Origin of the sequence: Acidovorax benzenivorans (genome assembly GCF_028680575.1) — a bacterium.
GTDB classification, from domain to species: domain Bacteria; phylum Pseudomonadota; class Gammaproteobacteria; order Burkholderiales; family Burkholderiaceae_C; genus Acidovorax; species Acidovorax benzenivorans.
Genome location: NZ_JAPCKI010000018.1, coordinates 1 through 57,461, shown reverse-complemented (window position 1 = coordinate 57,461; position 57,461 = coordinate 1). Strand labels below are relative to the sequence as shown.

General features: G+C 64.7%; 48 protein-coding genes and 1 tRNA gene (1 of these 49 running past the window's edge). 39 read left to right on the top strand and 10 right to left on the bottom strand.

All coding sequences use genetic code 11. The features are described from left to right. From OIN59_RS21630 to OIN59_RS21565, 14 genes are all read left to right on the top strand, one after another. On the top strand, positions 1 to 527 hold the 3' portion of the coding sequence (locus tag OIN59_RS21630) for a helix-turn-helix domain-containing protein (RefSeq protein ID WP_274113748.1). The gene continues 361 nt to the left of window position 1, outside the view; only the last 527 of its 888 coding nucleotides appear in the window; its start codon lies off the left edge, out of view; its stop codon occupies positions 525 to 527. Positions 528 to 666: 139 nt separating this feature from the next. Further along, complete coding sequence (locus OIN59_RS21625; RefSeq protein WP_274113746.1) at positions 667 to 2,766, top strand: 3-hydroxyacyl-CoA dehydrogenase NAD-binding domain-containing protein; 2,100 nt, start codon at positions 667 to 669, stop codon at positions 2,764 to 2,766. 41 nt (positions 2,767 to 2,807) lie between these two features. Beyond that, positions 2,808 to 3,983, top strand: coding sequence for an acetyl-CoA C-acyltransferase (locus OIN59_RS21620; protein ID WP_274113744.1), 1,176 nt, complete (start codon positions 2,808 to 2,810; stop codon positions 3,981 to 3,983). Between the two features lie 3 nt (positions 3,984 to 3,986). Then, positions 3,987 to 4,487: a PaaI family thioesterase gene (locus OIN59_RS21615; RefSeq protein ID WP_274113742.1), complete on the top strand. Its 501-nt coding sequence runs from the start codon at positions 3,987 to 3,989 to the stop codon at positions 4,485 to 4,487. 115 nt (positions 4,488 to 4,602) lie between these two features. Continuing rightward, entirely contained in the window at positions 4,603 to 6,498 is a 1,896-nt protein-coding gene (locus tag OIN59_RS21610; RefSeq protein WP_274113740.1) for an acyl-CoA dehydrogenase, read from the top strand. Next, complete coding sequence (locus OIN59_RS21605; protein ID WP_274113738.1) at positions 6,498 to 6,707, top strand: hypothetical protein; 210 nt, start codon at positions 6,498 to 6,500, stop codon at positions 6,705 to 6,707. Before OIN59_RS21610 ends, OIN59_RS21605 begins: the two co-directional genes overlap by 1 nt. Before the next feature lie 182 nt (positions 6,708 to 6,889). Further along, a complete protein-coding gene (locus tag OIN59_RS21600; RefSeq protein ID WP_056063500.1) occupies positions 6,890 to 7,681 on the top strand; it encodes an SDR family oxidoreductase in 792 nt (263 codons plus the stop codon). A 148-nt stretch (positions 7,682 to 7,829) separates the two neighbouring features. Next, complete coding sequence (locus OIN59_RS21595; protein WP_274113735.1) at positions 7,830 to 8,261, top strand: PaaI family thioesterase; 432 nt, start codon at positions 7,830 to 7,832, stop codon at positions 8,259 to 8,261. Positions 8,262 to 8,356: 95 nt separating this feature from the next. Next, positions 8,357 to 9,373 (top strand): NADP-dependent oxidoreductase, encoded by a 1,017-nt coding sequence (locus OIN59_RS21590; RefSeq protein WP_274113733.1) that lies wholly within the window; start codon positions 8,357 to 8,359, stop codon positions 9,371 to 9,373. 142 nt (positions 9,374 to 9,515) lie between these two features. Further along, positions 9,516 to 9,968, top strand: coding sequence for a GNAT family N-acetyltransferase (locus OIN59_RS21585; RefSeq protein WP_274113731.1), 453 nt, complete (start codon positions 9,516 to 9,518; stop codon positions 9,966 to 9,968). Next, positions 9,965 to 11,659, top strand: coding sequence for an acyl-CoA dehydrogenase family protein (locus OIN59_RS21580; RefSeq protein ID WP_274113729.1), 1,695 nt, complete (start codon positions 9,965 to 9,967; stop codon positions 11,657 to 11,659). Before OIN59_RS21585 ends, OIN59_RS21580 begins: the two co-directional genes overlap by 4 nt. Positions 11,660 to 11,691: 32 nt before the next feature. Next, on the top strand, positions 11,692 to 12,624 hold the full coding sequence (locus OIN59_RS21575; protein ID WP_274113728.1) for a glutathione S-transferase family protein: 933 nt from the start codon (positions 11,692 to 11,694) through the stop codon (positions 12,622 to 12,624). A 160-nt stretch (positions 12,625 to 12,784) separates the two neighbouring features. Continuing rightward, on the top strand, positions 12,785 to 13,690 hold the full coding sequence (locus tag OIN59_RS21570; RefSeq protein WP_274113726.1) for an SDR family oxidoreductase: 906 nt from the start codon (positions 12,785 to 12,787) through the stop codon (positions 13,688 to 13,690). A gap of 50 nt (positions 13,691 to 13,740) precedes the next feature. Continuing rightward, positions 13,741 to 14,331, top strand: a complete 591-nt coding sequence (locus tag OIN59_RS21565; protein WP_274113724.1) for a methylated-DNA--[protein]-cysteine S-methyltransferase — start codon at positions 13,741 to 13,743, stop codon at positions 14,329 to 14,331. A 6-nt stretch (positions 14,332 to 14,337) separates the two neighbouring features. Here the strand turns inward: OIN59_RS21565 and OIN59_RS21560 are convergent, their stop codons facing one another. After that, complete coding sequence (locus OIN59_RS21560; protein WP_274113722.1) at positions 14,338 to 15,120, bottom strand: IclR family transcriptional regulator; 783 nt, start codon at positions 15,118 to 15,120, stop codon at positions 14,338 to 14,340. Between the two features lie 242 nt (positions 15,121 to 15,362). On the opposite strand from OIN59_RS21560, the gene OIN59_RS21555 reads away from it, so the two are divergent. The 6 genes from OIN59_RS21555 to OIN59_RS21530 all read left to right on the top strand — a co-directional run bounded on the left by OIN59_RS21555 (position 15,363) and on the right by OIN59_RS21530 (position 28,059). Continuing rightward, a complete protein-coding gene (locus tag OIN59_RS21555) occupies positions 15,363 to 16,316 on the top strand; it encodes a TRAP transporter substrate-binding protein (protein WP_274113845.1) in 954 nt (317 codons plus the stop codon). 19 nt (positions 16,317 to 16,335) lie between these two features. After that, the gene (locus OIN59_RS21550; protein ID WP_274113720.1) at positions 16,336 to 16,785 is read left to right on the top strand and encodes a type II 3-dehydroquinate dehydratase; all 450 of its coding nucleotides are present in this window, start codon (positions 16,336 to 16,338) and stop codon (positions 16,783 to 16,785) included. 391 nt (positions 16,786 to 17,176) lie between these two features. Beyond that, positions 17,177 to 17,416, top strand: coding sequence for a hypothetical protein (locus OIN59_RS21545; RefSeq protein WP_274113718.1), 240 nt, complete (start codon positions 17,177 to 17,179; stop codon positions 17,414 to 17,416). A 62-nt stretch (positions 17,417 to 17,478) separates the two neighbouring features. Then, entirely contained in the window at positions 17,479 to 26,133 is an 8,655-nt protein-coding gene (locus OIN59_RS21540; protein ID WP_274113843.1) for a GH36-type glycosyl hydrolase domain-containing protein, read from the top strand. Positions 26,134 to 26,325: 192 nt separating this feature from the next. Next, positions 26,326 to 27,000, top strand: a complete 675-nt coding sequence (locus OIN59_RS21535) for a Crp/Fnr family transcriptional regulator (protein ID WP_328517989.1) — start codon at positions 26,326 to 26,328, stop codon at positions 26,998 to 27,000. A gap of 354 nt (positions 27,001 to 27,354) precedes the next feature. Next, positions 27,355 to 28,059: a Crp/Fnr family transcriptional regulator gene (locus OIN59_RS21530; RefSeq protein ID WP_274113715.1), complete on the top strand. Its 705-nt coding sequence runs from the start codon at positions 27,355 to 27,357 to the stop codon at positions 28,057 to 28,059. A 31-nt stretch (positions 28,060 to 28,090) separates the two neighbouring features. Here OIN59_RS21530 and OIN59_RS21525 read toward each other — a convergent pair whose 3' ends face one another. Further along, positions 28,091 to 28,693 carry a BON domain-containing protein gene (locus OIN59_RS21525; protein WP_274113713.1) on the bottom strand — a complete coding sequence of 201 codons (603 nt, stop codon included), beginning with the start codon at positions 28,691 to 28,693 and terminating at the stop codon, positions 28,091 to 28,093. Between the two features lie 482 nt (positions 28,694 to 29,175). On the opposite strand from OIN59_RS21525, the gene OIN59_RS21520 reads away from it, so the two are divergent. Then, entirely contained in the window at positions 29,176 to 30,198 is a 1,023-nt protein-coding gene (locus OIN59_RS21520; RefSeq protein WP_274113711.1) for a GGDEF domain-containing protein, read from the top strand. A 19-nt stretch (positions 30,199 to 30,217) separates the two neighbouring features. Here the strand turns inward: OIN59_RS21520 and OIN59_RS21515 are convergent, their stop codons facing one another. The 3 genes from OIN59_RS21515 to OIN59_RS21505 form a co-directional block, all read right to left on the bottom strand. Further along, complete coding sequence (locus OIN59_RS21515; RefSeq protein WP_274113709.1) at positions 30,218 to 31,303, bottom strand: DUF72 domain-containing protein; 1,086 nt, start codon at positions 31,301 to 31,303, stop codon at positions 30,218 to 30,220. A gap of 47 nt (positions 31,304 to 31,350) precedes the next feature. After that, positions 31,351 to 31,755: a hypothetical protein gene (locus tag OIN59_RS21510; RefSeq protein WP_274113707.1), complete on the bottom strand. Its 405-nt coding sequence runs from the start codon at positions 31,753 to 31,755 to the stop codon at positions 31,351 to 31,353. Positions 31,756 to 31,943: 188 nt separating this feature from the next. Continuing rightward, positions 31,944 to 32,237: a DUF4148 domain-containing protein gene (locus tag OIN59_RS21505; RefSeq protein ID WP_274113705.1), complete on the bottom strand. Its 294-nt coding sequence runs from the start codon at positions 32,235 to 32,237 to the stop codon at positions 31,944 to 31,946. 285 nt (positions 32,238 to 32,522) lie between these two features. On the opposite strand from OIN59_RS21505, the gene OIN59_RS21500 reads away from it, so the two are divergent. From OIN59_RS21500 to OIN59_RS21485, 4 genes are all read left to right on the top strand, one after another. After that, positions 32,523 to 34,892: a Tex family protein gene (locus tag OIN59_RS21500; RefSeq protein ID WP_274113703.1), complete on the top strand. Its 2,370-nt coding sequence runs from the start codon at positions 32,523 to 32,525 to the stop codon at positions 34,890 to 34,892. Between the two features lie 87 nt (positions 34,893 to 34,979). Continuing rightward, entirely contained in the window at positions 34,980 to 35,807 is an 828-nt protein-coding gene (locus OIN59_RS21495) for an HDOD domain-containing protein (RefSeq protein ID WP_274113701.1), read from the top strand. A gap of 257 nt (positions 35,808 to 36,064) precedes the next feature. Beyond that, positions 36,065 to 37,123: an acyltransferase family protein gene (locus OIN59_RS21490; RefSeq protein WP_274113699.1), complete on the top strand. Its 1,059-nt coding sequence runs from the start codon at positions 36,065 to 36,067 to the stop codon at positions 37,121 to 37,123. Positions 37,124 to 37,257: 134 nt separating this feature from the next. After that, the gene (locus OIN59_RS21485; RefSeq protein ID WP_274113698.1) at positions 37,258 to 38,430 is read left to right on the top strand and encodes a patatin-like phospholipase family protein; all 1,173 of its coding nucleotides are present in this window, start codon (positions 37,258 to 37,260) and stop codon (positions 38,428 to 38,430) included. A 53-nt stretch (positions 38,431 to 38,483) separates the two neighbouring features. On the opposite strand, the gene OIN59_RS21480 is transcribed toward OIN59_RS21485, so the two are convergent. Next, positions 38,484 to 41,306, bottom strand: a complete 2,823-nt coding sequence (locus OIN59_RS21480; protein WP_274113696.1) for a bifunctional diguanylate cyclase/phosphodiesterase — start codon at positions 41,304 to 41,306, stop codon at positions 38,484 to 38,486. Positions 41,307 to 41,547: 241 nt separating this feature from the next. Then, positions 41,548 to 42,684: an iron-containing alcohol dehydrogenase gene (locus tag OIN59_RS21475; protein ID WP_274113693.1), complete on the bottom strand. Its 1,137-nt coding sequence runs from the start codon at positions 42,682 to 42,684 to the stop codon at positions 41,548 to 41,550. Between the two features lie 99 nt (positions 42,685 to 42,783). Here OIN59_RS21475 and OIN59_RS21470 point away from each other — a divergent pair, with 99 nt between their 5' ends. The 3 genes from OIN59_RS21470 (at position 42,784) to OIN59_RS21460 (ending at position 45,547) form a co-directional block, all read left to right on the top strand. Further along, positions 42,784 to 43,653, top strand: coding sequence for a 2-keto-4-pentenoate hydratase (locus OIN59_RS21470; protein WP_274113691.1), 870 nt, complete (start codon positions 42,784 to 42,786; stop codon positions 43,651 to 43,653). 65 nt (positions 43,654 to 43,718) lie between these two features. After that, positions 43,719 to 44,681, top strand: coding sequence for an alpha/beta hydrolase (locus OIN59_RS21465; protein WP_456057494.1), 963 nt, complete (start codon positions 43,719 to 43,721; stop codon positions 44,679 to 44,681). Positions 44,682 to 44,689: 8 nt separating this feature from the next. Next, positions 44,690 to 45,547: a YbgC/FadM family acyl-CoA thioesterase gene (locus tag OIN59_RS21460; protein ID WP_274113689.1), complete on the top strand. Its 858-nt coding sequence runs from the start codon at positions 44,690 to 44,692 to the stop codon at positions 45,545 to 45,547. A 63-nt stretch (positions 45,548 to 45,610) separates the two neighbouring features. Here the strand turns inward: OIN59_RS21460 and ygfZ are convergent, their stop codons facing one another. After that, positions 45,611 to 46,528: a CAF17-like 4Fe-4S cluster assembly/insertion protein YgfZ gene (ygfZ, locus tag OIN59_RS21455; RefSeq protein WP_274113687.1), complete on the bottom strand. Its 918-nt coding sequence runs from the start codon at positions 46,526 to 46,528 to the stop codon at positions 45,611 to 45,613. Between the two features lie 45 nt (positions 46,529 to 46,573). Between ygfZ and mltG the strand changes: the two genes are divergently transcribed. The 6 genes from mltG to OIN59_RS21425 all read left to right on the top strand — a co-directional run bounded on the left by mltG (position 46,574) and on the right by OIN59_RS21425 (position 51,183). Further along, positions 46,574 to 47,560, top strand: a complete 987-nt coding sequence (mltG, locus tag OIN59_RS21450; protein WP_407655129.1) for an endolytic transglycosylase MltG — start codon at positions 46,574 to 46,576, stop codon at positions 47,558 to 47,560. Between the two features lie 24 nt (positions 47,561 to 47,584). Then, positions 47,585 to 48,262 carry a dTMP kinase gene (tmk, locus tag OIN59_RS21445; protein ID WP_274113685.1) on the top strand — a complete coding sequence of 226 codons (678 nt, stop codon included), beginning with the start codon at positions 47,585 to 47,587 and terminating at the stop codon, positions 48,260 to 48,262. Beyond that, entirely contained in the window at positions 48,259 to 49,266 is a 1,008-nt protein-coding gene (locus tag OIN59_RS21440; protein ID WP_274113683.1) for a DNA polymerase III subunit delta', read from the top strand. The genes tmk and OIN59_RS21440 overlap by 4 nt, the downstream gene beginning before the upstream one ends. Before the next feature lie 15 nt (positions 49,267 to 49,281). Further along, entirely contained in the window at positions 49,282 to 49,641 is a 360-nt protein-coding gene (locus OIN59_RS21435) for a PilZ domain-containing protein (protein ID WP_015013859.1), read from the top strand. Positions 49,642 to 49,705: 64 nt separating this feature from the next. After that, entirely contained in the window at positions 49,706 to 50,512 is an 807-nt protein-coding gene (locus OIN59_RS21430) for a TatD family hydrolase (protein WP_274113678.1), read from the top strand. After that, a complete protein-coding gene (locus tag OIN59_RS21425; RefSeq protein WP_274113676.1) occupies positions 50,509 to 51,183 on the top strand; it encodes an ankyrin repeat domain-containing protein in 675 nt (224 codons plus the stop codon). Before OIN59_RS21430 ends, OIN59_RS21425 begins: the two co-directional genes overlap by 4 nt. Before the next feature lie 86 nt (positions 51,184 to 51,269). On the opposite strand, the gene msbA is transcribed toward OIN59_RS21425, so the two are convergent. Next, the gene (msbA, locus tag OIN59_RS21420; RefSeq protein WP_274113675.1) at positions 51,270 to 53,072 is read right to left on the bottom strand and encodes a lipid A export permease/ATP-binding protein MsbA; all 1,803 of its coding nucleotides are present in this window, start codon (positions 53,070 to 53,072) and stop codon (positions 51,270 to 51,272) included. Positions 53,073 to 53,212: 140 nt separating this feature from the next. On the opposite strand from msbA, the gene tolB reads away from it, so the two are divergent. From tolB to OIN59_RS21395, 5 genes are all read left to right on the top strand, one after another. Continuing rightward, positions 53,213 to 54,532 carry a Tol-Pal system beta propeller repeat protein TolB gene (gene tolB, locus OIN59_RS21415; protein ID WP_274113673.1) on the top strand — a complete coding sequence of 440 codons (1,320 nt, stop codon included), beginning with the start codon at positions 53,213 to 53,215 and terminating at the stop codon, positions 54,530 to 54,532. Positions 54,533 to 54,576: 44 nt separating this feature from the next. After that, the gene (gene pal, locus OIN59_RS21410) at positions 54,577 to 55,119 is read left to right on the top strand and encodes a peptidoglycan-associated lipoprotein Pal (RefSeq protein ID WP_274113671.1); all 543 of its coding nucleotides are present in this window, start codon (positions 54,577 to 54,579) and stop codon (positions 55,117 to 55,119) included. Continuing rightward, positions 55,119 to 55,910, top strand: a complete 792-nt coding sequence (gene ybgF / locus OIN59_RS21405) for a tol-pal system protein YbgF (RefSeq protein WP_274113669.1) — start codon at positions 55,119 to 55,121, stop codon at positions 55,908 to 55,910. The genes pal and ybgF overlap by 1 nt, the downstream gene beginning before the upstream one ends. Then, positions 55,910 to 56,737: a tRNA threonylcarbamoyladenosine dehydratase gene (locus tag OIN59_RS21400; RefSeq protein ID WP_274113667.1), complete on the top strand. Its 828-nt coding sequence runs from the start codon at positions 55,910 to 55,912 to the stop codon at positions 56,735 to 56,737. The genes ybgF and OIN59_RS21400 overlap by 1 nt, the downstream gene beginning before the upstream one ends. 42 nt (positions 56,738 to 56,779) lie before the next feature. Then, a tRNA-Lys gene (locus OIN59_RS21395) sits at positions 56,780 to 56,855 on the top strand. A 296-nt stretch (positions 56,856 to 57,151) separates the two neighbouring features. Here the strand turns inward: OIN59_RS21395 and OIN59_RS21390 are convergent. Then, the coding region (locus OIN59_RS21390) for a hypothetical protein (protein ID WP_274113665.1) at positions 57,152 to 57,461 on the bottom strand (310 nt) is incomplete at its 5' end.

Genomic DNA, 57,461 nt, shown 5'->3' with positions numbered 1-57,461 from the left:
TGCTGGACCGCATCATTCCGGCGCAAGAGGTCTTCGATGCCGAATGGCAGGCGATGTTTGCCCAGGTGGCGCAGGCGGCCGACGACGAGCAGCGTGTGGCACTGGTCGAGTCCTTTCTGTTGCCGCGCTGGCAGCAGTCGCGACCCGCGTCGGCGCTGCACAGCCACCTGCTCACCGACTGGTCGCGCAGCGTGGCCCTGCGCGCCGCCAGCTCAGGCCTGGGCCGCAGCCTGCGCCAAGCCGAGCGCCGCATCAAGCAATGGACCGGACAAACGCAGCGCAACCTGCATGGGCTGGGCCGCTCGGAGCGCGCCTTCTTTGAGGGCGCACAGGCGCACCAGGACGGCGCTGTGCGCTGGGGGGACATTGCCGATGCCAGCGGCTACGCGGACCAGTCCCACATGTGTCGAGAGTCCCGGCGTATTACAGGCTACGCGCCGGGCGAACTGTACCGCTTGATGCAGCGTGACGAGAGTTTTTGGGCTTACCGGCTGTGGGCTTTTGGGGTGAGTGCTTCCTTGGATTAGGTCGTCCGTACCCCGGTGGGCGGGGGAGGCTGCGTGGCATTTGTCCCAATAGAGACATGGCTCTCTGGTCAATGAGCGGTCAGCCTCTACAATGAAAATCGCACGACCGTTCTTTTCCCACTTACCAAGGAACAACAGCATGACCGCTGAATACAAAGTCCACGGCAATGTCGCCGTGATCACGCTGGCCAATCCGCCTGTGAACGGCCTGGGCCTGTCCACCCGCCAGGGCATCGTCGAGGGCCTGAACAAGGCCAATGCCGACGGTGCCGTCACATCCATCGTCATCACCGGTGCCGGTGGTGCGTTCTCTGGCGGTGCCGACATCAAGGAGTTCGGCACCGACAAGTCGCTGCAAGAACCCAACCTGTTGTCGGTGATTGCCGCCATTGAAAACTCGGCCAAGCCCGTTGTGGCTGCCATGCACAGCGTCGCCATGGGCGGCGGGCTGGAGCTGGCCCTGGGTTGCCACTACCGCATCGCAGCGCCTGGCTGCTCGATTGCACTGCCCGAAGTCAAGCTGGGCCTGATCCCTGGCGCAGGTGGTACGCAGCGCCTGCCCCGCGTGATTGGTGTTGAAGCCGCGCTCAACCTCATCGTGAGCGGCGAGCCCGTCAAGAGTGAAATGATCGGCGCTGTGCCCGGCCAGAAGCTGTTTGACAAGATGGCTGCGTCGGCCGAATCGCTGGCCGCAGAAGCCCTGGCGTTTGCACAAAGCGTGGCAGATGCCCGCCCGCTGCCCCTGGTGCGCAACTTCCCCTGCAAGCACCCCGAAGGCGACGCGTATTTCCAGTTCGCGCGCAACATGGTCAAGGGCATGGCCAAGAACTTCCCTGCGCCCGCCAAGTGCGTGGACGCGGTCGAAGCGGCCACCAAGAAGAAGTTTGCTGAAGGCATGCTGGTCGAGCGCGAGATCTTCATCAACCTGATGTGGACGCCCGAGTCGCGTGCACTGCGCCATTTGTTCATGGCCGAGCGTGCAGCCTCCAAGATTCCTGATGTCGCATCCGACACCCCCAAGCGCGACATCAAGCTGGTGGGCGTGATTGGCGCCGGCACCATGGGTGGCGGCATCTCCATGAACTTCCTGAACGCGGGCATCCCCGTCAAGATTCTGGAAATGAAGCAGGAAGCCCTGGACCGTGGCGTGGCCACGATCAAGAAGAACTACGAAGCCCAGGTCAAGAAGGGCAAGCTCAAGCAAGACAAGTACGAGCAGCGCATGGCCCTGCTGAGCACCACGCTCTCCTACGACGACTTCAAGGACTGCGACCTCATCATCGAAGCCGTGTTTGAAGAATTGGGCGTCAAGGAGGCCGTGTTCAAGCAACTCGACGCCGTGGCCAAGCCCGGCGCCATCCTGGCCTCCAACACCTCCACGCTCGATGTGGACAAGATCGCCGCCTTCACCAAGCGTCCGCAGGACGTGGTAGGCATGCACTTCTTCAGCCCTGCCAACGTGATGAAGCTGCTGGAAGTAGTGCGCGGCAAAGAGACCGCCAAGGACGTGCTGGCCACCGTGATGGCGATCGGCAAGAAGATCAAGAAGACCTCGGTGGTCTCGGGCGTGTGCGACGGCTTCATCGGCAACCGGATGATCGAGCAGTACAGCCGCCAGGCGGGTTTTCTGCTGGACGAAGGCTGCACCCCGCAACAGGTGGACAAGGCCGTCGAGAAGTTCGGTTTTGCCATGGGCCCTTTCCGCATGGGCGACCTGGCTGGCAACGATATCGGCTGGGCCATCCGCAAGCGCCGCTCTGTGGAACGTGCCGACATGAAGTACAGCCGCACGGCCGACAAGCTGTGTGAGCTGGGCCGCTTCGGCCAGAAGACCGGCGCAGGTTGGTACGACTACCAGGCTGGCAAGCGAGATGCGATCCCGAGCGACCTGGTCAACAAGATGATCGAAGACCACCGCAAGGAACTCGGCATCACGCCCCGCAAGATTTCGGACGAAGAAATCGTGCAGCGCCTGGTGTTCGCCCTGGTCAACGAAGGCGCGCACATCCTCGAAGACGGCATCGCCAGCAAGTCCGGCGACATCGACATGGTGTACCTGACCGGTTACGGCTTCCCCATTCACCGTGGCGGCCCCATGCACTACGCCAGCGAAGTGGGGCTGTTCAACGTGGTGCAGGCCATGGACCGTTTTGCCAAGAACCCGCTGGATGACGCAGCGTTCTGGAAGCCCGCTCCGCTGCTGGCCAAGCTGGCCGCCGAAGGCAAGGCCTTCCAGTAAATAGCCCGCGTGCATCCATCTACAAAATCAAAGGAATTCACATGACCTCCGCAGTGATTGTTTCCACCGCCCGCACGCCACTCGCCAAGAGCTGGAAGGGTTCGTTCAACATGACGCACGGCGCCACACTGGGCGGCCATGCCGTGCAGCACGCCGTATTGCGCGCCGGCATCGACGGCGCTGACGTGGACGACGTCATCATGGGTTGTGCCACGCCCGAAGGCGCCACCGGCAGCAACATCGCACGCCAGATCGCCTTGAAGGCGGGGCTGCCCATCACGGCCTCCGGCGTCACCGTCAACCGCTTCTGCTCGTCGGGCCTGCAGACCATTGCCATGGCTGCCCAGCGCATCATCGCGGGCGAGGCTGATGTGTATGTGGCCGGTGGTGTCGAAAGCATCTCCTGCGTGCAGCAGGAGATGAACCTGCACATGATCCAGGACCTGGCCTTGGCCAAACAAAAGCCCGAGATCTACTGGAGCATGCTGCAGACCGCCGAGCAAGTGGCCAAGCGCTACAACATCGGCCGCGAAGCCATGGACGAGTACGGTGCGGCCAGCCAGCAAAAGGCCTGCGCTGCGCAGGCCGCCGGCCTGTTCGATGCCGAAATCGCCCCCATCACGGTGACGACCGGTGTGGCCGACAAGACCTTGGGCCTGATCACCAAGCAAGTGACCGTGAGCCGCGACGAAGGCACGCGTGAAGGCACGACGGTAGAGGCCATCAGCGGCCTGCGCTCGGCGCTGCCAGGCGGCCTGATCTCGGCTGGCAACGCCAGCCAGTTCTCCGACGGCGCCGGTGCCTGCGTGGTCACCAGCGAAGAGTACGCCAGCAAGAAGGGCCTCAAGCCCCTGGGCCGTTTCCTCGGTTTTGCCGTGGCAGGCTGCGAGCCCGATGAGATGGGCATTGGCCCCGTGTTTGCCGTGCCCAAGGTGCTCAAGAAGCTGGGTCTCACGGTGCAGGACATCGACCTGTGGGAGCTGAACGAAGCCTTCGCAGTGCAGGTGCTGTACTGCCGCGACAAGCTGGGCATCCCCGCTGATCGCCTCAACGTGAACGGTGGCGCGATTGCCGTGGGCCACCCCTACGGTGTGTCGGGCCAGCGCCTCACGGGCCATGCGCTCATCGAAGGCAAGCGCCGTGGCGCCAAGCGCGTGTGCGTGACCATGTGCATTGGCGGCGGCATGGGCGCTGCGGGCATTTTCGAGGTGCTGTAAGCCATGTCCGGGCAGACTTCGTCGCCACCGCGCACCGACATCCCTGACGTCGCGGTGTCGCCCGAGGTCTTCCTGGCCATGGGGCGCGAGGTGCTGGCTTCGCAGCCGTTCAGCGTTTTGGTGGGGGCGCGGTTGCATGCCCTGTCGCCAGGGCAGTGCGAACTGCACCTGCCCGTCACCCCCCAGCTGCTGCAACAGCACGGTTTTGTGCACGGGGGCGTGCTGAGCTATGTGGCCGACAACGCCCTGACCTACGCCGGAGGCACCGCCATGCGCGTGCCGGTGGTGACCTCCGAGTTCAAGATCAACTACCTGCGCCCTGCGGTGGGCGAGCTGCTCATTGCCCGCGCGCAGGCGGTGCACCATGGCCGCGCACAGGCCGTGTGCCGCTGCGATGTGTTTGTGGTGCAGGCGGGCACCGAAAAACTGTGCGCCGTGGCGCAAGGCACCATTGCCGCACTGCCACCGCGCGAAGACGCGGCACAGGCCCCAGCGGGCGCCTGATGGTGGCAAAGGATGGGAGCATGTTCCTCCTCACTCCTGCGCCGTTTACTCCTTATTTGATAGCTGTTGGCGCACGATTTGTCTGCGCCTGGGGCTGTTTTAACCCTGAAATGCCATGAGCCTACGTCCCACCGTCGATTTCCTGCTCTACCAGTGGCTGAACGCCGAGAAGCTGCAAGCCCGTGAGCGTTTTGCGGACCACTCCCGCGAAACCTTCGACGCGGTGCTCGACACCTCCGAGCGCATCGCCCGAGAGAAGTACGCGCCGTTCAACCGCGTGGTGGACACCGAAGAACCCCGCACCGAGACCGAGCCCGACGGCACGCTGCGCGTGGTGCTGCCGCAGGCCACCTACGAAGCACGGCGCGCCTACGCCGAGTCGGGCCTGCTTAGCGCCGCGCAGGACTACGACATTGGCGGCATGCAGCTGCCCTACACGGTGGAGGCGGCGGCCAACAGCTTTTTTGCGGCCGCGTCGATCAGCATTGGCTCCAACCTGCTGACCTCGGGCAACGCCAACCTGCTCATGGTGCATGGCACCGACCTGCAAAAGCAGGTGTTTGCGCTCAATGAATTCAACGGCCGCTGGTCGGGCACCATGTGCCTGTCGGAGCCGCAGGCGGGCTCGTCCCTGTCGGACGTGGCCACGCGTGCCGTGCCGGATGGCGAGGGCTTTGAGAGCGACCCGCTCGGGCCCCGCTACCGCCTCAAGGGCAACAAGATGTGGATCAGCTCGGGCGACCATGAGATGACCGAAAACATCGTGCACCTGGTGCTGGCCAAGATCCCGGGGCCGGATGGCAAGCTGGTGCCGGGCACCAAGGGCATTTCGCTGTTCATCGTGCCCAAGAAGCTGGTGGACACCAACGGCCAACTGACCGGCGTGCGCAACGACGTGGCGCTGGCGGGGCTGAACCACAAGCTGGGCTGGCGTGGCACCACGAACACGCTGCTGAACTTTGGCGAAGGCAAGTATCCCGTGAATGGCGAGGCCGGGGCAGGCCTGGACGGCGCCGGTAGCGGCGCTGTGGGCTACCTGGTCGGCCAGCCCGGCAAGGGCCTGCACTGCATGTTCCACATGATGAACGAGGCGCGCATTGGCATCGGCATGGCCGCCACCATGCTGGGCCTGGCGGGCTACTACGCCAGCCTGGACTACGCCAAGAACCGCCCCCAGGGCCGCCCCGTGCAGGGCCCCAAGGATGGCGCTGCGGCCGTGGTCAAGGACGCCGCTCAGCCCCAGGTGCGCATCGTCGAGCATGCAGACGTCAAGCGCATGCTGCTCGCGCAAAAGTCGTATGGCGAGGGCGCCTTGGCGCTCAACCTGTTCTGCGCGCGGCTGGTGGACGAGCAACACACGGGCGATGCTGCGTCGGCTGACGAGGCGCGCCTGCTGCTGGAGGTGCTGACCCCCATTGCCAAGAGCTGGCCCAGCGAATGGTGTCTGGAGGCCAACAGCCTGGCCATCCAGATCCACGGTGGCTACGGCTACACGCGCGACTTCCCGGTGGAGCAGTATTGGCGCGACAACCGCCTGAACATGATCCACGAAGGCACCCACGGCATCCAGGCCATGGACCTGCTGGGCCGCAAGGTGCTGATGGAAGGCGGGCGCGGCCTGCAACTGCTGGCAGGTCGCATCAACGCCACCATCGAACGTGCCATCCAGGTGCCCGCGCTGGCGGCCCACGCCAACGCGCTGGGCGCGGCGCTGCAGCAGGTGGGCGCAGCCACCAAGGCCGCCTGGGCCACGGGGCAACCCGCCGACGCGCTGGCCAATGCGGTGCCTTACATGCAGGCCTTTGGCCACACGGTGCTGGCCTGGGTGTGGCTGGACGTGGCCCTGGCCACACTGGCGGCCGATACAGCACTGGCGCAGCCCACCAGCGTGGGCCGCATGGGGGCCATGCGCTTCTTCTTCCACTACGAGCTGCCCAAGATCGGTGCCTGGCTGCAAGTGGTCAGTGCACGCGACGCGACCTGCGCCAGCTTTCCTGAAGAGGCGTTCTGATGGCCGCCGCGCGCACCCTGCAGCGCTTGCAAAAAATCATCTGGGCGCTGATCTACGGCGGCCTGCTCACGCTGGTGCTGGGCATTGCCACCGCCCGCACCGATGCGGCCACGGGCTGGGTGCTGATGGTGGGTGGAGGCGTGGTGGCTACCGTGGGCGTGGTGCTGATCGCCGTGCGTGCGCGGCTCAAGGCAGACTCGCAAAGCTGACGCAGCGGCACCGCTGCAGCCACCTGGCTGGCCCCGTGCGGAGCGGACGCGGCGGCGACACAATGCAGCCTTCTGGCACCGCACAATGGTTGCTGTATTACACCCCGGAGCAGGCGCACCCCAGCGCCGGGCCCTGGGCCGAGAACATCCACTGACTGCCAAAAAACCAAGGAGACATTCACATGACACGCACCATCCAACAACTGTTTGACCTGACGGGCAAGACCGCGCTGGTCACCGGCGGCTCGCGCGGCCTGGGCCTGCAACTGGCCCACGCGCTGGGCGAGGCGGGCGCCAAGATCGTGCTCAGCTCGCGCAAGGCGTCCGACCTGGAAGAAGCCACTGCCGACCTGCAGGCCGCAGGCATCGACGCGCGCTGGATCGCCGCCGACTGCGCCAAGGAAGAAGACATCCGCCGCCTGGCCGACGAGACGCTGCAGCGCCTGGGCCATGTGGACATCCTGGTCAACAACGCAGGCGCGGCCTGGGGCTCCCCGGCCGAAGACCACCCCGTGGAGGCCTGGGACAAGGTGATGAACCTCAACGTGCGCGGCTACTTCATCCTGAGCCAGCACATCGCCAAGCACAGCATGATCGGCCGCCGCAGCGGCAGCATCATCAACGTGGCGTCCATTGCTGGCCTGGGCGGCAACCCCAAGGGCATGAACACCATTGCCTACAACACCTCCAAGGGCGCGGTGATCAACTTCACGCGCGCACTGGCGGCCGAATGGGGCGCGTACAACATCCGCGTCAACGCCATCTGCCCGGGTTTCTTCCCCAGCAAGATGACGGTGGGCACGCTCAAGGCCATGGGTGAAGAAGCCCTGGCCGCCCACGCCCCACTGGGCCGTCTGGGGGATGATGAAGACTTGAAGGGCTTGTGCGCGCTGTATGCGTCTGACGCGGGCAAACACATCACCGGCCAGTGGCTGGCGGTGGATGGGGGCGTGAGTATCGTGACTGGAGGGTGAACATCCCCCTGAGCGGCTGCGCCGCTTCCCCCTTCTCTCGGCTGCGCCGGGAAGGGGGACGACGCACTCGCTGCGGGGCGGCCCTTGCTCTGCGTCCCTGGCCTGGGCCCCCGCCAGTTGCTAACCCCAGTTCCCAAAGGAATCAATCTTGAAAAGTTTCGGTGTCGAAATTCCCTTTGTCAGCCACCTGGGCTTCACGCTGCACCGTATGGAGGGCGGCGAGTCCGAGCTGCATTACGAAGCCCAACCCGAGCATCTGAACTCGTTTGCCGTGACCCACGGCGGCGCGTCGATGACGCTGCTGGATGTGACCATGGCCACTGCGGCGCGCAGCGACACGCCTGACATGGGCGTAGTCACCATCGAGATGAAGACCAGCTTCATGCAGCCCGCACGCGGGCCGCTGGTGGCCAAGGGGCGACTCATTCACCGCACGGCCACCATGGCGTTTACCGAGGGCACGGTGTATGACGCCCAAGGCAAGGTGTGCTGCCATGCCACCGGCACCTTCAAGTACGTGCGGCGCCTGCCGGTCGATGGGCGCAATGTGAATGACCTCAAGGTCATTTCCACCGATTGAGCACAGTTTTTAAGTCAAATTGGCCTCTGGCGCTTTATCCATAAGCGCTAGTAGCTATTGAATTCATAGTGATAGACATTCTGAAGGAGCCTCTCATGCCACGCAACCAACAAATCGTTCTCGACAACCGTCCTCAGGGCGAAGCAGTGGCCAGCAACTTCAAGCTGGTGGCCACGGACACGCCCGCGCTCAAGGACGGCGAGGTGCTGGTGCGCCACCATTACCTGAGCCTGGACCCCTACATGCGCGGCCGCATGAACGAGAGCAAGAGCTACGCCGCCTCGCAAGGCCTGGGCGAAGTCATGATCGGCGGCACCGTGGGCGAAGTGGCCGAAAGCAAGCACCCCAAGTACGCCGTGGGCGACAAGGTCGTGGGCATGGGTGGCTGGCAGGAGTACAGCGTGGTCAATGCCGAGCAGCCCGGCGCGCTGCGCAAGGTGGACACCACCCATGTGCCGCTGTCGCACTACCTGGGCGCCGTGGGCATGCCCGGCGTGACGGCGTGGTACGGCCTAGTCAAGATCATTGCTCCCAAGGAAGGCGACACCGTGGTGGTGAGCGCTGCCACCGGCGCCGTGGGCAGCGCCTTCGCCGCGCTGGCCAAGGCCCGTGGCTGCCGCGCGGTGGGCATTGCGGGCGGTGCTGACAAGTGCAAATATGCAGTCGAGGAACTGGGCTTTGACGCCTGCATCGACTACAAGCAACACAGCGATGTGAAGGCCATGTCCAAAGCGCTCAAGGAAGCCTGCCCCAACGGCATCGACGGCTACTTCGAGAACGTGGGCGGCTGGATCATGGATGCCGTGATGCTGCGCATGAACGCCTTCAGCCGCATTGCCTTGTGCGGGATGATCGCTGGCTACGACGGCGCGCCGCTGCCCATGGCCAACCCCGCGCTCATGCTCATCAACCGCATGAAGGTCGAAGGCTTCATCGTGAGCGAGCACATGGAAGTCTGGCCCGAGGCGCTCAAGGAGCTGGGCACGCTGGTCGGCACCGGCAAGCTGCGCCCGCGCGAGACAGTGGCTGAAGGCATCGCCGCAGCACCCGAGGCCTTCCTGGGCCTGCTCAAAGGCAAGAACTTTGGCAAGCAACTGGTCAAGCTGGTATGAAGCCCCCCCTGAGCCGCTTCGCGTCTTCCCCCCCAAAGGGGACGCCGCCAGTGCGGCGGGGCGGCCCTTGCACGGCAGCCCTCGCTTGGGTCGCGCCAGTCGCGCAGTGCCCGCTCCATGAAATCCGCGGGGGCATGCTGCAATGAACTTGAGCTGGACCTGGGCCCGGTTCGACGACCTGGGGGTGCACGCGCTGCACGACGCACTGGCCCTGCGCTGCAAGGTCTTCATCCTGGAGCAGGGGCCGTACCAGGACCCCGACGGTGCTGACAAGCAGTCGTGGCACCTGCTGGGCTATGACGAGGCCGGCGCGCTGCAAGCCTGCCTGCGCGTGGCAGACCCGGGTGTGAACTACCCCGAGCCCTCCATCGGCCGTGTGGTCACCGCCAAGGAGGCGCGTGGCAATGGCACGGGCCGTGCGCTGATGGCCGAGGGCATCACCCGCTGCCAACAGGTGTTTCCCGGCCAGGGCATCCGCATCAGCGCGCAGGCGCACCTGCAGGGCTTTTACGGCAGCCTGGGTTTTGTGGCCGTATCGGACGTGTACCTCGAAGACGATATTCCCCATATCGAAATGTTGTGGAGCCCATCATGACCATTGCGACCGCCCCAACTGCCAGCCTCACGCGCACCCATGACGTGTTCAACCAGAGCACGCCGCGGGTGGACGTGAACCTGTTCACCACCAACCAGCCCTTGCAGGACGCGCTGCGCCTGCACGCCCCCAGCCTGCCGCTGGCGGGCCTCACCGCGCTGGGGGCAGAGATGGGGTCGGCAGAGATGGCGACCCATGCGCGCCTTGCCAACACCAACCAGCCCCAGCTGCGCACACACGACCGCTTTGGCCACCGCACGGACGTGGTGGAGTTCCACCCCAGCTACCACGCGCTGATGGGTGCGGCCCTGCGCCACGGCCTGCACGCCACGCCGTGGTCGCGTACGGACACCGCCCATGCGCACATCGAGCGCGCTGCGGGCTTCATGCTGTTCACCGAGGCTGAGCCCTCGGTGTTGTGCCCCGTGTCGATGAGCTACGCCGTCACGCCCGCCCTGCGTAGTGCAGGGGGCAACGCGGCGGTATGGGCCGACTGGGGCAAGGGCCTGACCGGCACGCAGTACGACCCGCGCCTGGCGCTGTTCTCGCAAAAAACCGCGCTCACCATGGGCATGGGCATGACCGAGAAGCAGGGCGGGTCGGACGTGCGCGCCAACACCACGCAGGCCGTGCCTGATGGCGAAGATGCCTGGGGGCCGCGTTACCGCATCACCGGCCACAAGTGGTTCTTCTCGGCGCCCATGTGCGACGCGTTCCTGATCCTGGCGCAGGCGCCCGGCGGGCTCACCTGCTTCTTCCTGCCGCGCGTGCTGCCCGATGGCGGACAAGGTGCGGTCAACACGATCCGCATCCAGCGCCTGAAAGACAAGCTGGGCAATCACGCCAACGCCAGCTCTGAGGTCGAGTTCATCGACGCCATGGCATGGCGCGTGGGCGAGGAGGGCAGGGGCGTAGCGCAGATCCTGGAGATGGGCACCATGACGCGGCTCGATTGCGCCCTGGGCACCAGCGGCCTCATGCGGCAGGCCCTGGGCATTGCACTGCACCACACGCGCCAGCGCTCGGCCTTTGGCAAGAAGCTCATCGAGCAACCGCTCATGCGCAATGTGCTGGCTGATCTTGCTCTTGAAAGTGAAGCGGCTACCGCTCTATCCATAAGGCTTGCGAGCGCTTTTGACCACAAAGACAAGAGCGAACACGAGGCCGTGATGGCCCGGTTGCTCACCCCCGTGGCCAAGTTCTGGGTGTGCAAACGTGGCAGCGCGTTTGCCCAAGAGGCCATGGAATGCCTGGGCGGCAACGGCTATGTGGAGGAGGGCGGTGAGGGTGTGATGGCCCGCATCTACCGCGAGATGCCGCTCAACTCCATCTGGGAAGGCGCGGGCAACATCATGGCGCTGGACCTGCTGCGCGCCGTGCGCCGCGCCGACACGGCCGCAGCCCTGGCCGACGAACTGGCCCCCGCACGCTGCGCCCACCCGGCGCTGGACCGCATGGCCAGCGCGCTGCCGCTGCGTGTGGATGCCATGACGACGGAAGCCGAGGCCCGCCGCCTGGCACAAGATGTGGCCTTGGCGGTACAGGCCGCACTGCTGTACCGCAGCGCGCCAGCCAGCGTGTTTGGCGCTTTCTGCGATTCGCGCCTGGGCGGCGACTGGGGCTACAGCTTTGGCACGCTGGGCGCAGGTGTGGACCTTGACGCCATCCTGGCCCGCGCGCTTGCGGCCTGAGCCATCCCCCACAGCATTTTGCGGAGAACCCCATGTCCCACCTCATCCTGCACCACTACCCCTCGTCGCCGTTCTCCGAAAAGATCCGCGCGGTGCTCGGCTTCAAGCAACTGGCCTGGAAGTCCGTCGTTATCCCCAGCGTCTTGCCCAAGCCCGATGTGGTTGCGCTCACGGGGGGCTACCGCAAGACGCCGTTTTTGCAGATTGGTGCCGACATCTATTGCGACTCGGCCCTGATCTGTGACGTGCTGGAGCACGAGCATCCCGAACCGGTGCTGTACCCACCGCACTTGAAAGGCGTGGCCCGCGTGTTTGCGCAGTGGGCTGACAGCACCCTGTTCTGGGCCGCCATGGCCTACAACCTGCAGCCTAAGGGTGCAGCCGTGTTGTTTGCCAACCTGCCCCCTGCGGCCGCGCAAGTGTTTGGCGAAGACCGCCGCGAGATGAGCGCGGGCATGCAGCGCCTGCGGCCCGCCGACGCCACGGCCGCCTATCGCTCGTACCTGCGCCGCATCGCCCACATGGCTGAGGAGCACGACTTCCTGTTTGGCGCCGAGCCCTGCCTGGCCGACTTTGCGGCCTACCACCCGCTGTGGTTCACGCGCCAATGTGTGCCGGTGATGGCCGACATCTTTGCCGCCACGCCCGCCGTGTTGGAGTGGATGGACCGCATCGCCGCGCTGGGCCATGGCCGCATGGAGAAGTTCAGCGCTGCAGACGCCATTACCGTGGCTGCGGGCATGGAGCCTTTGCCCTTGACGGACGACGTGTTCCAGAACGAGCACGGCATCCCGCTGGGTACCCAGGTCACGATTGCCGCCGAGAGCTTTGGCACGGAGCCCACCGGGGGCGAGCTGATCGCCGCCACGCGCACGCGCTACACGCTGCGGCGCACGGACCCGCGTGCGGGCACCGTCCATGTGCACTTCCCGCGCATCGGCTACGTTTTAAGAGCATCCCCCTGAGCGGCTGCGCCGCTTCCCCCTTCTCTCGAATTGCTGACGCAATTCGGGAAGGAGGACGACACCCTCGCTGCGGGGCGGCCCTTGCTTGGCGTCTCTGGCTCGGGCCCCGCCAGTTTTGACCGACGCTGTAAATGCCAACGATTTCAAGGAGACAGAAAAAATGATCGACAACTTTTCCGGAAAAACCGCCGTCCTCACCGGTGCAGGCTCGGGCTTTGGCCTGGAATGCGCGCGCATTGGCGCCCGCCTGGGCATGAACCTGGTGTTGGTGGATGTGCAGCAGGACGCGTTGGATGCCGCTGCGGCCGAGATGCAGGCCGCAGGCAGCCAGGTGCTGGCCCGCAAGGTGGACGTATCGAGCGCCGCGCAGATGGAGCAACTGGCTGCCGATGTGGAGCAGCGCTTTGGCGCACCGCACCTGGTGTTCAACAACGCGGGCGTGGGCGCGGGTGGTTTGGTGTGGGAGAACTCGGTCAAGGACTGGGAGTGGGTGCTGGGCGTGAACCTGTGGGGCGTGGTGCACGGTGTGCGCCTGTTCACCCCCATGATGCTGGCAGCGGCCAAGAAGGACCCCTCCTGGCGCGGCCACATCGTCAACACCGCCAGCATGGCGGGCCTGCTGGCGGCGCCCAACATGGGCATCTACAACGTGAGCAAGCATGCAGTGGTCAGTTTGTCGGAGACGCTGTACCAGGACCTGTCGCTGGTCACCGACCAGATCGGTGCCAGCGTGTTGTGCCCCTTCTTCGTGCCCACCGGCATCAGCCAGAGCCACCGCAACCGCCCGCAGGACATGGCGGTGGAGAAGCCCACCAAGAGCCAGCTCATCGGCCAGGCCATGAGCGACAAGGCCGTGGGCAGTGGCAAGGTGACGGCGGCCGAGGTGGCGCAAAAGGTGTTCGATGCCGCAGCGCAAGGCCAGTTCTACATCTACAGCCACCCCAAGGCCCTGGCCTCGGTGCAGACGCGCATGGAAGACGTGATGATGGGCCGCAACCCCACCGACCCGTTTGCCGCCAAGCCCGAGCTGGGTGCGCAGTTGCGGGCGGCATTGAGGGCTGAATAAGCCCCAGGCGCTTTATGCATAAGCGTAAATAGCTATTAAAGATGTAGCAAATGCCCGCCAAGCCGCACACCATCGACACAGCGCACAACCCCGCAAGCGGTTATGCGCTGTTCCCCACTGCCATTGGCCACTGCGGCATTGCGTGGCAGGGCGCGCTGCTGGTGGGTGTGCAGCTGCCCGAGGACGCGGGCGAGGCCCAGACACGCGCGCGCATGCAGCGCCGGTTTCCGCAACTGGCCGAATGCGCCATGCCACCCCAAGTCGCTGCCTGGGCCGCGCGCGTGGCGGCCCTGCTGCAGGGCGCACGCGACGATCTGTGCGATGTGCCCCTGGCCCTGGACACCGTGCCGCCCTTCAACGCCCGCGTGTACGCACTGGCCCGCCGCATCCCGCCTGGCAAGACCATGACCTATGGCGAGATGGCGGCCCAGCTGGGCGAGCCCGGCGCTGCCCGTGCCGTGGGCCAGGCCCTGGGCCACAACCCGTTTGCACCCGTGGTGCCTTGCCACCGCATCCTGGCTGCAAACGGCAAGACAGGCGGTTTTTCGGCCGGTGGCGGCGCCACCACCAAGATGCGCATGCTGGAGATCGAGGGCGCGTTTGCGCACGACACCCTGGCGCTGTTTGCGCCCAGAGACTGACCGGGCTCAGCCGCGCTGTTTGAGCAGCGGTGACCCCGTGCTGGCCATGGCCAGTTCGTGCGTGGTGTTCAGCAGGGCAGGGCCCAGGGCCTGCATGCGCTCGGGTGTCAGGCGCACCAACGGGCCGGCAATGGTCACCACCCCGATCACCGTGCCGTTGCCCCGGCGAATGGGCGCGGCCATGGCTGTCATGGCCGGTGCAAACACTTCGACGATGGTGCTGAAGCCCTGCTGCCGCGCAGTGCGCAGATAGGCCAGCAGCGCCTTCACGGTGGTGGGCGCGTTGGGGCCGTAGTCCTCGGGCTTGCCGAAGCCCTGGCGCGCCACCAGGGCCAGGGCCTCTTCATCGCTCATCGTGGACAGCCACGCGTGGCCGGCCGAGCTGCAGGACAGGTTGACTGACAGGCCCATGTCCGGGTCATAGCGCAGACCGCGCACGGCCCCTTGTGCCTTGGCCACAAAGGTCAGCGCATCACCATCCACCACGGCCAGACGCACCAGCTCGCCAGATTCAGCGGCCAGCCGGTCGAGCAGGGGCTGGGCGATGTCCACCACGCCCGTCGCGCTCAGGTAGCCCAGGCCCAGCGACACCAGCTTGATGGTGAGCATGTAGCTGCCCTGGCTCTGGTCCTGCCGTACGTAGCCGCAACGGATCAGCTCGGCCAGCAGGCGGTGTGTGGCGCTCAGCGGCATGTCCAGTTCAGAGGCCAGGCTCGACAGGGCTTTGCCTTCAGGGTGTGGGGCAAGGTGTTCCAGGACTTTGAAACTGCGCTCAAGGATGCTGCTCATGGCGGGGCTCTTTGTGATCGTGAACAGGTTCTTCTGGGATAGCCAGGCCCTGGATCTTCCGGCGCAATGTATCAAAAATTGTTAAAGGGTTTCTACTGTGGAAACAGTTTCCACTTTATTCGTACGATGCAGTCCCAGATGCACTCCGGGCCTGGTGTGCACATTCCTGGTCTCTTTTTGTTGGAGAAGTCCCTGTGAAAAAAACTGCTTGCCTCCTGGCGGCCGCTGGCCTGTCCTTCTTGATGGCGCTGCCCGCCGCCGCGCAGCAGGAGCGTGTGATCCGCTTTGGCCACCTGAACAACGCCGACCATCCCGTGAGCTTCGGCGTCAAGCGCTTTGGCGAGCTGCTGGCGGCCAAGAGCGGCGGCAAGATGAAGGTGATGGAGTTCCCCGCCTCGCAGCTGGGCAACGAGATGCAGCAGCAGTCGGCGCTGCAGGGCGGTGTGCAGCAGATGTCGGCTCCGGCCACCACGTCGCTGGCGGGCATCGTTAAAGAATTTGGGCTGGTGGACTTCCCCTTCTCGGTGGCCAACTTTGCGCAGGCCGATGCGCTGCTCGACGGCCCGTTGGGCCAGGCGCTGATTGCTCGGTTGCCCGAGAAAGGCCTGGTGGCCCTGGGCTACTGGGACCTGGGTTTTCGCAACGTGACCAACAGCAAGCGACCCATCACCAAGGCCGACGATTTTGATGGCCTCAAGCTGCGCGTGATCCCCAACCCGGTGTTCCTGGAGACCTTCAAGGCCTTCAAGGCCAACCCCGTGCCCATGCCCTTTGCCGAGCTGTATGGCGCGCTCGAAGCCAGAGCCGTGGACGGCCAGGAGAACCCGTATGCGGTGATCCTGTCGAACAAGATGTTCGAGGTGCAGAAGTACGTCAGCGCCACCAACCACGTGTACGCCGCCAACATCGTGCTGGTGAGCAAGAAGTTCTGGGACCAGCTCACCCCCGCCGAGCAGAAGATGATGCACGACGCCGCCAACGAGTCGCGTGGCTACCAGCGCCAGGTGAGCCGCGCTGCAGCGCAGCGTTCGGTGGGTGACCTGCAAGCCAAAGGCATGGCCTACAACGAGATCATGCCCGCCGAGCTGGCCCGCATGCAGCAGATCGCCAATCCCGTGATCGAGAAGTTCGCGGCCACCTACGACCCGGCCATCGTCAAGCTCTACAACGACGAGTTGGCCCGCATCCGCAAGTAAGCCATCCGGTCTGAAACCTATGAAAATCCTCATCCTCCACGGCCCCAACCTCAACCTGTTCGGGCGCCGCGAACCCCATATCTACGGCACCACCACGCTGGCCCAGATCAACGAGCGTTTGCTCAAGCTCGCTGCAGAGCTGGGTGTGGAGCTCGACATCGTGCAGTCCAACCACGAAGGCGCGCTCATCGACTTCCTGCACGCCAACATCGACGCGGCGCAGGGCGCACTGGTGAATCCTGCCGGCCTCACGCAGCACGGCGTGCCGCTGCACGACGCCATCAAGGCAATGCCTTTCCCGGTGATCGAAGTGCACATGTCCAACATCGCCGCGCGCGAGGCCTGGCGCGCGCACTCCATCATCTCGCCCGCCGTCAAGGCCACGGTGCAGGGCTTTGGGCCCCATTCCTACCTTGCGGGGCTGCAAGCCTTGGTCGAAAGCCTGCGCGAAGCCGCCCAGGTTGCCTGAGCGGTGTGGGGTGCAGGGGATGTATGTGCAACGGCGCAGCTGAAAGCCATAGGCTGCTGACAGCCCCGCTCTGCATGCCGCCGCAGTGCCACTGAGCGGGGGTTGATCTGAGAGTTTGAGGTCAAATCGGCCGCTGGCGCTTTTGTTGATTGCGCATAATGCTATATAAATAGTAGCATTTGAGGTGTATCACAGTAGCCCGCATCGCCAAAGAAATCGCTGGCATGGGCTGGGGGCGGGTAGCGAAATGCCCGAGCCCCGGCCTGCAAAAACCAGGCCCTCCGTGGTCTGTTCGACAGCGCACAGACGCGCAGCACCAGCCCTTGTACAAGAGGATCAGAGCGTACCCGCCATGCGGTTGCGCCATTCACTTGTGTACCAGGAGCCTTCCATGTCCCATCCATCCACCCTTGCCTCTGCGTGGGACACGTCTTGCGTCGGGCGGTCGGCAGACATATCGCTGCTGGAGCTCTCCCACTTGGGTGAACATCTGGCGCACTGCGGCGCTTTGCGTGGGCCGCTGGACCAGTTGCTCGCTGGCGCTGCATGGCTGCAGACCCTGGTGGCCGAACATGTGGTGACCGTTGCACTCTTGGTCACGTTGCTGGTGGGGGCTGTATCGCTGGTGTGATAGGGCGCGCGCGCATGGGCTTACGCACACCATGGCCCTGGGTTCCGTCCGCGCTGGACCACATGCTCGATGCACGGGCAGGCCCGGTGCTGGAGCCCCTGCGGGCCGAAGTGTTTGGCGTGGCCCGCTTCGAAGAGCATGGTCGGCACCTGGGCGCGTCCCACGACGCAGGCAAGGCGCCGTTTGGTCGCACCACGTTCTACCCGCGCCTGCAGAGCAACATCCGCGCGCTGCGGGCCGCGCACCACTACCTGTTCGACGCACCGCATGACGAGCATGCCATCAGCCCCGCCGCCGAATGGCTGTTTGACAACTTCCACCTGATCGAAAGCCAGCTCAAGGAGATCCGGGCCGGGCTGCCGCCGCGTTACTACCGCTCACTGCCAGTGCTCAAAGACGCCCCGCTGGTGGGCCTGCCGCGTGTGTACGGCGTGGCGTGGTCGTTTGTGGCCCACACCGACAGCGCGTTTGATGAATCGCTGCTGGCGCACTACCTCAATGCCTACCAGCAGACCCGCGAGTTGAGCCAGGGCGAGCTGTGGGCGTTGCCCACCACGCTGCGCGTGGTGCTCATCGAAAACCTGCGCCGCCTGGCCGAGCGCCTGGCCAGCCACAAGGCCGCGCAGGAGCTGGCCAGCCTGTGCGCCACCCGCTGCGAAGCGTTGACCGCCGAGACGCTCGACGCAGCGTGTGCCACCATGGATCAGCGCGGCGTGGCCCCTGTGTTCCTGGCCCATCTGGCGCAGTCCATGGCTGGGCGCAGAACGCCGGGTGGGCATACACCGGGGCTGCCATTGTTGCCGGTGCAGCAGTGGTTGTTGACCGCTGTGCCCGACCTGGTGGCGCTGCAGGCCCAGCAGCAGATCAACCAGGCGGCGGACCAGTTGAGTATGGGCAATGCCGTCACGGCGCTGCGATTGATTGGCGCGGCCGACTGGTCCGACATCATCAGCCAGACCAGCCTGGTGCTGCGCGCCATGCTGCAGTCGCCCGTGTTCGCGGCCGAAGACGAGTCCACGCGCAACACCACCTTGCACGGCATTGAAAACCTGTCGGCCCGCAGCGGGCAGGGCGAGGCTGCCGTGGCGCAGGCGCTGCTGGTGCTGATGTCGGGCGCCGACGGTAAGCCTCAGGATGCGCCTGAAGGTGCGCAGGCGCTGGCAGGCTATTGGCTTCAAGGCGCCGGGCGCAGTCAGTTGGAGCACGCCCTCGGTACGCGCCGCCATGCCACCAATGCGGTGGCCATGTGGCGCTCTGCGGTGGGGCTGTCACGTGTGCCGCTGTACCTGGGCGCCTTGCTGCTGGGCTCGCTCGGCCTGCTGGCCTGGCTGATGGCGCCCCTGTGGGGTGTGCAGGTGGGGCCCGATACCAGCGCCGCCCATCTTGCGGGCCTGGCGCTGGTCGCCGTCTTGTTGTTGCTGCCTGTGTCCGAGATCGTGGTGGCCGTGGTCAACCGGCTCATTGGCGAATCCATCCGACCCACCTACATGCCGCGCTACCTGCTGCCAGCGGGCATTCCGGCATCGGCACGTGTGTTGGTGGCGATCCCGGCCTTGCTCAGCAGTACCGGCACCATCGACCGGCTGGTGCACCGCCTGCACCTGCATTACCTGGCCAACCCCGAGCCCTGTGCGCAATTTGCACTGCTGACCGACGGTGTGGATGCAGACGCGCAAGACCTGCCTGAAGACGGTGCGCTGTTGGCGCACGCCCAGGACTTGATGTTGGCCCTGAATGCGCAACACCCACCCGCCACGGGCAGTGCCCCACGTTTTGTGTTGCTGCACCGTACGCGCGCCTACAGCCCCACGCAGCAGCAGTGGATCGGCTGGGAGCGCAAGCGCGGCAAGCTGGAACAGCTGGTGGCCGTACTCGCCACCGGAGTGCAGGGCGCCTTCCTGGACCTGGGCGAACTCTCACACCTGGCGCCACAGACCCGCTATGTGCTCACGCTCGACAGCGATACGCAGTTGCCACCAGGCCGTCTGCGCAGCCTGGTGGGCGTGGCCGAGCACCCTGAGAACCAGCCCCGTCTGGATGCCTGCAGCCAGCGTGTGGTGCAGGGCTACGGCATCCTGCAGCCCCGGGTGCTGGCGCCACTGCCCACGTCTGCCACCACATCGTTGTGGCAATGGCTGTTTGCGGGCCAGCAGGGGCTGGACCCGTACAGCGCCATGACGTCCGACGTGTACCAGGATTTTTTTGCCGAAGGCAGCTTCACCGGCAAGGGCCTGCTGCATGTGGCCACTGTGCACACCGTTTTGGGCGGGCGCTTGCCGGCCGACCAGGTGCTGAGCCACGACCTGCTTGAAGGTGCGCTGGCACGCTGCGCAGTGGTGAGCGATGTGACGCTGGTGGAGGCCGAGCCCGAGCACAGTGACACCGCTGCCGCCCGCCTGCACCGCTGGACGCGGGGCGACTGGCAGCTGTGGCCCTTTCTGGCCCAGGCCCAGCGCTGGGGCCTCTCGCCCATCAACCGCTGGAAGCTGCTGGACAACCTGCGCCGCTCGCTCGTGGCGCCCGCATCGCTGGTGCTGGTGGTGCTGGCCCTGGCGGGGCTGGGCCTGCCTTTGGTCAGGACGCTGGCGCTGGTGGTGGCGGCCTATGTGGCTGCGCCCTTGATGGGGGCGCTGGCGGGCTGGGTGCCCAGCCGTTTTGGGCTGGTCGGGGTGCGTTTTGTGCACGAAGCCTCAGGCGACCTGCTGCGTGCCCTGGCCAGCGGCGTGTGGCACCTGGCCCTGCTGCCGCAGCAGGCCCTGCTGCTGGGCGATGCCGTGGTGCGCACCGTGCACCGGCAGGCCGTGAGCCGCAGGCACCTGCTGGAGTGGACCACGGCCGAGGCCGCGCAGAACACCTTGATCACAGGCCTGGTGGCCACGCTGCGCAGGCACAGGGCGGCGCCCTGGCTGGCGCTGGGCTGTGGCGTGGCGCTGTGGGCCAGGGGCTCCCTGGACACCTCGGTGCCCTGGGCCTTGGTGGGGCCGCTGCTGGCGCTGTGGGCGCTGTCACCGCTGCTGGTGTGGCTGGCCAATAGGGTCCCGCCCGGTCAGGGGCACCCTGCGTTGTCGGCCGAAGACGAGGACCTGCTGCACGGAGTGGCGCGTGATACCTGGCGTTTGTTCGAGCGCTGCGTGGATGCACACAACCACCACCTACCGCCCGACAACCTGCAGACCGCCCCGTATGAAATGGTGGCGCACCGCACCTCGCCCACCAACATCGGGCTGTACCTGCTGAGCGCCAGTTGCGCACGCCAGTTCGGCTGGATCGGCACGCTGGAGCTGCTGGACCGGCTCGACGCCACGCTATTGACGCTGCAAGCCATGGAGCGGCACCGGGGCCACTTCTTGAACTGGTACGACACCGAAACCCTGCAGCCCCTGCACCCGCGATATGTGTCCACGGTGGACAGTGGCAACCTCTGCGCCCACCTGGTGGCCGTGGCACAGGCCTGCAGCGCGCTGGCGGCGCAGCCGCTGTCGCCGCAGGCGGGTGAGCAGGCCATCCGCGCCTCGCTGGCGCGGCTGCAGCCCCGGCTGGGCATCCACCACCCGGGCATGCGCGGGTTGCAGCATCCCTCCGCGCTCAGCCGCCTGCTGGGCATGCGCCCACCCGACCCCGCGCACCTGCCCGAGGCCACGGCGTTTCGCGCGCTGCTAGTGCAGGCGCAGGACGAGTTGTGCAGCATGGCCCAACCACACCACCCGGCCATCGTGCACAGCCCGCCCACGGCACAGGACGAACTGCTGTGGCTGCTGGCCGACCACTTGGCCACGCTGCAGTCAGTGGACCGTGACCTGCAGGCCGCACACAATGGCGGCGCGCCTGAAGCCACGCGGCGCCTCATGGCCCTGGCCGAGGCGCTGGATACCCTCGCCTGGCAGGCCGACTTTCGGTTTTTGTATCACCCCCGGCGGCACCTGCTGCACATTGGCTACCGGGTGGACGAGCAGCAACTGGACACCTCTTTTTATGACCTGCTCGCGTCCGAGTCGCGCACCACCAGCTTGCTGGCCGTGGCCAAGGGCGACTTGCCCGTCAAGCACTGGGCGGCCCTGGGACGGCCGTTTTTTGCGAACGGCCACCATGCGGTGCTGCGCTCGTGGTCGGGCTCGATGTTTGAATACCTCATGCCCACGCTGGTCATGGCCGAGCCTTATCACAGCGCCTTGGGCGAGGCAGGGCGGTCCGCCCTGCGTGAGCATGTGGCGCTGGTGCAGGCCTTGGGCAAAGACATGCCCTGGGGCATTTCCGAATGCGCCTATGCCGGGCGCGACTACACGCTGGCCTACCAGTACGCGCCGCAGGGCGTGCCCCGCTTGGCCTTGCGCCGCACGCCCGTGGGCGAGCTGGTGATTGCCCCCTATGCCACGGCGCTGGCCACCCAGGTGGATGCCCGCGCAGCCTGCACCAACTTCCGCACGCTGGCCGCACTGTCGGCGCGGGGGCGCTACGGTTTTTACGAGGCGCTGGACTTCACGCCCGAACGCCAGACCCATGGCGAGCGGCTCACGCTGGTCAGCACCTACATGGCCCACCACCAGGGCATGACCATCGTGGCGCTGGCCAACGTGCTGCTGGGTGGTGTTGCGCAGCGCTGGGGTACGGCGCATGCCCGCATCGAAGCCGTGCTGCCGCTGCTGCAGGAGCGCGCACCGCGCGAGCTGCCCACCTTGCAGGCCACACCGCCGCGCCTGCCGCTGCATGCGCGCCAACAAAAAACGCCCGACCATGTGCGCCCCGTCACCCCGGGCGCCCAGGTCTTGGAGCCCACACATCTGCTGGGCAACGGGCGCTACAGCGTCACCCTGCGCGCCAACGGGGCAGGGTGGAGCCGCTGGCACCAGACGGGCATCACCCGCTGGCGCGACGATGCGCTGCGGGATGCACATGGCAGCTTTCTGTATGTGCGGCAGATGGGCTCCAGCGTGCCCGCGTCCGTCACCAGCCACCCCGCGCCCGATGCGCGTGCGGTGTATGGCAGCATCTTCCACGCTGACCGCGTGTGTTTTGACGCACTGTGGCCGGGGCTGCGCGTGCACACCACCGTGTGGGTGAGCCCGGAAGACGACATTGAACTGCGCAAGGTGGTGGTGAGCAACCTGGGTGATGAGGTGATCGAGCTGGAGCTGATTTCGGCCCTGGACATCACCCTGGCCACCCACGCGGCCGACGAGGCGCACCCCGCGTTCTCCAACCTCTTCATCGCGGCCGACTGGCTGCCCGCGCAGCAGGCGCTGAGGTTCATCCGAACGCCACGCCTGCAGACCGAGACCACCCTGCAAGCCGCCCACTTTGTCGCAGATACCCAAGGGCACGTGCTGGGCCTGCGTTGCCAGACCGACCGGCAGCTCTGGCTGGGGCGCAACCATACGCCCGGCCAGCCGTTGGCTTTGCTCAGCCGCGTGCCTGAAATGCCTGCATCGCTGGACACGGGCCTGGACCCTGTGGCGGCGCTGGGCGTGATGCTGCGCATTGCGCCCGGTGCGCAGGCCTGCGTCACTTTTGCCACGGCGGCATCGCAAGACCCGGCCACGCTGCTGGCCATCATCGACAAGTACCGCCAGACCACCTATCTGGAGCGCGCTTCGGCCATGTCGGCCACGCTGGCCAGCATCCAGTGGGCGTCGCACCGCCCGCACCGCGACTACCTGCCCGCGCTGCAGGCATTGACCACGGCGCTGGTGTTCACGCTGCCCAAGGTCCACACCACCTACCTGGGCGTGCTGACCGAGGCCCAGGCCGCCCACCCCGTGTGTGACCGGCGCACGCTGTGGCAACTGGGCCTCTCAGGCGACCGGCCCATCGTGCTGGTGATGGCCGGATCGCCCCAGGGCATGGGCTTGCTGCGCACGCTGGCCCAGGCGCTGCGCGAATGGGCGCATGGCGGTGTGGCCTGCGACTTGGTGGTGCTCAGCAGTGAATCGCACTCGTACCACATGCCCCTGCAGCGCGAGCTGACGCTGCTGCGCGAGCACCACGATGCCGACCTGGCCACACACACCGGCCCGGCGGTGACCAGCCTGCGGGTGCTACGGCTGGATGAGCTGTCGGCTGCGCAGCTGGGCACCTTGGTGAGCCTGGCCCGCATCACCCTGCAGGCCGATGGCCATGCGCTCATGCACCAGGTAAAGGCCTGGGTGGCGGCCCATGGCGTCTCGATGGCCGGCCCCTGGCGCGGCGGCGCCACGGACGAAGTGCCCACGCACCAGGGCAGCACCCAGGTGCCCGCGCCGGTGGGCGGTTTTGCACCGGTGACAGGCACCTTTGGGTTTGATGTGTCGGCCGCGCTGCGGCCCACCAAACCCTGGGTCAATGTGCTGGCCAATGCCCAGCTGGGGGCCATGGTGTCGGAAACTGGCGCGGGCAACACCTGGGCGCTCAACAGCCGCCTGAACCAGCTCACCGCGTGGTCGAACGACCCGGTGGCCGACCCGCCCGCCGAATGGCTGCTGCTGCAAGACCGCCGCACGCGTGAGGTGTGGGGCCTGACGCCCTCGGCCTGGGGTGCGGCCGATGTGGCGTACCGCGTGGAGCACGCCCAGGGCACTACCACCATCCGCCACCGCAGAGGCGCGCTGGAGGTGGAGGTGCGCTGGTGCGTGGACCCCGTCACCGCCATCAAGCAGGTGTTTGTGCAGGTGCGCAACCTGGGCAACCGGCGCGAGCACTTGCGCCTGGTGGGCATGGTGGAGTGGATGATGGGAGAAAAGCGCGGCGACCGTGCCACGCTGGCCACCGCCCCGTGTTTTGCACCACTGCCCGATGGCCGCTTGCTGGGCCTGCTGTGCACGCAGACCGAGGCGGCCGCAGGCTTGGGCGGGGGCACGGCCTTTTTCTGCGAAGCCTCGGCTGGGCCGGGCACGGACGACCGTGCCAACGACAGCCTGGACTGGACTTGCGACCGCCGCGAGTTCTTCGATGCGCAGGGCAATCTGGTGGTACCCCTGCAACTGGGGCAGCGCAGCGGGTTTGGGATGGACCCCTGTGCAGCCCTGTCGCGTTTGGTGACCTTGCGGGCCGGGGCGGTGTTCGAGCGCGTGTACCTGATGGGCTACGCACCCACCGAGGCTGCAGCACGTGCGCTGGGCGCCGAGGCCATGGCCGTCGCGGCCCGCACGCGGGAGAAGGCGACCGTCGACCAGTGGAATCTGCTGCTGGGCGCAACGCAGGTGACCACGCCCGACCCGCTGTTCGACGTGTTGGTCAACCGCTGGCTGCTGTACCAGACGGTGTCTTCACGCCTGTTTGCCAAAGCGGGCTTTTACCAGGCGGGCGGTGCCACGGGCTACCGCGACCAGTTGCAGGATGCCATGGCGCTGGCCTGGGCACAGCCGGGTACCTTGCGCGCACAGATCGTGCTGTGCGCATCGCGCCAGTTTGAAGCGGGCGATGTGCAGCATTGGTGGCACACGCCGGGCGGGGCCGGGGTGCGCACGCATTTCTCGGACGACCTGCTGTGGCTGCCCTTTGCCTGCGCGCATTACCTGGAACGCACTGCAGACCACAGCTTGCTGGAGGAGCAGGTGGCGTTCCTTGAAGGTTCTGCGATCCCCGAAGGGGCGGAAGACATCTACGAATCGCCCAGCGCCAGCACCACCACGGCCAGCGTGTACGAGCATGCCGCCCGCACCATAGACCGCAGCCTGCGCACCGGCGCACACGGCCTGCCGCTGATGGGCGGCGGCGACTGGAACGACGGCATGAACCGCGTGGGCGACGGTGGGCGCGGCGAATCGGTGTGGCTGGCGTGGTTTTTGTGCGCCATCGTCACCGACTGGATTCCGCTGGCCCGCGATCAGGGCGATCTGGACCGCGTGCAGCGTTGGGACACTGCCCTGACCGGCTGGCGCGCTGCATTGGAAAACCAGGCGTGGGACGGCAACTGGTATCAGCGCGCCTTTTTTGACGATGGCACGGCACTGGGCTGCCACACGCGGGACGAGGGCCGCATTGACCTCATCGCCCAGGCCTGGGCAGTGCTCTCTGGCGCAGCAAGGCCTGCGCGGCAGCGCCATGCGATGGACGCGGTCGAGGCGCATCTGGTCAACCCCGCAGCAGGCTTGATCCAGCTGCTGGCGCCCCCGCTGCGCCATGCAACGCCCAGCGCGGGCTACATCCAGGCCTACCCGCCCGGCGTGCGCGAGAACGGGGGGCAATATGCCCATGGCGGCGTGTGGGCGCTGATGGCCGCCGCAGAACTGGCCCTGCAGGAGCCGGAGCACCCCGGTGCGTTCGATGTGCCTTACCGTTACTTCACCTACCTGAGCCCGGCGCACCGGGCCCAGCACCCGGTGTGGGGGCCGGTGTACGCCGTGGAGCCCTATGTGATGGCGGCTGACATCTACAGCCAGCCACCCTATGTGGGGCGCGGCGGCTGGAGCTGGTACACCGGCGCGGCAGGCTGGCTGCACCGGGCGGCGGTGGAATCCATATTGGGATTGCAGATGCGGGCGCAGGAGCTGTTCTTCACGCCTTGCCTGCCATCACACTGGCCGGGCGCAGAACTGACCCTGGTGCGCGGTGGGTGCACGCTGCGGTTCATTCTGGTGCGGGTGGCCCCAGGGGCTGTGCAGTCCAATTTACCCGGTAGTGCCCCGCCGGGTGCGCGCTGGCTCCAGGTGGGTGAGCGGCTGCGATGGACCGATCTGCCGCCAGACCTGTGTTGTGTGATCCCCATTCCGACGCAGGTAGAGCCTATTTCTGACTCTGCGTAACTGGGGAGTCGTTTGGCTATTTGGTAATTGTGTGTATGTGCGATACCGTACAGACCCTATGGAGGCATCGCGGCACACTGGCTGCCTGCCCAGCGTGGGAAGCGCGACCGCAATGGCCGCGCGCCGCGCGCTACACAAGGTGCCACCATCAAACGACCCAATTCCCCCCGCCAGAATCAGCTCTTGGCCGCCTTGCCGGAGGTGGAGCTGGCGCGATGGCTTCCGCAAATGGAGCCTGTCGATCTGACGTTGGGGCAGGTGTTGTACGAATCCGGCGCTTCCATGCCGTATGTGTACTTCCCCACCGATGCCATCGTGTCGCTGTTATATGTGCTGGAGGACGGCGCTTCGGCGGAGATCGCTGTGGTGGGGTTCGAGGGCCTGGTGGGTATTTCGATCTTCATGGGCGGTGGCTCCACGCCCAGCCGGGCCGTGGTGCAAAGCGCTGGCACCGGTTACCGCCTGCGCGCAGAGGTGATCAAGCAGGAGTTCGAGCGCTCGGGGCCTGTCATGCACCTCCTACTGCGCTATACCCAGGCACTCATCACGCAGATGGCGCAGACCGCTGTGTGCAACCGCCACCATTCGCTGGATCAGCAGCTGTGCCGCTGGTTGCTGCTGAGCCTGGACCGTTTGCAAAGCAACCAGCTGGTGATGACGCAAGAGCTGATTGCCAACATGCTGGGCGTGCGGCGCGAAGGTGTGACCGAGGCCGCGCTCAAATTGCAGCGGTCGGGGCTCATCAGCTATGCACGCGGGCACATCAATGTGTTGGACCGCCCGGGGCTGGAGCATCGCACCTGCGAGTGCTACGAGGTGGTCAAAAAGGAGTACGACCGTTTGCTGCCAGTTGGAGTGGCAAGCTAGTGTCCCGAGCGAGAAGTTCGTTGAAAAACTAAAGATGTCGAAATCGTTGTCAGGCAAGACGCAAACCACAGCGATAGCCGTAGCTATCGCGAGGATTTGCAACGCAGCATGGCGACGATTCTCGGCATCTTTATGAGACAAATTTCTCACTCGGGACACTAGGCCATTGACTCAATGGACGGGGCCGCAGCCCCGGCGTGTCGTGCACTGCTCTGCCTGTGTGCGCTGGCAGACAGTCATCACGTCCCGTACGGCCCACACTGGGTACCACCCTGGGCCGGGCAAGGCTCTGCGCAGGTGTCATGGCATTGCACGCTCCGTGCAGTGCAGACCGACTCCTGAGGCCTTTTACCGATGCAATGCACAGATATCCCCCTTCTCCAGCAGCTGCCCCTGCCCGCACGCGAGCAGTTGCTGCGGCATTGCGAGCCTTTCGAGCTGGTGCTGTCGGCCGAGTTGAGCACGCGGGGCGAGCCGCTGGCGCACGCTCATTTCCCCATCGAGGGCTTTTTGTCGCTGGTGGTCGATGTGGACAGCCACCCACCGCTCGAAGTGGGCATGGTGGGTGCTGAAGCAATGTTGGGGTCAGAGCTGATCCTGGGCCTGGCGGCCACGCCGTGGCGGGCACTGGTGCAAGGGGCCGGGTCCAGCTGGCGCATTGGCGCGCAAGAGCTGCGTGGCCAGATCCAGGCCATCCCTGCGCTCAAGGCCTTGCTACAGGCCTGCCTGCTGGCTCGCGTGCACCAACAGGCGCTGGCCGCGGCTTGCCAGCGCTACCACCTGATTGCCCCTCGCCTGGCGCGCTGGCTGTTGATGAGCCAGGACCGGTCGCTGTCGGACTCCTTTCACCTCACGCAGGAGTTCATGGCACTGATGCTGGGCGTGCGCCGCGTGGGGGTGACGGAGGCGGCGGGGCATTTTCAGGATGTGGGCCTGATCACGTACCAGCGTGGCGAACTCACCGTGCTCAACCGCAAGGCGCTGGAGGCCGAGGCCTGCAGTTGCTATGCGGCGGACAAGGCAATCTACCGGCGTCTCGTGACCTGCAGCAGCCAGTAGCTTGGCAGGCTGCTGCTTGCCTTGCCGCGTTCTAACGGCTGGGGCGGAACATGCCCTTCGGCGGCGTGTTGTTGGTGGATTCCGGCTCCGGCAATGGCTGTTGCGGGAGGGGCCCGATATACACGGCGCTGGACGGGCCGGAGGGCTCATAGACTCCGGCTTGGGCATAGCGTTCCGGGTAGAGCTGGCTGGGTGCAGGGCCCAACAGCCGCTTGGCACGCAGCGCCTGCAGATCTGGCGTGTGGCCTTGGTGTACTGCCAGAGCGGGCACTGTGCCGTTGGAGAACATGAAACTTTCCACCGATTTCACACCGGGCACTGTTTGTGCAACAAACACAGCCAGATCGATCTGCGTGGGGTTTGCTGCCATGCCGCTGAGCAGCACGACACTCTGGTGCGATTCCACGCTGATGTAGTGGCTGTTGACCACTGGCGAGAGGATGAGCGCGGTCCGCACCCGTGAGGCGATCACTCCGTCTTCCAGGTGCGCTACCGGCGAAGAACTGGCGGGCGCCCACTGGGCCACCATGTCGCTGCGCTTGCAGCCCAGCGGCAGCAGCGCGAGCACCACCAGTACCGTGCAAAGGTTGCGGGGCGGCGGGTGGTGGGTGGTGTGAAGTGTCAGGTCGCGCATGGTGAAACAGTCCCTTGAAAAGCCCGGCCACCCAGTCGGGGAGCCATACCGGCACTGTGTGCTCTTGTGGTGCGCTTGTCTGTTCGTAACCGTACCCACCGAGGTGTGAGCCGCTGTGGCGAGCCGGCAAGGCTCCTCGTCGGACGCGGGTAGCCTTTGCTTGCTACCCATAGGCCCCGCCAAGTGGCACCACCGCGCGGTGTGAGTTCACAACAGCACCAGCGCCTCTTCGGCGTGTCTGCCAAAACCTGGAAAAAAGCATGCGCCCTACCGTGACAGGGTCATCAAGATAGCTATCCAGTCTGGGCGCCGCGCGCATCCATCACCATCTGGCAGCGTACATAGTTTTGGCTGGCGCAGCCCCAGAAGGTTGTGGGGCTGTGGTTGCGCAGTGTTACATTCGTTTGTAGCGGTCACTGCAATGAGCGCCATCTTGCTGGACTGTTTTCCGAACGTCACTGTCTCCGCCGAGGAACCGTCGCATGCCACCAGATCGCCAACGGCTCATCCGCATGCTGTTCGACGAGTACATCGAGATGTATGCGGGGCGTGACGCGCGGTTGGTGGACCGCTTCAGCGAGAACTTCAGTGGGTTTGCTGGCAGCAGCGACAAGCTCATCAAAAGTCGCAGCGAATGGGTGGACATCACGCAGCTCGACTTTACGCAGGTGCCTGGGCGCATCGGCATCGAGGTGCTAGACCTCTTCCCGCAGGAGCTGGGGGCCGACGTGCTGGCTGTGACCGCGTTTTTTCACATCCACCTGCCCAACCCCGACCCGCTGTTTGCCCATGAGACCGCGCGCCTGGTGCTGGTGTTCCGGCAGGAGGGCGACGACTGGAAGATTACGCACAGCAGCATCTCCATCCCTTACGGCCTCGCGCGCGACGGCGAGGTGTACCCCGTCAGCCGCCTGCAGCAGCACAACCAGGAACTGCAGGTGCTGGTGGACGAGCGCACCCAGGCGCTGGCCCAGGCCAACAACCAGCTGCAACTGCTCAGCAACACCGATGGTCTGACCGGCATTGCCAACCGCCGCCACTTTGACCAGGCCCTGACCCACGAATGGGCGCGCGCCCAGCGGGCACACGCGTCGGTGTCCTTGATCATGCTGGACGTGGATGTGTTCAAGCACTTCAACGATCACTACGGCCATCTGGCGGGTGATGCGTGCCTGAAGTCCCTGGCCCTGACCTTGGCACAAACCGGTGGCCGCCGTGACGGCGACCTGGTGGCCCGCTTTGGTGGCGAGGAGTTTGTGGTGCTGCTGCCCGGCGCCGATGCCCATGCGGCCCTTGAGATGGCCCGGCACATCCAGCAGGCTATCCATGCGCTGGCGCTGCCGCACGAGGGTGCCCCGTGGGGCATTGTGACGGTGAGCTTCGGCGTGGCCTCCATGGCGCCGCAGCGCGAGCAGTTGGCCGAAGAGCTGGTGCGACGCGCAGACCGCGCGATGTACCGCGCCAAGCACGGCGGCCGCAATCGGATAGAGCAGGCGCCGGAGTAGTAACGCAGGTGGCGGGGCTTTACCCTGTCACCAGCTTGGCGACTTCGTCCGCGACACCCCGCACCGTGAGGGGGGCGCAGCCTTCGGCATGGTTGCTGATGGTCACGAAGGCGTTCTGCCCTCGGCCCGTGATGCCCAAGATGACGGCTGCGAGCGCCGCCCGGGCTTCCAGGTCCGGGTGGTGCAGGCGGTCGTAGGGTTCGTACATCCGTTCGGCCTCTTCGTAGCCGTAGGGGCCGTGCACGGGGTTGAGGTTCCAGCGGCACACCAAGGGGCCCGGCCACAATGCGCGCAGCATGGGCAGCTGGTCTTTGAGGGGAGGCATTTTGGCGTGCAGGCCCAGGCAGTAGGTGGCTCCCGTCTCGCGCAGCACAGCGGCAAAGTCGGGCGTCAGCCACTCGGGGTCGCGCACCTCCACGGCAATCACGCCGTCTGGCGCCAGCGGGGCTAGAGAAGGCAGGGCCAACAGCATGGTGCGCAGGCGGTCCAACAACGCGGGTATGCGATCAAGCTGCGCCAGCGGCAGGGGGCTGAGCTGGAACACCAGCGCGCCCAGCTTGTGCCCCAGGCCCTGCAACGCGGGCTCCACACATTCGCTGCGGGCCAGCTCGGGGCTGAGGAACGCAGGGTTGGGCTGGCGGCCCCGGCCGTCCTCGCTGCGCACCAGCGCATCGGTCACCACGCTGGGCGCCTTGACCACAAACCGGAAGTCGTCGGGCACCTGCGACGCATAGCGCTCGTACTGGCTCACCGTCAGCGGCCGGTAGAAGCTGCGGTCGATGCTTACCGTGCGCATCAGCGGATGTTGGGCATACACGGCCAGCCCCTGTTTGGACAGCTGCGTGTCGGAATGCTCGCCCTCCCACACCAGGCCTTTCCAGCCGGGGTAGGTCCATGACGAAGTGCCCAGACGCAGCCGTGGCGGCAGGGCGGCGGCCAGGGTTTTCAACGCATCGCCCGGAACGATGGGGGTCACCGTACCAGACCGGGTGCGCCGCGCAGGGGCCTCAGCGCCTTCTGTGGATGGCTGAGTTGGTGGCTCGTTGGCCGCCACGTCTGCCGATGGTGGCTTGGGCAGCGTGCCGCCAAAAAGATCGTCTTGCATGGGCAGTGGTAGGGGCAGCTTGGAGCAGTGTGGCAGAGCAGGGGACGCTATGAGCCCCCAAACAGCCCGCTTTCGTCCAGCAGGTCAAACGTGATCTGGGGGTGGGCGTCCATGCTCTTCTTGATAGCCGCCGGAATGGCTTGCCGTGTTTTGCGGCACAAGCCCGGCTGTTCGTGCACCAGGATCGCAATGCCCCGCAGACTGCGCACCTCGTGCGGGCTTTGTGTGATGGACAGGTGGATGCCTAACTGTTGCTCCATGCGCTCCTGCATCCTGCGCAGGTCAGTCAGACTGCCCAGGTTTTCCAGTCGCTCCAGCATCTTTTTTTCTTCGGCACGCGTGAGCATCAGGATGCGCACGTCCCCGCCCGGCGCCTGCAGCAGCGCATCCCGGTCGCACACGCAGGTGCCGGGGGGGCATTCGGTGCGGATGGGGAAGGGGGGCTGGGACATGGGGCGTGGGCGAGTGGTTCCTCATTTTATGAAGCGCCGAATGCGCCGTGCACCACACAAACAAAAAGGGCTCCCAAAGGGAGCCCGATCTGCCTGCCCGCCCCTGCGGTTCAGTTAACACTCCCCATGGCAGCAACACCCGCGAACGCGAAGTGCCACCACCATGGGAAGTCCCGCAACTGCGTCAATTACATGGCGCTGAATTCGCCGTGGGGGATCTGGCCGGTGCGCACAGCCTCAGCAGCCTGGGCACGCACGGCAGCGCGGTCAGCGGTGGACTTGTAGGTCACCACGCGCGAGCCTGCTGGCTCCATGTTGTGGGTGCGGGCTTCGACCACGGCTTCGGCCGTTACTTCAGCACGGGTGCGGTTGGTGTCGAACTTCAGGGCAAATTGCGAGCCATCGGCTTCGTCAGCATGGGCACCAAAAGCGGCGAAAGCGGCAACAGCGGCAACGGAGAGGAAACGGGCAGTCTTGTTCATGATGAAAATCCTTAAAAGCTAAAAAAGCGTCTCAAAAAAGCCGGGTCAAAAACCATTCCTGAACCGGGTTCGGTGAGTCGCCTTGCGGGTTCGGCTCATCGATGGGATGAACTGTACGCCGGTGCTGTTCAGAGAAAAACCACTCAGTCGCAAACTAACTGTTCCAGTATTAAGAACAATCGGGGAGACGATTGCTCGGGAGCTTTGGGCCGACCAAACCGCCTGTGGCAAACTCGCGCGCTTCGCTTTTTTGTTTGACCGAGTCTCAGAGAGCCCGCCCCACACATGCAGCAGATCGTTCGGCAGTTGGCCGCAGAAATCAAAGTCAGTGAACAACAGGTGCGCGCAGCGGTGGAGCTGCTGGATGGTGGCGCCACGGTGCCTTTCATTGCGCGCTATCGCAAAGAGGTGACGGGTGGGCTGGACGACATCCAGCTGCGCGAGCTGGAGGCCCGTCTGTCGTATCTGCGTGAGCTGGACGACCGCCGCGCCGCAGTGCTCAAGAGCATTGACGAGCAGGGCAAGCTGACCGATGCATTGCGTGCTGCCATTGCGGCTGCACCCACGAAGCAGGAGTTGGAAGACATCTACCTGCCGTTCAAGCAAAAGCGCCGTACCAAGGGCCAGATTGCCCGCGAGTTCGGCATCGAGCCCCTGGCCGACAAGCTGTTTGCCGACCCCACTTTGGACCCTGCTGTGGAGGCGGCCGCGTTCACGAAGCCGCCTGAAGTGCTGGACGACGGCAAGCCAGGTGCTGATTTCTCCACTGTGCCCGCCGTACTCGATGGCGTGCGGGATATCTTGAGCGAGCGCTGGGCCGAGGACGCCGTGCTGGTGCAAAGCCTGCGCGAATGGCTGTGGGCCGAGGGCTTGCTGCGCAGCAAGAAGGTGGACGGCAAAAACGAGAACGACCCTGAAGTCTCGAAATTCCGCGACTATTTTGAATACGACGAGCCCATTGGCCGCGTGCCGTCGCACCGTGCGCTGGCCGTGTTCCGGGGCCGTGGGCTGGAGATTCTGGAAGCCAAGCTGGTGTTGCCAGTCGAACCAGAGCCGGGCAAGCCCAGCATCGCCGAAGGCAAGATCGCCCTGCACCTGGGCTGGAGCCATGCGGGTCGCAAGGCGGATGACCTGATTCGCAAATGTGTGGCCTGGACTTGGCGCGTGAAGCTGAGCCTGTCGACCGAGCGCGACCTGTTTGCCCGCCTGCGCGACGACGCTGAAAAGGTCGCCATCAAGGTGTTTGCCGACAACCTGCGCGACTTGCTGCTGGCCGCGCCTGCGGGCCCGCGCGTGGTGATGGGGCTGGACCCCGGCATCCGCACCGGCGTGAAGGTGGCTGTGGTGGACGACACCGGCAAGCTGGTGGAGACCGCCACCGTGTTCCCGCACGAGCCGCGCCGCGACTGGGAAGGTTCGCTGCACACGCTGGCCAAGTTGGCCGAGAAGCACGGCGTGAACCTGATTGCCATTGGCAATGGCACGGCCAGCCGCGAGACTGACAAGCTGGCGGCCGACCTCATCAAACTGGCCGCCAAGGCCGAGCGCGCCATCGAGAAGGTGGTGGTGAGCGAAGCCGGTGCGTCCGTCTACTCCGCCAGCGAATACGCGTCGCAAGAGATGCCCGATGTGGACGTGAGCCTGCGGGGTGCCGCCTCCATCGCCCGCCGCCTGCAAGACCCGCTGGCCGAGCTGGTGAAGATCGACCCCAAGAGCATCGGCGTGGGTCAGTACCAGCACGACGTGAACCAGAGCGAGCTGGCCCGCACCCTGGGCACGGTGGTGGAAGACTGCGTGAACTCGGTGGGCGTGGACCTGAACACGGCCAGCGTGCCGTTGCTCAGCCGCGTGTCGGGCCTGTCGGGCAGCGTTGCCAAGGCCGTGGTGCGCTGGCGCGAGGCCAATGGCGCTTTCAAGAGCCGCAAGCAGCTGATGGACGTGGCAGGCCTGGGCGCCAAGACGTTTGAGCAGAGCGCGGGCTTCTTGCGCATTCGGGGCGGCGACAACCCCCTCGATATGACCGGCGTGCACCCCGAAACCTACCCGGTGGTCGAGCAGATCATGGAAAAGACCGGCAAGCCGGTGGTCGAGATCATGGGCCGCTCCGACATGCTCAAGACCCTCAAGCCCGAGCTGTTCGCCAACGAGAAGTTTGGTGTCATCACCGTCAAGGACATCCTGGCCGAGCTGGAAAAGCCCGGCCGCGACCCGCGCCCAGACTTCAAGGTGGCGCGCTTCAACGATGGCGTGGAAGACATCAAGGACCTCAAGGAGGGCATGATCCTTGAAGGCACGGTGAGCAACGTGGCCCAGTTTGGCGCCTTCATCGACCTCGGGGTACACCAGGACGGCCTGGTGCACGTGAGCCAACTGGCGCACAAGTTTGTGAACGACGCGCGCGAGGTGGTCAAGACCGGCGACATCGTCAAGGTCAAGGTCATGGAGGTGGATGTCGAGCGCAAGCGCATTGGCCTGTCGATGAAGCTGGGCGATGCGCCGCCGCGCCAGGGCGGCGACCGAGGCGCACCCCGTGACAACCGCTTTGAGGGCGCAGGCCGTGGCTATGCACAGCCCCAGCGTCGGGCGCCTGAGCCGGTGCAGCAGTCGGCCATGGCGTCGGCGTTTGCGAAGTTGCAACAGGTCAAGGGCCGCTGACGCAGCCCGCTGTGCCGCCGGTGGTGTTTTGGCCGCGCAGGGGCCCATAATCGCCAGCACCTGAATCAATCACCGGCGCCGTACCCCATGGAGTTGAACGCACTGCTGGCCCAACCTGTGGCGCTGCCCAGCCTTCCGCGCGCCGTGGCGCTGCTGATGAGCGAGCTGGCCCAGAACGAGCCCAGCCTGCGGCGCCTGAACCAGCTGTTTGGCACCGACCCGGCCCTGGCCGCACGCCTGTTGGAGCTGGCCAATTCCCCCACCTTTCAACTGCCCGGGCAGATCGCGGGCATCCCCGAGGCGTTGGCGCTGTTGGGCATGGCGCAGTTGCGCACGCTGGTCACCTCGGCGCCACTGGGTACCACATCGCGCTCGGTGCCTGGGGTGAACATGCAGCAGTTCTGGCGCTACAGCCTCAACACCGCCAAGCTCGCCCGCTCGCTGGCGGGCATCGTCCACCACAACCAGATCGCGGCCTACACCGCAGGTTTGCTGCATGCCTTGGGTGAGCTGGTGATCCACTTGGCCGACCCCGAGAGGGCCCAGTCGGTCAACACCCTGGTAGCGCCGTTTGACCTGCGTCGCGACAAGATTGAGCAACGTATCTTTGGCTATAGCTATGGCCAGGTCACGGCGGGCTGCGCGCGCCGTTGGCAATTGCCCGAGGTGGTGATTGATGCCCTGCAGCACCAGCACGCACCCTTTGACAACAAGGTCTATGAACCCCTGGCGGGTGTCATCCACCTCGCCGCCTGGCGCGCCCGCGCCCGCGAGTCCGAGTTGAGCGAAAAAGAGCTGGCAGTGTCCTTCCCTGGGGAAGTGGGGCTGGCCCTGGGGCTCGACATCGACATGGTGTTGCAGCAAGACCCCATCGACTGGACCGCCCGGCCAGAGGCGGCGGATTTTATAGTCTGATTTCATGGCGTTTAGGGACTAGGCCGTTTGCATTCCTTCCTGTTTGCTTCGTTCAACGGCAGGCCTTGGGGGCTGGGGTGGTATTTTTAACTTGCGCACCCCTTTATATTTGTTTGCCAAAAGTAATATGCTTTAATGTTCTGGCATATTAAATAAGGCAAGTAACGGGTGTGTGTTTTTGCTATTTGAGTACGGTGAAAGTTCCTGGCTGATCTGGGCGATATTTCTCAGTCTTCACAATTTTGACAATAAAAACGATGAATAGAATTTTGGGTTGGGACCTTCTTCGTGGCCTCTGTGCGTTAGCAGTGGGTGGGTACCATCTGTCGATGTGGTTGGATATCGGGTATTTTCATTCGTTTGGTAGCTATGGCGTTTATCTTTTTTTTGTGCTCTCGGGCGCTAGTTTGATGTACACCTATGGTGGGAATCTCGAAGAAAGAAGTTTTAATTTTAAGAAATTTCTCCTGCTGCGCTATTTTAGGTTGGCGCCGCTTTATATTTTTCTGATGCTGCTAGTCTTGCCATGGAAGATAAGCAAAGAGGGTGCAACAATTGAATTATTGAAAAAATTCATTTTAAACGGATTTTTTGCTTTTGGGTTTTTTGATCCTGCTGCTAGCTCGATGCTCGTTGGTGGATGGTCTTTGGGTATTGAGGTAATATATTATTTGATATTTCCGGTGTTGGGATTTTGTGTTCTAAGGAGAAATTGGTTTTTTGTGGTATTTTTTCTTTTACTTGTTGCTCAGGTGTGGTGGGTAACCCGCACCATCGGTTCACCAGGTGGCTATCTGGAAAATAGTATTGCACTTCACCAACCGCAAGCCTTTGTTGTATATTTTTTTGGGGGGTGCTTGATTGGATATTTACGGCGGAAAGAAATATTTCCCTTGTTGTCCAGTCGGATTGTGGTGGTGTTGGTCTCCTTCGGATTTTTTACAATTGCTGTAATTAATCCTGTAAATGCCGGAGGTGAGTTGCTTGGTGTAAGGGGTGTTGTCGGATTCTGTGTGTGTTTTTTTCTTGTTTGGATCATTGGTGGGCTGAGACTAGAAAATAGATTCGCAAAAGCCGCTGAGTTTTTTGGCGACGCCACTTATGGTCTTTATCTCATCCATCCGATTATTTTCTTTGGAATAGCGTGGGTGATTCTTCCGAGAATCGGTTGGGGTGATCCTTTGTCCTGGAGTCTTGGTTCTCGGTTGGGGTTGATCTTGTTGGTTTTGGCGCTTGCTGCTGCACTGGCTTTGTTGAGTGAGGAATTTTTTGAGAAGCCCATACGAAACAGAGCAAAAGCGGTGTTTGGCAGGTAATGGCCTTGCGTGCTGTTGGCAGATTTTCATGTCTGGCCTTGGCTAAACGTGTGCAACTGGTTTGCGTTTTGGCGAAGCAATTGCAGACGCGTGCCTGACTACTGTTGTGCACGGGCTTTGCGACAATCCACCCCATGAAAGCACTGCGCATCCATGCCGGCCCCCGGGCCCGCCAACACCTGGAACAACAGGGCCTGCGGCCCGCCGATGTGGGCGTGATTCCGGCTGCTGCCGGGGGCCCCAAGGGGCTGATCCTGGGGCCGATGGACCGGTTCATCTTTGGCGAGTGGCTGCCGCAGTCCAGCCAGCCGGTGCACCTGGTGGGCGCCTCGATTGGTGCCTGGCGCATGGCTACGGCCTGCCTGCAGGGGGCGGTGGCCGCGTTCGAGCGGCTGGAGCACGACTACATCCACCAGGACTATGAGTTGCCGCCGGGCAAAAAACGCCCCACGGCAGCGCATGTGAGTGAGCGGTTCGGCCAGAACCTGCAGTCGTTTTATGGCGGCCGGGTGCACGAGGTGCTCAGCCATCCGCGTTTTCATCTGCACATCGTCACGTCCCGGGGCCGCCACATGCTAAGGCGCGAGCATGCGCTGGGCACGCCGCTGGGGTATCTGGGGGCGTTTGTGACCAACACCGTGCATCGCAAGGCTTTGGGTGCGTGGCTGGAGCGGGTGGTGTTTTCCTCATCGGGTGCCGCTTTGCCATTTGCCACGACCGACTACCGCACCCGGCAGGTCGGTCTGAACGCGGACAACTTCATGCAGGCGCTGCAGGCCAGTTGTTCGATTCCGTTTGTCTTGCAGGCGGTGCACAACATCCCGGGAGCACCCCGGGGCGCGTACTGGGATGGCGGCATCACCGACTACCACCTGCATCTTGCCTATGGCCAGCAGGAAGGTGATGCTTCCAAATTGATAGCTGTTCCGGCATGTAGTACTAGCGCTTCAAGCCAAAAAGGCTCAAAAACTACGGGTGCCGGGCTGCGCGATGGCTTCGGCGGTATCGTGTTGTACCCCCACTTTCAGCACCGCGTGGTGCCTGGCTGGTTGGACAAGGGGCTGAAGTGGCGACACAAGGCCACGTCTGCGCTCGACAATATGGTGGTGCTGTCGCCCGACCCCGACTGGGTGCGCCGATTGCCCCATGCCAAGCTGCCCGACCGCAACGACTTCACCCACTACGGCACCGACAGCCAAGCCCGTGCCAAGGCGTGGCTGACGGCCACGCGTGCCAGTCAGCAGCTGGTGGATGAGTGGCGCGAATGGCTGGAACGGCCCGACATGGGGGCTGTGCATCCGCTGTAGGCCGCCGTTAAAGCGGGCGCATCCCTGGCGTTCATGCGCTGGCCGTAGGAGGGTCAAGCGGAGGCAGGGCGCCGTGCAGCCTCTTGCACAGCCCGGGCGGCATAGCGCGCAGCGTGGTCCCGGGCCCAAGGCAGCACATCGCCTGCAGGCATGGGCCTGGCAACGCCATAACCCTGTGCGCGTTCGCAGCCCAGCTCCAGCAGCTTGGCGCAGTGTTCTGCGGTTTCGACCCCTTCGGCCACCACGTGGCGGTGGAACGCTGCTGCCAGCGCCACGATGGCTTTGACGAGCGTGAGGTCGTCGCCGTCTTCCAGGATGCCGCGCACAAACGATTGGTCGATCTTGATCGTCTCGGCGGGCAGGCGCTTGAGGTAGGACAGGGACGAAAAGCCGGTGCCAAAGTCGTCCAGCGCAAAACGCACGCCCAGGGCCTGGCAGCTTTGCATCATGTGGCGCATGTACTGCATGTCTTCGAGCGCGGCCGATTCAAGAATCTCCAGCTCCAACCGCGTGGGAGACACCTCGGGGCAGGTGTGCAGGATGTCCTTGAGCCGCTGCACGAAGTTCGGGCGGTGAAAGTGGGGCGCCGCGATGTTGACGCTGACCTCCCATGTCATGCCTGCATCGGTCCATTGCCGCATCTGCGCCAGGGCCTGGCGCAGCACCCATTCGCCCAGCTCGACCAGCAGTTCGGTGTCGTCCACCAGTGGCAGCACATGCTGCGGACCCAGCAGCCCTTCCTGCGGGTGTTGCCAGCGCAGCAGGGCTTCCAGCCCAATGATTTCGCCCGTGCGCAGATTGACCTTGGGTTGGTAGTGCAGCACCAGCTCCCCAGCGTGCAGGGCGCGGGCCACCCGGGTCTGGCGGGTGTGCTGGGTCTGCACGGCATGGTCGTGCTGCACGTCAAACATATGCAGCTGGTTGCGCCCGAAGCTCTTGGCCTGGCACATGGCCTGGTCGGCGTGGCGCAGCAGGGTGTCGGGGTTGGCATCGTCCTGTGGAAACACTGCCACGCCAATGCTCACCGTGATGTTCACCATGCGGTCGTCAATCGCATAGGGAGCGGCCAGTTGCTGCATCAGCACGGCCACGCGCGCTTCGATGGCGGACACATCGGGCTGCTCGCCCAGCAGCAGCACAAACTCGTCCCCACCCATGCGGGCCACGGCGTCATGGGTGGTGATGAAGGCCCCCAGGCGTCGGGCCACTTCCTTGAGCAGGCGATCGCCCACACGCTGGCCGAAAGTGTCGTTCACAGCCTGGAAGTGGTCCAGGTCCAGCATGCATACGCCCAACAGCAACTGCTGGTTGCGGGCGACGAAGAGGGCGTGTGTGAGTTTTTCCGCCAGGGCCGCGCGGTTGTACAGCCCGGTCAGCGCATCGTGGCGGGCGTGCCAGGAGATCTGGTGGCGCAGATTGCGCGTTTCGGTCACGTCGCGGAACACCAGCACGCAGCCCACGGCGTGGCCAGTGCCTTCGCGGATCGCGGCTGCCGTGTATTCGATGGCGTAGCGCTCGCCCGAGCGGTGGATCAGCACCTCGTAGGTGACCTGCTGCAGCACGCCCGGCTGCGTGCCGCGCTCGGCGGCCGCACTGGCGGTGCGGCTGGCGGGCTCTTCATGCAGGCGAAACACTTCGTCCAGCTGCCGCCCCAGCGCCTGTTCTGCCGTGAACCCGGTCATGAGCTGCGCGGCTTCATTGATGGTCTCGATACGCCCGCTCAGGTCGGTGGTGATGACGCCGTCGCCGATGGAGGCCAGGGTGACCTCGGCACGTTCTTTTTCGGAGCGCAGGGCTTCTTGGGCGCGCTTGCGCTCGGTCACGTCCACCAGCGTGCCGATGGTGCCCGCCAGCACGCCGCTGGTGCTGGTGAAAGCCGCCTCGTAGTAGGCCATGTCCAGCGGGGGCTGATGCGGCGGGTGAATGCGGATTTCGTTGTTGTGCGCGCTGGCGATGCGGGCAGACCTCTCGGGCGCGAGTTCGGCGGGCAAACTGGCGCCGGTGGCCCCGTCCGCACCGGGCTGGGACTGGAACAGGCGCTGCCATGCGCGGTTGGTGTCCAGGTAGGTGCCGTCGGCATGGCGCACAAACACCGGCAGGGGCAGGGCATCGATCAGCTGGCGCGTGAAGTGCAACTGCTCGCTTTGCTGGCGTTGCGTTTCGTGCAGGGACAACACCAGGGACTGCACCTTGCCCGCCATGTCGTTGAAGGTCTCGGCCATGGCGCGGGATTCGAGCGTGCCCGTCACCTCCATGCGGGTGCTCAGGTAACCCTGGCGAAACGCATCGGTGGCCTGGGCCAGCCGCTGCAGCATGCGGGCATTGGCGCGCAGCAATAGCGTCAGCAGAAACAGAATGGTGAAGATGTTGAGTGCCGAGATGCGCGCCTGCACCATCACCGTGGCCCACACCTGATCTGCCAGGGGCTGCGGGTGTGCCGTGACCGTCAACCGCCCCGATGTGCCGCCTGCCAGCGTCAGGCCGGACTGCTGCACGGGAGCGGGCAGATCCAGCCAGCCAGCAAACCACGGGGGGGCGACGGCAGGGCGCGGTGGGGCGGTGACCTCTATGGTGGGTTGGCCTGCAACCTGCCACTTCATGGACGCGACGCCGGGCGCCGCCTGCGCAAGCCCCTCGGTCAGGACGCTGGTGACGGTGTCGGCATCCGGCGTGGGCATCGCTGCCAGGCGCAGCAGCAGGGGGTCGCTGGCGCGCCGCAGTTCGGTGGAGGCTTGTTGCAGGGCCTCGTCTGTTTCTGCCGCCAGCAGGTAGTGGTAGCGGACCCCGGTGACCAGCAGAATGATCGCCACGATGGGCACATACAGCCGGGGGTAGGTGCCCCGCAGCAGCCAGGTGGTGAGATTTCCGGTGCGCATTGACGGTAGTCCTCCCCCACAACCCCAGGGTAATGAAAGGTTAATTAATTGTTGACAGCAGGAAGTCTAGCGTGGGAGGCGTTGTGAGCCATGTTTTGGACTGCGCCATCTGCGGGGTGTTGCTGATGTGTGACGTTTTGTAAATGGCGCTGCGATCAGAGGGGGGGCGACAGGCCCTCCGACAGCGCCCGCAGCCGTGCCTCCGCAGCCCGGTGCAGGCGCGGGGCGATGGGGTGGTGGATCAGAGTGACTGTGTCAGCATGTCGCGGTATTCCTCGGGCGTGGCAACGCGCGGGTTGGTCTTGTGGCAGTGGTCGGTCATCGCTCCCTTGATGATGTCGTCGAACATCGCCTCGGTCACGCCCATGGCCGCCAGGCCCGTGGGCAGGCCCAGGCGGGCGTTCATGTCGCGGATGGCCTCGGGGATGTCGCCTGCGGAGGCCAGGCCCATGGCGTGGGCCATGCGCTCCAGGCGCTTTTCTTTTTGCACCGATTCGGCCTGCGCGTTGAAGCGGATCACGGCGGGCAGGAACATGGCATTGAGGGTGCCGTGGTGCAGGCGCGGGTTCACGCCGCCCAGGCTGTGGCTGAGCGAGTGCACCGCGCCCAGGCCCTTCTGGAAGGCCATGGCGCCCTGCATGCTGGCGCTCATCATGTGCAGGCGCGCGTCGCGGTCGCTACCGTTCTTGGTGGCCTGTTCGATGTTTGCCCAGCCGCGCGTGAGGCCGTCCAGCGCAATGCCGTCGGCGGGCGGGTTGAACGCGGCGGACATGAAGGTTTCCATGCAGTGTGCAATGGCATCCATGCCCGTGGCGGCTGTGAGCATGGGGGGCAGGCCCAGCGTGAGTTCGGGGTCGCAGATGGCTGTCTTGGGCACCAGGTTCCACGAGTGAAAGCCCAGCTTGCGGTGGTCGTCCACGATGATGATGGCGCCGCGCGCCACCTCGCTGCCCGTGCCGCTGGTGGTGGGCACGGCGATCAGCGGTGCAGCGCGCTCGGTGATGCGGGGCGAGCCGCCTTCGATGGTGGCGTAGTGGGTGAGGGGGCCTTCGTGCGTGGCGGCAATGGCAATGCCCTTGGCGCAGTCGATGGCCGAGCCGCCGCCCACGGCGATCAGACCGTCGCAACCCTGGGCCTTGTACATCTCCACGGCGGCGCGCACGGCGGCTTCGGTGGGGTTCGACGGCGTCTGGTCAAACACCGCCACGGTCAAACCGGGCAGGGCGTCCAGCGCTTTTTGCAGCACGCCTGCGGCCTTCACGCCAGGGTCCGTCACGATCAGCGGGCGCGTGATGCCCACACGCTCGCATTCCTGCTTCAGGAGCTTGACAGCGCCGAATTCAAACTGGATCTGGGTGATGTAGTAGATGAAAGCCATGGTGCAACAGGGTGTGTGAAAAAAAGCGCCAGCGATTACGATAGTCCGCTGGGTCGCCGCTCAGGTGATCAGTAGCTACTTTATAAGGAGGAGACACATATGAAAACGAAGCAAACCCTGATGGCGGCCCTGGTGGCCGTCGCCTCTGCGACAAGCGCCCAGGCCCAGTGCCTGACCGATGCGCAGGCCTCCGATCTGGTGGCCAACTACGCGGCCAAGACCCCGGCCGCCAACCCCGAGAACCTGACGGACGCCGATGGCGCCTGCACGCGGGCCAAGGTCAACGCCTTGCTGGCCCAGCGCATGGGCAAGGTGGTCGGCTACAAGGCGGGCCTGACCAACCCTGCGGTGCAAAAACGCTTCAACACCGACAAGCCCGTATGGGGCAAGCTCTACGAGGGCATGGTGCTGCAAAGCGGGGCCACGGTAGACGCCGCCTTCGGTGCCCGCCCTCTCTACGAAGCCGACATGTTGGTGCGCGTGAAGAGCGCGGCCATCAACCAGGCCAAGACCCCCATGGATGTGTTGAACGCCGTGGATCAGATCATCCCCTTCATCGAACTGCCCGACCTGATGGTGCAAGCGCCGCCCAAGCTCAACGGTGCGGGTGTGACCGCCATCAACGTGGGCGCGCGGCTGGGTGTGGCGGGTGCCCCCATTGCGGTGCCTGCTTATCGCGGAGAGCGTTTTGCCATGCTCAAGGCCTTGGCCGACATGAACGTGTCGCTGACCGATGGAGCGGGTGCCCGCCTGGGCGGCGGCAAGGGCAGCGACATTCTGGAGCACCCGCTCAACGCCGTGGTGTGGCTGGCCGGTGCGTTGGCCCAGGAAGGCCTGGCCATGCAGCCGGGCGATCTGATCAGCCTGGGCTCGTTCTCGCCGCTGTTGCCGCCCAAGGCCGGTCTGGCGGTCACAGCCACCTATGACGGCCTGCCTGGTGCAGCGCCCGTGCGCCTGAGCTTCAAGTAATTCCCCCGATGACCGGCTCGCCGGCGTGCGGGCCGTTTCTTTTTTTGTTGCCGAGACTCCGACCGTTGACCGACCTGCATATCCACCACACCCGCCTGACCCCGCAGATGCGCAGCGTGCTTGAACGCATGGCCCGCGCCGGGCACCCACCGCTGCACACGCGCACGCCGCAGGAGGCACGCATCGCCTATCAGGCAGGTGCCGACGTGCTGGAGGTGCCCAAGGCAGCCCTGGCCCGGGTGGAAGACCTGCAGATCCCCACCCGCGATGGCGCCATGCTGCCCGCGCGGCTGTATGCGCCCAGCGCCGACGCGGGCCTGCCGGTGCTGCTGTACACACACGGCGGGGGCTTCACCATCGGCAACATCGTCACGCACGACATCTTGTGCCGCGAGCTGGCGCGCTTGGGCCGTTGCATGGTGGTGTCGCTGGACTACCGGCTGGCGCCGGAGCACCGCTTTCCCACCGCCAGCAACGATGCCTGGGGCGCTTTGCAGTGGCTTGCTGCCAACGCTGAGAGTCTGGGGGCAGACCCACAACGCCTGGCCGTGGGTGGCGACAGCGCAGGCGGCACACTGGCTGCCGTCAACGCCATCCTGGCGCGCGATGCGGGCCTGCCGCTGGCGCTGCAACTGCTGATCTACCCCGGCTGCGCGGCGCACCAGGACACGCCTTCGCACGCCACCTTCGCGCGCGGGCTGGTGCTGGAGGAGCCCGCCATCAGCTGGTTCTTTGGCAACTATGTGCAAAGCCGCGCAGAGCGCGAAGACTGGCGTTTTGCCCCGCTGCTGGCGCCAGATGTCGAAGGCGTGGCCCCCGCCTGGATCGGCCTGGCGGAATGCGACCCGCTGGTGGACGAGGGCGTTGACTATGCCGACAAGCTGCGCCTGGCTGGTGTGCCCGTGGACCTGGACATTTACCGGGGCGTAACGCACGAATTCATCAAGATGGGCCGCGCTATCCCCGAAGCGCGCAAGGCCCATGCCGATGCAGCCCGCGCGCTGCGGCTGGCTTTTCACCTGGAGTAAACGAACCCATGCAACGCATTGATTTCCGTTGTTTCCACCGCCTGCGCGTGCGCTGGGCCGAGGTGGACATGCAAAAGATCGTGTTCAACGCGCACTACCTCATGTACGTCGATACGGCCATGTCCGAATACTGGCGCGCGCTGGCGCTGCCGTACGAGGCCAGCATGCTGGCCCTGGGCGGCGAGATGTATGTGAAAAAGGCCACGGTCGAATACCACGCCTCGGCGCGGCTCGATGACACGCTGGACGTGGGCCTGAAGTGCGCGCGCATCGGCAACTCGTCGTGCCTGTTTACGGCGGGCATTTTTTGTGGCGACCGCCTGCTGATCTCGGCCGAACTGGTCTATGTGTTTGCCGACCCGGCCACGCAGACCTCCCGCCCTGTGCCGCCTGCATTGCGCGCGATCTTCGAAGGCTTTGAAGCGGGCGCCGAGATGGCCGAGGTGCGCACCGGCGACTGGAACACTCTGGGCCGCGATGCAGGCCGCGTGCGCACCGATGTGTTTGTGCATGAGCAGGGCATCCCGGCCGAGGTTGAGGCCGATAGGCACGACATCTCGGCGCGCCATGCCGTGCTCTACAACCGGCTGGGCATGCCCATCGCTGCGGGCCGCCTGCTACAGCAGGCACCCGGCGTGGGCCGCATCGGCCGCATGGCGGTGGACCGATCCGTGCGCGGTGTGCAATGGGGTCGGCAGTTGCTGGATGCGCTGGTGGACGCTGCCCGTGCCCGGGGCGACACGGAGGTGCAATTGCACGCCCAGCGCAGTGCCGAGGGCTTTTACCGCCGTGCCGGGTTTGCCGTGGTGGGCGATCCGTACGAAGAGGCCGGTATTGCGCACATTGCGATGGCACGGCAGTTGTAGTTGAATCGCTATTAAAAAGTGAGCTAATTGCGCATAATGGACGGGCGCAAGAGCCCATTTTGTTTAAATATCTTCAAGCAAGGGGTAGGGCAGGGGCAGCAGCGACAGAGCCACGCCGTCCGCCGCGCCCACCTGTAGGCTGCCTTCTTGCGCTGCACTGATCTGCAGCGACACGGTGGTGTCGAATCCACCGCCCGGCGCCGGGGCTACCTGCACCACCGTTCCACAAGGCTGCTCCAAGTCTGCCGTGTTGAACACCTCGCCACCCACGACCACTTCAGCTGCCGCGTGGGCAATGTAGGCGCGGCGCTTGAGCGTGCCCCGGAACTGGCTGCGTGCCACCACTTCCTGGCCGGGGTAGCAGCCTTTCTTGAAGTTCACGCCGCCCACTGATTCGTAGTTGAGCATCTGGGGAACGAACGCCTCGACCACCGGGGTGGTCAGCGTGGCCACGCCGCTCTTCACCTCGCTCCAGAGCCACAGCGTGGCATCCAGCGCCGGGCCTGCGGGCGCGGGCTCCGTTGCGGGGGCCACCCACAGGGCGCGCGCAGTGCCGTCGGCGGGATACAGGTGCACAACGTTTGCGGCACCAATATCGACCTTGGACCAGGCGGGTTGGGCACCACCAGCTATGGATTGGATAGCGTCTCCGGCCACGCCGTAGAGCGCGAAATCCGCCGTCGCATCCGTCAACTTGGCCTTGGCGCGCAGCACAAACATCGACAGGCGCTTGAGTGTGGGGGGCAGCAGGTCGCGGCTGCAGACCAGCAGCACCTCGGTGGCGCTGCGCTTGAAGCCGATGAAACTGGCCAACATGCGGCCCTTGGCCGACAAGAAGGCCGCGAGACGGGCCTGGTCCATGCCGAGCAGGGCGAAATCCTGGGTGAGCTGGCCGTGCAGAAATTTGGCGGCGTCTTCGCCTTCCACGCGAATCACGCCGAGGTGGGACAGGGGGGCAATGCCATTCAAGGGATAGGTCATCGCTGAATTATGATGCCCTGTTTCATACATACAGACGGCAGGGTTGTGCGACGTTTACTGGCTTTGATCGTGTTGGTGGGGATCGCACTGGGCGGCGGCGCGTATTGGTGGCTGCACCAGCCGCTGGACCTGGGGCCGCAGCCGCTGGAGCTGGCGATTGAGCCGGGTACCACGCCGCGTGGCGTAGCGCGTGATGTCGTGGCGTCAGGGGTCAAGACCGATGCCCGCCTGCTGTATGCCTGGTTCCGTTTCTCGGGGCAGGACCGCGCCATCAAGGCAGGCAACTACGAAATCCCGCCTGGCACCACCCCCATCACACTGCTGCAAAAGTTGGCCCGTGGCGAAGAGGCCCTGCGCGCGCTCACGCTGGTCGAGGGCTGGAACTGGCGTCAAGTGCGCCAGGCGCTGGCGAAGGAGGAGCAGCTCAAGCGCGACTCCGCCGGTTTGACCGGCGAAGCGTTGATGGCCCAATTGGGCCGCCCCGGCGTGGCGCCGGAGGGGCGGTTCTTCCCGGACACCTACACCTACGCCAAAGGCTCTAGCGACATCGCCTTGCTGCGCCGGGCGATGCACGCCATGGACCGCCATCTGGAGGCGGCCTGGTCGCAACGCGCTGCGGATACCCCGCTCAAGTCGGTGGACGAGGCGCTGACCTTGGCCAGCATTGTCGAAAAAGAAACTGGCAAGGCCAGCGACCGGGGCCAGATTGCGGGCGTGTTCGTCAACCGCCTGCGGGTGGGCATGTTGCTGCAGACCGACCCCACGGTGATCTATGGCTTGGGCGAGAGGTTCGACGGCAACCTGCGCAAGCGCGACCTGCAGACTGACACCCCCTGGAACACCTACACCCGCGCGGGACTGCCGCCCACGCCCATCGCCATGCCCGGCAAGGCCTCGCTGCTGGCCGCCGTGCAGCCGCAGGCCACGCGCGCCCTGTACTTTGTGGCCAAGGGCGATGGCACCAGCCACTTCAGCGCGTCGCTGGAGGAGCACAACCGTGCCGTCAACCGCTACCAGCGCGGGCAGCAGTAAGCAGATTCTTTCACCAAGGCGCCCATGTCACGACCCGGTCTGTTCATCACCTTTGAAGGCATCGACGGTGCAGGCAAGTCCTCGCACATCGAAGGGCTGGCCGCAGCGTTCCGCACCCAGGGCCGCACTGTCACCGTGAGCCGCGAGCCCGGCGGCACGCCGCTGGCTGAAAAGTTGCGTGAGATGGTGTTGAACGACCCCATGGACGCGCTCACCGAGTCCTTGCTGATCTTTGCGGCTCGCCGCGACCATTTGCGCAACGTCATCGAGCCCGCCCTGGCCCGGGGCGAGGTGGTGCTGTGCGACCGGTTCACCGACGCCACCTTTGCCTACCAGGGTGCGGGGCGGGGCTTTGATCTGGGTGTGCTATCAACTTTGGAGCGCCTGGCGCAGACGGGACTGGCGCCTGAGGCCAGTTTGATGCGTGAACCCGATCTGACGGTGTGGTTTGACCTGGCGCCCGAGGTGGCGGCCGAGCGGCTGGTCGGCGCACGCGTGCCCGACCGCTTTGAGGCCCAGCCGGTAGAGTTCTTCCGCCGTGTGGCCCAGGGTTATGCCGACCGCGCCGCTGCGGCGCCGCAGCGTTTTGCACGCCTGGATGCGGCACAAGACCGCCACCGCGTGTGGCAGCAGCTCACCAGCGTGTTTGTGCGCAAGGGCTGGCTGGCCATCATGGTGGCTACGCAGGGAGGTCCGCAATGAGCGGGTCTGTCGTGGCGTTGGCGCCGTGGATTGCCGCGCAGCGCACCAGCCTGCTGGCCCAGCGCGGCCATGCGTGGCTGCTGCAGGGTCCGTCGGGCCTGGGGCAGTACGCCCTGGGGCTGGAGCTCGTGCGCGCATGGCTGTGCGATACACCGACGGAGCAGGGCGCCTGCGGCCATTGCGGCAGCTGCCACGCCATCGACGTGCGCACGCATGCTGACCTGTGTGTGCTGATGCCCGAGGTGCAGATGATGGCGCTGGGCTGGCCCTTGTCGGAAAAAGCCCAGGCCGACATCGACGACAAGAAGCGCAAGCCCAGCCGCGAGATCCGTGTGGAGGCCATGCGCGATGCGGTCGAGTTTTCTCAGCGCACCTCGGCGCGTGGCAAAGGCAAGGCCGTGCTGGTGTACCCGGCCGAGCAGATGAACCATGTCACGGCCAACGCGCTGCTCAAGACGTTGGAAGAACCCCCGGGCGACGTGCGGTTTGTGCTGGCCAGCGAGGCCGCGCACCAGCTGCTGCCCACCATCCGCAGCCGCTGCCTGGGGCACACCATGGTCTGGCCCCCAGAGGCCGACATGCTCGCCTGGCTACAGGCGCAGGGCATCGCACGGGATGCAGCCACCTCCTTCCTGCGTGCAGCGGGTGGCCGGCCGGAGGATGCCCTGGCGCTGGCCCAGTCAGGCCGCAGCCCGCAGGCCTGGTCCGCCTTGCCCCAGGCCGTGGCCCGTGGTGACGTGACGGCTTTGGGTGATTGGGCCCCGGCCCAGGTGATCGACGCGCTGCAAAAGCTCTGCCACGACCTGCTGGCCGCCAGCGTGGGTGCTGCGCCGCGTTACTTTGCGCAGGCCGACCTGCCCAAGACGCCGCCGCTGGGCGCGCTCACGCGCTGGTCGCGGGCGCTGTCCAAGGCAGCGCGCACGGCAGACCACCCGTTCAACGGCGGGCTCATGCTGGAGGCGCTTGTCGCCCAGGCGCGAAACACCCTACACTCCAAACAATAAGCCGCACCCCCACCCATGAGCAGTCCATCCACCGCGCCCCGCCCCAGCGTCATGCAGCTGGCCATCAAGGAAAAGGCCGCGCTCTATGCCGCCTACATTCCTTTTTTTGCCGAAGGGGGCATCTTTGTACCCACCCAGCGTGACTACAAGCTGGGCGACGATGTGTATGTGCTGCTGACCTTGCCGGATGACACACAGCGCTACCCCGTGGCAGGCCGTGTGGCCTGGGTGACACCGGCTCGTGCTGCGGGCAACCGCACCCAAGGGGTGGGCATCCAGTTCCCCAAGGACGAAAAATCCCGCCAGCTCAAGGCCAAGATCGAGGAATTGTTGGGAACCGCCCTGGGCTCCGACCGTCCTACTCAGACGATTTGACCCGCACCGTTGTTGCCTCCGTGCCGACCCGCGCTGGCTGGTCGGCATTTTTGTTTTTCATCACATGTTCACTGATTCGCACTGCCACCTTAACTTCCCGGAGCTGGTCAGCCAACTGCCCGCCATTCGCCAGGCCATGGCCGAGGCCCAAGTCACCCGGGCTCTGTGCATTTGCACCACCATGGAAGAGTTCGAGTGCGTGCACGCCCTGGCCCTGGCCCATGACAACTTCTGGAGCACGGTGGGGGTGCATCCCGACAACGAGGGCGTGACGGAGCCCAGCGTGCAGGATCTGCTGGACCGCGCCGCCTTGCCGCGCGTGGTGGCCATCGGCGAGACGGGCCTGGACTACTACGGCATGGAAGACCGCAAGGGCGGGCGCAGCATTGCCGACCTGGAATGGCAGCGCGACCGTTTCCGCACCCACATCCGCGCAGCACGGGCCTGTGGCAAGCCGCTCATCATCCACACCCGTAGTGCATCCGACGACACGCGGGCCATCCTGAAGGAAGAGGGCGAGGATGGCGCAGGCAATCTGGCGGGCGGCGTATTCCATTGCTTTACCGAATCGATGCAGGTGGCGCGCGCCGCGCTGGACCTGGGCTACTACATCTCGTTCTCGGGCATCGTCACGTTCAAGAGCGCGCAGGATCTGCGTGACGTGGTGGCCTTTGTGCCGCTGGACCGCATGCTCATCGAGACCGACAGCCCTTACCTGGCCCCGGTGCCCTACCGTGGCAAGACCAACAACCCATCGTATGTGCCCCATGTGGCCCGACAGGTGGCCGAGACCAAGGGCCTCACGCTGGAGGTGGTGGCAGAGGCCACCAGCCGCAATTTCGACACCTTGTTCCCGGGGGTGATGGCATGAGCCTGCAACGACGTTCCGCTATGGCGGCTGTGGCGCTGGGAGTGGTGTCTGCCGGTGTGTGGGCAGGCGCCTATGAAGATTTTTTTGTGGCCGTCCTGCGCGACGATGGCGACGCCATCACCGCACTGCTGCATCGCGGCTTCGATCCGAACACGCGCGACCCCAAGGGGCAGGTGGGGCTCACGATTGCGTTGCAAAACGGCGCGAACAAGGCCTTTGCAGCCCTTCTGGCGTCTCGTCGGGTGAATGTGGATGCCCGCAATGCCCAGGACGAAAGCCCGTTGATGATGGCCGCCATCAAGGGCAACGTAGAGGCTGTCAAGGCCCTCATCGCACGCGATGCCGATGTCAACAAAACAGGCTGGACACCGCTGCACTACGCCGCGTCGGCGGGCTCGCCCCAGCACGCGGTCATCATTGCGCTGCTGCTCGAAAACCATGCCTACATTGACGCTGCGTCGCCCAATGGCACCACGCCGCTGATGATGGCCGCGCATTACGGTTCCGCAGGGGCCGTGCAATTGCTGCTGGAGGAGGGGGCTGACCCCACGCTCAAGAACCAACTGGGGCTAACCGCCGCCGATTTTGCATTGCGTGTGAGTCGGACCGAGTCCGCAGAAAAGATCGCCGCCGCCATTCGGCGACGCCAGCCCGACCGGGGCAAGTGGTAAATGCGGCTGGTCGCAGTCGTTCGTTGCTGAGGGGCGGGCCAGGCTGCAGCGCGGTCAGGGTGGCTGGCGTTGAGCCATTAGGAATCCTACTCGGAGACCGCCCCACCATTTGACGCAGTGCGTGTCTGCAGGCGCGCATACAGCCCCCCCTGCGCCATCAACGCGCTGTGGGTACCTTGCTCCGCTATCCGCCCGCGCTCCATCACCACGACACGGTCGGCATGCTCGATGGTGGAGAGTCGGTGCGCAATGACCAGGGTGGTGCGGCCCTGCATCAGGCGCTGCAAGGCCTCCTGCACCAGTCGTTCTGACTCGGTGTCCAGGGCAGACGTCGCTTCGTCCAGAATGAGGATGGGGGCATCCTTGTACAGAGCCCGTGCAATGGCCAGCCGCTGGCGCTGACCGCCCGACAATTGCGTGGCGTTGTGTCCCACCACGGTGTGGATACCCTGCGGGAGGCCTGCCACATGCTCGGCCAAGTTGGCGGCAGCCAGGCACTGCAGCACACGGGTTTCGTCCATGGCCTGGCCCAGCGCCACATTGGTGGCAATGGTGTCGTTGAACATCACCACATCCTGGCTCACCATGGCAAATTGCGCGCGCAGCGAAGCCAGGTCCCAGTCCTGCAATGCGTGGCCATCGACCGCGATGGTGCCTGCCGAAGGCATGACAAAGCGTGGCAGCAGGTTGACCAGCGTGGTCTTGCCTGCGCCCGAGGGGCCTACCAGTGCCACGATTTCGCCCGGGGCGACCTGCAGGTTCACCCCATCCAGCGCGGGAGCATGGTCCGGGCCAAACGATACGGTGACATTGCTCAGTGTGAGCGCGCCTTGCACGCGGTCCTTGCCGTAGGTGCCACCGGTTTCTGCGCCAGTGTCGCCCAGCAGGCCCAGGCCGCGCTCCAAGGCGGCTACGCCCCGTGTCACGGGGCTGGCCACGTCAGCCAGGCGCCGAATGGGTGCGATGAGCATCAGCATGGCGGTGATGAACGACACAAATCCGCCCACGGTCACGTCCTTCACATCGACCGCCCCCCGGCTTTGCCACAACGCAATGCAGATCACCACCGACAGCGCGGCTGCTGCCAGCAACTGGGTCAGTGGTGTCATGGCTGCTGAGGCAATGGTGGATTTGATGGCCAGGCGGCGCAGGCTGCGGCTCAGGTCGGCAAAACGCTGTGCCTGCCCGTCCTGTGCCCCGTGCAAGCGCACCATGCGATGTGCCAGCACATTTTCTTCGACCACATAGGCCAGCTCATCTGTGGCCTGTTGGCTGCTCTTGGTCAGGTGGTACAGCCGCCGCGACAGGGTCTTCATGATCCAGGCAACCCCCGGAACGACGACAGCAACGATCAACGTCAGCTGCCAGTTGAGGTACAGCAAATAGACCAGCAGCGCGATCAGTGTGAAGCCGTCGCGCGATAGGCCCAACAATGCCTGCACCAGCAAGGTGGCCCCGGTCTGCACCTCGTAAACCACGGTGTTGGAGAGTGCGCTGGCTGACTGCCGCGCGAACAGGCCCATCTCTGCGGCCAGAACACGATCAAACAGCGCCTGACGCAGTGTCAACATGCCTTCGTTGGCGATGCGCGCAAGCGCGTACTGACCCACAAACTGGGCTACGCCACGCACGAAGAAAACCCCCAAAATCGCTAGGGGCACCATCCAAAGCTGCAAGGTGCCCTGGGTGAAGCCCTTGTCCAGCAGCGGCTGCAGCAGGGCAGGGATCAATGGTTCCGTGATGGCGCCCACCAGCGTTGCAACAATGGCCAGACTCCAGGCCATTCGCTGGTCGCCAAAATACACCGACAGCCGCTTCAGGCGCGCCATCAAGGTTGTTGGGGGAGTAGGGGCTGTGGCGGGCGTCGTGCCCGTGTCGGTGGCTTGCATGTCGCCTGGATTCTACGTTTGCGCCATGCGCAGTCCGTCTACCCTGGTTTGCCGCGCACAGTTTGTCACAGGGGGCTCGCCGCTGTGTGTAACATTCGGGTTTGCCCTTTCGGCACTTGTTCGGCCACTGCTGGATGCCAATGACCACAGATCGAATCTCCCAACACCCATCTTCCGCAGCTCCGCTGCTTCCCCTGCGCCGCCAGTTGCTGGCCGCACTCATCGCATCACCATCCATTCCCGCGCTTGCGCAATTCCGTGTCGAAGTCACGGGCGTCGGGCTGACCCAACTGCCCATAGCCATTGCTCCGTTTCGGGGCGAGGCGCAATCGCCTCAAAAAATTGCGGCCATCGTGCAGGCCGACCTGGAGCGCAGCGGGCAGTTCCGCGCCATAGACGCCTCCGGAGCAGCGCTGGACGAGACCGCGCGGCCAGACGTCGCGCTGTGGCGCCAGAAAAATGCGGATTCGCTGGCCACTGGCAGCGTCACGCGTTTGGTCGATGGACGTTTTGATGTCCGCTTTCGCCTGTGGGACGTGGTCAAGGGCCAAGACCTGGGTGGGCAAAGTTTTGTGGTCACCCAGGGCGACCTACGTCTGGTGTCGCATCGCATTGCCGACTTCATCTACGAAAAACTCACTGGTGAGCGCGGCATCTTCTCGACCCGCATTGCTTATGTGACCAAAACCGGCCCCCGCTACAGCCTGTGGGTCGCGGATGCCGATGGGGAGAACGCACAGTCTGCCTTGTCGAGCCCCGAGCCCATCATCTCGCCCGCATGGTCGCCCAACGGCGGGCAACTGGCCTATGTGTCGTTCGAATCGCGCAAGCCGGTGGTCTACGTGCATGACGTGGCCACCGGCCGCAGGCGCTTGATCGCGAACTTCCGTGGCTCCAACAGTGCGCCAGCCTGGGCACCGGACGGCCGCACGTTGGCGGTCACCTTGAGCCGCGATGGCGGCTCGCAGCTATACACCATCGACGCCAATGGCGGTGAGCCTCGCAGGCTGATGCAGAGCGCCGGTATCGATACCGAGCCTGTGTTCTCGGGCGACGGTCGCAGCATTTTCTTTGTGAGTGATCGGGGCGGTGCGCCGCAGATCTACAAGGTGGGTGCGTCGGGTGGCAATGCGGAACGCGTGACTTTTACGGGGGCCTACAACATCTCCCCCAGCGTCAGCCCTGACGGCCGTTGGCTGGCTTACATTTCTCGCGTGGGCGGCGCCTTTAAGCTCCATGTCATGGACTTGTCTACCGGTACCGTCAATGCCGTAACTGATACAACGGCAGACGAAAACCCTAGCTTTGCGCCCAACAGCCGCCTCATTGTGTACGCCACCCAGCAGCAAGGCCGTGAAGCCCTCATGACCTCGACGCTAGACGGCAAGATCAAGGCCCGTCTGGCGGGTCAGGCGGGTGATATCCGCGAACCGGACTGGGGTCCGTTTCAAAAGCAATGAACTTATCTGCACTTTCAGTTACCAAGCCTTTAGGAGAAATTTGGATGATCAAACGTTTTACCCTTGCCCTCACCGTTGTCGCCCTCATGGCGGGTTGCAGCTCTGGCGTGAAGCTGGACGATGTGCCGGTCGAAGACAAAAATGCCACTTCCACCATGGGGGGCGCCAATACCGGCGCCAACTCGGGCAATACGTCACAAAGCGGCGTCGCTGGTGTGGATCTGGGTCAATCCGGCCGTGACGGTGCAGGCCCTGTAGGTGTCGCGCGCGTGGTGTACTTTGATTACGACAGCTATGTGATCAAGCCCGAGTTTCAATCCCTGATCGAGGCGCACTCTCGATTCATCAAAGCGGCTCCCAACCGCAAGGTCATGATCGAAGGCCACACCGATGACCGTGGTGGCCGTGAGTACAACTTGGCACTTGGCCAGAAGCGCGCTGAAGCCGTGCGTCGTTCGCTGGGCTTGCTGGGCGTGCCTGACAGCCAGGTCGAGGCTGTGAGTTTTGGTAAGGAAAAACCTGCAGCACAAGGCAGCACCGAAGACGCACGCGCTCAAAACCGTCGCGCTGAACTGTCGTACCGTTGATGACATTCGCTGCACCGGTTTTCTCGTTGAGGGTGCTGGCGACGGCGGCATTGCTTGCGGTGTCGTTGTCTTCCGCCCATGCAGCCATCTTTGAAGACGGCGAAGCACGACGGGCCATCCTGGAGATGCGGCAACGCGTTGATGGTCTGCAGTCGTCTCAGCAGCGCTCGGCAGAAGAAGTGCGCAAGCTTGGCGAAGAGAACGCCCAGTTGCGCCGCAGCCTGCTGGATTTGCAGACGCAGATCGAGACCTTGCGCGCAGAGCAGGCCAAGCTCAATGGCCAGAACGAACAGCTCTTGCGCGACGTGGGCGAGTTGCAGCGTCGCCAGAAAGACATCGCACAGGGGGTGGACGAGCGGTTGCGTCAGTTCGAACCCATCAAGGTCAATGTGGACGGTCGTGAGTTCCAGGCGGACCCTGCCGAAAAGCGTGATTTTGAAGCAGCCTTGGCAGTCTTTCGTTCGGGCAAATTCTCTGACGCGAGCGTTGCTTTCGCTGGCTTCGTGCGGCAGTATCCACGCAGCGGCTACGTGCCCTCTGCGCGTTTTTGGCTGGGTAATGCCCAGTACGCAACACGTGAGTACAAGGAGGCAATCGGCAATTTCAAGCAGATGCTGACCGACGCCCCCACGCACGCCCGTGCGCCGGAGGCTGCGCTGTCCATTGCCAATTGTCAGATTGAGCTCAAGGACACGCGGACCGCGCGCAAGACACTGGAAGACCTGATTCGCGCTTATCCCCAGTCCGAGGCAGCCGTGGCCGCCAAAGAACGCCTGTCGCGGCTCAAGTAATGGCGGGTGATGTGGCTTCGGCCCCGCAAACTGCGCCAGATGTTGATGCGGAGCATGCGCTGGAGCGCCGCTTTGGTGGACTCCAGCGGCTCTATGGAGTGCAGGGCGCAGCCAGAATTCGTTCGGCCCACGTGGCCGTGGTTGGTATTGGTGGCGTCGGGTCGTGGGCGGCTGAGGCCCTCGCGCGCAGCGGCGTCGCGCAAATTACCTTGATCGATTTGGATCATGTGGCCGAATCCAACATCAATCGCCAAATCCATGCGCTGACCGATACGGTGGGGCAGGCAAAGGTTTTGGCCATGCGCGATCGCATCGCACAAATCCACCCGGGCTGTATCGTTCACTGCGTCGAGGAGTTTGTGGAGCCTGGAAACTGGCCGGGCTTGCTGCAGACGCCGGTAGACGCTCTCATCGATGCCTGTGACCAGATCAAGGCCAAACTGGCACTGTCCGTATGGGCGCGGGCCCACGGCGTGCTGCACATCACCGTGGGTGCCGCAGGGGGCAAGCGACATGCGCACAAGGTGGATGTGGATGATCTCGCGCTGACCACCCACGACCCGCTGCTGGCGCAACTGCGCTATCAGATGCGCAAGCACCACGGCGCTCCGCGTGAAGGCAAGAAGATCGGGGTCACCTGTGTCTTCAGCCGTGAGGCCGTGGCACCGCCAGACGCTTCCTGCAACATCGATGGCGATGGTTCGTTGAACTGCCACGGGTACGGCTCGGTGGTTGCCGTGACCGCTACCTTCGGTCAGTGTGCAGCGGGCTGGGTGCTCGACAAACTTGCAACGGGTTCCCAGTTTGCAGAAAAAAAGACGCTATAATTCAAGGCTTTGCAGCAATCAACAGGATGGCTGCAATCGGTTGGGACGTTAGCTCAGTTGGTAGAGCAGCGGACTTTTAATCCGTTGGTCACAAGTTCGAATCTTGTACGTCCTACCACCAACACGTTGTGAATATTGAAAAGCCTGCTATTTAAACCATAGCGGGCTTTTTTCATTTTTGGGCTGGTGACAGTCTGGTGACAGTTTTAAAGCTGATGAGCGGAAATTGCAACCAACGCGCCAGGAGCGTGAAGTGGTGTTCAAGTGGTCTATCGGCGCGTTCCTTTGCTACTTGGACACTGACTGCGCAACTGGTATGGTAAAAGAACGCCATAGCTCAGCCCCAGACGTCTCAGACCGGCAGTTTTCGGTCAACTCCTTGTCGATTTTCCTGAGCCTGTTCCGGTCAGTGCGTCATTTCCAAGTTCGACGCACTGCTTCATCGCTCATCCATCGGAAAGGGTGCTCGCGCCGTGAGCGAAGAGCATGGGGAAGCACCTCTGCAATCGCGGCTTCGACGAGCGCTCTCAATGAGGGCCCAGGTTTGTTGGAGCCGATGCAATCTTGACCAGCTAAACGGCAAAGTGCCAATCCAATATTGACCAGGGTGTTCCACTGACCTGCTGAGAATTTCAGCAGGGATTCAAGGTGATCACCATGGACATGATTGGCAAGGTCAGGCGCATGAGGCTGCGCGACCAACTCTCCCTCAGCGAGATCGCAA

What these genes read in the sequence shown, in the direction of transcription:
- OIN59_RS21625 (WP_274113746.1), top strand. Translation starts at nt 667, where the DNA reads ATGACCGCTGAATACAAAGTCCACGGCAATGTCGCCGTGATCACGCTG.
- OIN59_RS21620 (WP_274113744.1), top strand. Translation starts at nt 2,808, where the DNA reads ATGACCTCCGCAGTGATTGTTTCCACCGCCCGCACGCCACTCGCCAAG.
- OIN59_RS21615 (WP_274113742.1), top strand. Translation starts at nt 3,987, where the DNA reads ATGTCCGGGCAGACTTCGTCGCCACCGCGCACCGACATCCCTGACGTC.
- OIN59_RS21610 (WP_274113740.1), top strand. Translation starts at nt 4,603, where the DNA reads ATGAGCCTACGTCCCACCGTCGATTTCCTGCTCTACCAGTGGCTGAAC.
- OIN59_RS21605 (WP_274113738.1), top strand. Translation starts at nt 6,498, where the DNA reads ATGGCCGCCGCGCGCACCCTGCAGCGCTTGCAAAAAATCATCTGGGCG.
- OIN59_RS21600 (WP_056063500.1), top strand. Translation starts at nt 6,890, where the DNA reads ATGACACGCACCATCCAACAACTGTTTGACCTGACGGGCAAGACCGCG.
- OIN59_RS21590 (WP_274113733.1), top strand. Translation starts at nt 8,357, where the DNA reads ATGCCACGCAACCAACAAATCGTTCTCGACAACCGTCCTCAGGGCGAA.
- OIN59_RS21585 (WP_274113731.1), top strand. Translation starts at nt 9,516, where the DNA reads ATGAACTTGAGCTGGACCTGGGCCCGGTTCGACGACCTGGGGGTGCAC.
- OIN59_RS21580 (WP_274113729.1), top strand. Translation starts at nt 9,965, where the DNA reads ATGACCATTGCGACCGCCCCAACTGCCAGCCTCACGCGCACCCATGAC.
- OIN59_RS21575 (WP_274113728.1), top strand. Translation starts at nt 11,692, where the DNA reads ATGTCCCACCTCATCCTGCACCACTACCCCTCGTCGCCGTTCTCCGAA.
- OIN59_RS21570 (WP_274113726.1), top strand. Translation starts at nt 12,785, where the DNA reads ATGATCGACAACTTTTCCGGAAAAACCGCCGTCCTCACCGGTGCAGGC.
- OIN59_RS21565 (WP_274113724.1), top strand. Translation starts at nt 13,741, where the DNA reads ATGCCCGCCAAGCCGCACACCATCGACACAGCGCACAACCCCGCAAGC.
- OIN59_RS21560 (WP_274113722.1), bottom strand. Translation starts at nt 15,120, where the DNA reads ATGAGCAGCATCCTTGAGCGCAGTTTCAAAGTCCTGGAACACCTTGCC.
- OIN59_RS21555 (WP_274113845.1), top strand. Translation starts at nt 15,363, where the DNA reads ATGGCGCTGCCCGCCGCCGCGCAGCAGGAGCGTGTGATCCGCTTTGGC.
- OIN59_RS21550 (WP_274113720.1), top strand. Translation starts at nt 16,336, where the DNA reads ATGAAAATCCTCATCCTCCACGGCCCCAACCTCAACCTGTTCGGGCGC.
- OIN59_RS21545 (WP_274113718.1), top strand. Translation starts at nt 17,177, where the DNA reads ATGTCCCATCCATCCACCCTTGCCTCTGCGTGGGACACGTCTTGCGTC.
- OIN59_RS21540 (WP_274113843.1), top strand. Translation starts at nt 17,479, where the DNA reads ATGCTCGATGCACGGGCAGGCCCGGTGCTGGAGCCCCTGCGGGCCGAA.
- OIN59_RS21530 (WP_274113715.1), top strand. Translation starts at nt 27,355, where the DNA reads ATGCAATGCACAGATATCCCCCTTCTCCAGCAGCTGCCCCTGCCCGCA.
- OIN59_RS21525 (WP_274113713.1), bottom strand. Translation starts at nt 28,693, where the DNA reads ATGCGCGACCTGACACTTCACACCACCCACCACCCGCCGCCCCGCAAC.
- OIN59_RS21520 (WP_274113711.1), top strand. Translation starts at nt 29,176, where the DNA reads ATGCCACCAGATCGCCAACGGCTCATCCGCATGCTGTTCGACGAGTAC.
- OIN59_RS21515 (WP_274113709.1), bottom strand. Translation starts at nt 31,303, where the DNA reads ATGCAAGACGATCTTTTTGGCGGCACGCTGCCCAAGCCACCATCGGCA.
- OIN59_RS21510 (WP_274113707.1), bottom strand. Translation starts at nt 31,755, where the DNA reads ATGTCCCAGCCCCCCTTCCCCATCCGCACCGAATGCCCCCCCGGCACC.
- OIN59_RS21505 (WP_274113705.1), bottom strand. Translation starts at nt 32,237, where the DNA reads ATGAACAAGACTGCCCGTTTCCTCTCCGTTGCCGCTGTTGCCGCTTTC.
- OIN59_RS21500 (WP_274113703.1), top strand. Translation starts at nt 32,523, where the DNA reads ATGCAGCAGATCGTTCGGCAGTTGGCCGCAGAAATCAAAGTCAGTGAA.
- OIN59_RS21495 (WP_274113701.1), top strand. Translation starts at nt 34,980, where the DNA reads ATGGAGTTGAACGCACTGCTGGCCCAACCTGTGGCGCTGCCCAGCCTT.
- OIN59_RS21490 (WP_274113699.1), top strand. Translation starts at nt 36,065, where the DNA reads ATGAATAGAATTTTGGGTTGGGACCTTCTTCGTGGCCTCTGTGCGTTA.
- OIN59_RS21485 (WP_274113698.1), top strand. Translation starts at nt 37,258, where the DNA reads ATGAAAGCACTGCGCATCCATGCCGGCCCCCGGGCCCGCCAACACCTG.
- OIN59_RS21480 (WP_274113696.1), bottom strand. Translation starts at nt 41,306, where the DNA reads ATGCGCACCGGAAATCTCACCACCTGGCTGCTGCGGGGCACCTACCCC.
- OIN59_RS21475 (WP_274113693.1), bottom strand. Translation starts at nt 42,684, where the DNA reads ATGGCTTTCATCTACTACATCACCCAGATCCAGTTTGAATTCGGCGCT.
- OIN59_RS21470 (WP_274113691.1), top strand. Translation starts at nt 42,784, where the DNA reads ATGAAAACGAAGCAAACCCTGATGGCGGCCCTGGTGGCCGTCGCCTCT.
- OIN59_RS21460 (WP_274113689.1), top strand. Translation starts at nt 44,690, where the DNA reads ATGCAACGCATTGATTTCCGTTGTTTCCACCGCCTGCGCGTGCGCTGG.
- ygfZ (WP_274113687.1), bottom strand. Translation starts at nt 46,528, where the DNA reads ATGACCTATCCCTTGAATGGCATTGCCCCCCTGTCCCACCTCGGCGTG.
- tmk (WP_274113685.1), top strand. Translation starts at nt 47,585, where the DNA reads ATGTCACGACCCGGTCTGTTCATCACCTTTGAAGGCATCGACGGTGCA.
- OIN59_RS21440 (WP_274113683.1), top strand. Translation starts at nt 48,259, where the DNA reads ATGAGCGGGTCTGTCGTGGCGTTGGCGCCGTGGATTGCCGCGCAGCGC.
- OIN59_RS21435 (WP_015013859.1), top strand. Translation starts at nt 49,282, where the DNA reads ATGAGCAGTCCATCCACCGCGCCCCGCCCCAGCGTCATGCAGCTGGCC.
- OIN59_RS21430 (WP_274113678.1), top strand. Translation starts at nt 49,706, where the DNA reads ATGTTCACTGATTCGCACTGCCACCTTAACTTCCCGGAGCTGGTCAGC.
- OIN59_RS21425 (WP_274113676.1), top strand. Translation starts at nt 50,509, where the DNA reads ATGAGCCTGCAACGACGTTCCGCTATGGCGGCTGTGGCGCTGGGAGTG.
- msbA (WP_274113675.1), bottom strand. Translation starts at nt 53,072, where the DNA reads ATGCAAGCCACCGACACGGGCACGACGCCCGCCACAGCCCCTACTCCC.
- tolB (WP_274113673.1), top strand. Translation starts at nt 53,213, where the DNA reads ATGACCACAGATCGAATCTCCCAACACCCATCTTCCGCAGCTCCGCTG.
- pal (WP_274113671.1), top strand. Translation starts at nt 54,577, where the DNA reads ATGATCAAACGTTTTACCCTTGCCCTCACCGTTGTCGCCCTCATGGCG.
- ybgF (WP_274113669.1), top strand. Translation starts at nt 55,119, where the DNA reads ATGACATTCGCTGCACCGGTTTTCTCGTTGAGGGTGCTGGCGACGGCG.
- OIN59_RS21400 (WP_274113667.1), top strand. Translation starts at nt 55,910, where the DNA reads ATGGCGGGTGATGTGGCTTCGGCCCCGCAAACTGCGCCAGATGTTGAT.